This is a genomic window from Nitratireductor sp. OM-1 (assembly GCF_003296175.1).
Classification (GTDB): domain Bacteria; phylum Pseudomonadota; class Alphaproteobacteria; order Rhizobiales; family Rhizobiaceae; genus Nitratireductor; species Nitratireductor aquimarinus.
On sequence record NZ_CP029208.1, the window covers coordinates 1,249,128 to 1,290,000 of the forward strand.

At 64.2% G+C, this 40,873-nt stretch carries 35 protein-coding genes (2 of these 35 only partly in view); 20 read left to right on the top strand and 15 right to left on the bottom strand.

Annotation, left to right across the window (positions count from 1 at the left end):
- Positions 1 to 429: the 5' portion of a UDP-N-acetylglucosamine 1-carboxyvinyltransferase gene (murA, locus tag DEJ54_RS05975; RefSeq protein WP_113153765.1), read on the bottom strand. The gene continues 828 nt to the left of window position 1, outside the view; 429 of the gene's 1,257 nt are visible here — the first part of the coding sequence; the start codon lies at positions 427 to 429; the stop codon falls past the left edge of the window.
- Between the two features lie 207 nt (positions 430 to 636).
- Here murA and DEJ54_RS05980 point away from each other — a divergent pair, with 207 nt between their 5' ends.
- Positions 637 to 1,497 carry a MurR/RpiR family transcriptional regulator gene (locus DEJ54_RS05980; protein WP_113153766.1) on the top strand — a complete coding sequence of 287 codons (861 nt, stop codon included), beginning with the start codon at positions 637 to 639 and terminating at the stop codon, positions 1,495 to 1,497.
- A gap of 4 nt (positions 1,498 to 1,501) precedes the next feature.
- On the opposite strand, the gene DEJ54_RS05985 is transcribed toward DEJ54_RS05980, so the two are convergent.
- The gene (locus DEJ54_RS05985) at positions 1,502 to 2,458 is read right to left on the bottom strand and encodes an AraC family transcriptional regulator (RefSeq protein ID WP_245447715.1); all 957 of its coding nucleotides are present in this window, start codon (positions 2,456 to 2,458) and stop codon (positions 1,502 to 1,504) included.
- Between the two features lie 198 nt (positions 2,459 to 2,656).
- Here DEJ54_RS05985 and DEJ54_RS05990 point away from each other — a divergent pair, with 198 nt between their 5' ends.
- The 5 genes from DEJ54_RS05990 to DEJ54_RS06010 all read left to right on the top strand — a co-directional run bounded on the left by DEJ54_RS05990 (position 2,657) and on the right by DEJ54_RS06010 (position 8,484).
- Complete coding sequence (locus DEJ54_RS05990; protein WP_113153768.1) at positions 2,657 to 3,109, top strand: cupin domain-containing protein; 453 nt, start codon at positions 2,657 to 2,659, stop codon at positions 3,107 to 3,109.
- A 152-nt stretch (positions 3,110 to 3,261) separates the two neighbouring features.
- The gene (locus tag DEJ54_RS05995) at positions 3,262 to 4,752 is read left to right on the top strand and encodes an NAD(P)/FAD-dependent oxidoreductase (RefSeq protein ID WP_113153769.1); all 1,491 of its coding nucleotides are present in this window, start codon (positions 3,262 to 3,264) and stop codon (positions 4,750 to 4,752) included.
- A gap of 130 nt (positions 4,753 to 4,882) precedes the next feature.
- Positions 4,883 to 5,923 (top strand): dihydroorotase, encoded by a 1,041-nt coding sequence (pyrC, locus tag DEJ54_RS06000; protein ID WP_113156113.1) that lies wholly within the window; start codon positions 4,883 to 4,885, stop codon positions 5,921 to 5,923.
- A gap of 181 nt (positions 5,924 to 6,104) precedes the next feature.
- Positions 6,105 to 7,577 carry a S8 family serine peptidase gene (locus tag DEJ54_RS06005; protein ID WP_113153770.1) on the top strand — a complete coding sequence of 491 codons (1,473 nt, stop codon included), beginning with the start codon at positions 6,105 to 6,107 and terminating at the stop codon, positions 7,575 to 7,577.
- Positions 7,567 to 8,484 carry a hypothetical protein gene (locus DEJ54_RS06010; RefSeq protein WP_113153771.1) on the top strand — a complete coding sequence of 306 codons (918 nt, stop codon included), beginning with the start codon at positions 7,567 to 7,569 and terminating at the stop codon, positions 8,482 to 8,484. The genes DEJ54_RS06005 and DEJ54_RS06010 overlap by 11 nt, the downstream gene beginning before the upstream one ends.
- A 58-nt stretch (positions 8,485 to 8,542) precedes the next feature.
- On the opposite strand, the gene DEJ54_RS06015 is transcribed toward DEJ54_RS06010, so the two are convergent.
- The 6 genes from DEJ54_RS06015 to DEJ54_RS06040 all read right to left on the bottom strand — a co-directional run bounded on the left by DEJ54_RS06015 (position 8,543) and on the right by DEJ54_RS06040 (position 15,557).
- Positions 8,543 to 8,788 carry a formate dehydrogenase subunit delta gene (locus tag DEJ54_RS06015; RefSeq protein ID WP_113153772.1) on the bottom strand — a complete coding sequence of 82 codons (246 nt, stop codon included), beginning with the start codon at positions 8,786 to 8,788 and terminating at the stop codon, positions 8,543 to 8,545.
- Complete coding sequence (gene fdhD, locus DEJ54_RS06020; protein ID WP_113153773.1) at positions 8,778 to 9,605, bottom strand: formate dehydrogenase accessory sulfurtransferase FdhD; 828 nt, start codon at positions 9,603 to 9,605, stop codon at positions 8,778 to 8,780. Before fdhD ends, DEJ54_RS06015 begins: the two co-directional genes overlap by 11 nt.
- 16 nt (positions 9,606 to 9,621) lie before the next feature.
- Entirely contained in the window at positions 9,622 to 12,525 is a 2,904-nt protein-coding gene (fdhF, locus tag DEJ54_RS06025; RefSeq protein WP_113153774.1) for a formate dehydrogenase subunit alpha, read from the bottom strand.
- A 10-nt stretch (positions 12,526 to 12,535) separates the two neighbouring features.
- The gene (locus DEJ54_RS06030; protein WP_113153775.1) at positions 12,536 to 14,092 is read right to left on the bottom strand and encodes an NADH-quinone oxidoreductase subunit NuoF; all 1,557 of its coding nucleotides are present in this window, start codon (positions 14,090 to 14,092) and stop codon (positions 12,536 to 12,538) included.
- Positions 14,089 to 14,562 (bottom strand): formate dehydrogenase subunit gamma, encoded by a 474-nt coding sequence (locus DEJ54_RS06035; RefSeq protein ID WP_113153776.1) that lies wholly within the window; start codon positions 14,560 to 14,562, stop codon positions 14,089 to 14,091. The genes DEJ54_RS06030 and DEJ54_RS06035 overlap by 4 nt, the downstream gene beginning before the upstream one ends.
- A 95-nt stretch (positions 14,563 to 14,657) precedes the next feature.
- Entirely contained in the window at positions 14,658 to 15,557 is a 900-nt protein-coding gene (locus tag DEJ54_RS06040; protein ID WP_113153777.1) for a LysR family transcriptional regulator, read from the bottom strand.
- Positions 15,558 to 15,730: 173 nt separating this feature from the next.
- Here DEJ54_RS06040 and DEJ54_RS06045 point away from each other — a divergent pair, with 173 nt between their 5' ends.
- Positions 15,731 to 16,891 carry an Mrp/NBP35 family ATP-binding protein gene (locus DEJ54_RS06045; RefSeq protein ID WP_113153778.1) on the top strand — a complete coding sequence of 387 codons (1,161 nt, stop codon included), beginning with the start codon at positions 15,731 to 15,733 and terminating at the stop codon, positions 16,889 to 16,891.
- Positions 16,892 to 17,037: 146 nt separating this feature from the next.
- Positions 17,038 to 17,835 (top strand): 2-(1,2-epoxy-1,2-dihydrophenyl)acetyl-CoA isomerase PaaG, encoded by a 798-nt coding sequence (gene paaG, locus DEJ54_RS06050; RefSeq protein WP_113153779.1) that lies wholly within the window; start codon positions 17,038 to 17,040, stop codon positions 17,833 to 17,835.
- Between the two features lie 141 nt (positions 17,836 to 17,976).
- On the opposite strand, the gene DEJ54_RS06055 is transcribed toward paaG, so the two are convergent.
- A complete protein-coding gene (locus DEJ54_RS06055) occupies positions 17,977 to 18,459 on the bottom strand; it encodes a carbon monoxide dehydrogenase subunit G (RefSeq protein WP_113153780.1) in 483 nt (160 codons plus the stop codon).
- Between the two features lie 147 nt (positions 18,460 to 18,606).
- Here DEJ54_RS06055 and chrA point away from each other — a divergent pair, with 147 nt between their 5' ends.
- Complete coding sequence (chrA, locus tag DEJ54_RS06060) at positions 18,607 to 19,824, top strand: chromate efflux transporter (RefSeq protein WP_113153781.1); 1,218 nt, start codon at positions 18,607 to 18,609, stop codon at positions 19,822 to 19,824.
- 42 nt (positions 19,825 to 19,866) lie between these two features.
- On the opposite strand, the gene DEJ54_RS06065 is transcribed toward chrA, so the two are convergent.
- Positions 19,867 to 21,363, bottom strand: a complete 1,497-nt coding sequence (locus DEJ54_RS06065) for a PLP-dependent aminotransferase family protein (RefSeq protein WP_113153782.1) — start codon at positions 21,361 to 21,363, stop codon at positions 19,867 to 19,869.
- A 162-nt stretch (positions 21,364 to 21,525) separates the two neighbouring features.
- Here DEJ54_RS06065 and pgi point away from each other — a divergent pair, with 162 nt between their 5' ends.
- From pgi to DEJ54_RS06105, 8 genes are all read left to right on the top strand, one after another.
- Positions 21,526 to 23,166 carry a glucose-6-phosphate isomerase gene (gene pgi, locus DEJ54_RS06070; protein ID WP_113153783.1) on the top strand — a complete coding sequence of 547 codons (1,641 nt, stop codon included), beginning with the start codon at positions 21,526 to 21,528 and terminating at the stop codon, positions 23,164 to 23,166.
- A gap of 261 nt (positions 23,167 to 23,427) precedes the next feature.
- Entirely contained in the window at positions 23,428 to 24,366 is a 939-nt protein-coding gene (gene murQ / locus DEJ54_RS06075; protein ID WP_113153784.1) for an N-acetylmuramic acid 6-phosphate etherase, read from the top strand.
- 79 nt (positions 24,367 to 24,445) lie between these two features.
- The gene (locus tag DEJ54_RS06080) at positions 24,446 to 25,954 is read left to right on the top strand and encodes an ABC transporter substrate-binding protein (RefSeq protein WP_371685964.1); all 1,509 of its coding nucleotides are present in this window, start codon (positions 24,446 to 24,448) and stop codon (positions 25,952 to 25,954) included.
- 262 nt (positions 25,955 to 26,216) lie between these two features.
- Positions 26,217 to 27,176 carry an ABC transporter permease gene (locus DEJ54_RS06085; RefSeq protein WP_113153785.1) on the top strand — a complete coding sequence of 320 codons (960 nt, stop codon included), beginning with the start codon at positions 26,217 to 26,219 and terminating at the stop codon, positions 27,174 to 27,176.
- Complete coding sequence (locus DEJ54_RS06090) at positions 27,176 to 28,015, top strand: ABC transporter permease (protein ID WP_007010541.1); 840 nt, start codon at positions 27,176 to 27,178, stop codon at positions 28,013 to 28,015. The genes DEJ54_RS06085 and DEJ54_RS06090 overlap by 1 nt, the downstream gene beginning before the upstream one ends.
- Positions 28,012 to 29,757, top strand: a complete 1,746-nt coding sequence (locus tag DEJ54_RS06095) for an ABC transporter ATP-binding protein (RefSeq protein ID WP_113153786.1) — start codon at positions 28,012 to 28,014, stop codon at positions 29,755 to 29,757. Before DEJ54_RS06090 ends, DEJ54_RS06095 begins: the two co-directional genes overlap by 4 nt.
- A 2-nt stretch (positions 29,758 to 29,759) precedes the next feature.
- A complete protein-coding gene (locus DEJ54_RS06100; protein WP_113153787.1) occupies positions 29,760 to 30,773 on the top strand; it encodes a serine hydrolase in 1,014 nt (337 codons plus the stop codon).
- A gap of 8 nt (positions 30,774 to 30,781) precedes the next feature.
- Positions 30,782 to 31,909: an anhydro-N-acetylmuramic acid kinase gene (locus DEJ54_RS06105; protein ID WP_113153788.1), complete on the top strand. Its 1,128-nt coding sequence runs from the start codon at positions 30,782 to 30,784 to the stop codon at positions 31,907 to 31,909.
- On the opposite strand, the gene DEJ54_RS06110 is transcribed toward DEJ54_RS06105, so the two are convergent.
- Positions 31,906 to 32,334 carry an N-acetyltransferase gene (locus DEJ54_RS06110; protein WP_245447795.1) on the bottom strand — a complete coding sequence of 143 codons (429 nt, stop codon included), beginning with the start codon at positions 32,332 to 32,334 and terminating at the stop codon, positions 31,906 to 31,908. The two genes, DEJ54_RS06105 and DEJ54_RS06110, sit on opposite strands and share 4 nt — an antisense overlap.
- Positions 32,335 to 32,541: 207 nt before the next feature.
- Between DEJ54_RS06110 and DEJ54_RS06115 the strand changes: the two genes are divergently transcribed.
- Positions 32,542 to 32,907, top strand: coding sequence for a YciI family protein (locus tag DEJ54_RS06115; RefSeq protein ID WP_113153789.1), 366 nt, complete (start codon positions 32,542 to 32,544; stop codon positions 32,905 to 32,907).
- Positions 32,904 to 34,133 carry an RNA polymerase sigma factor gene (locus tag DEJ54_RS06120; protein WP_113153790.1) on the top strand — a complete coding sequence of 410 codons (1,230 nt, stop codon included), beginning with the start codon at positions 32,904 to 32,906 and terminating at the stop codon, positions 34,131 to 34,133. The genes DEJ54_RS06115 and DEJ54_RS06120 overlap by 4 nt, the downstream gene beginning before the upstream one ends.
- Here the strand turns inward: DEJ54_RS06120 and DEJ54_RS06125 are convergent, their stop codons facing one another.
- Genes DEJ54_RS06125 through DEJ54_RS06140 form a run of 4 tightly spaced genes read right to left on the bottom strand, consistent with a single transcriptional unit; the run spans position 34,134 to position 39,650 of the window.
- The gene (locus DEJ54_RS06125; protein WP_113153791.1) at positions 34,134 to 35,483 is read right to left on the bottom strand and encodes a sugar porter family MFS transporter; all 1,350 of its coding nucleotides are present in this window, start codon (positions 35,481 to 35,483) and stop codon (positions 34,134 to 34,136) included.
- Positions 35,480 to 36,814, bottom strand: a complete 1,335-nt coding sequence (locus DEJ54_RS06130; RefSeq protein WP_113153792.1) for a sugar porter family MFS transporter — start codon at positions 36,812 to 36,814, stop codon at positions 35,480 to 35,482. The genes DEJ54_RS06125 and DEJ54_RS06130 overlap by 4 nt, the downstream gene beginning before the upstream one ends.
- A 3-nt stretch (positions 36,815 to 36,817) precedes the next feature.
- Complete coding sequence (locus DEJ54_RS06135) at positions 36,818 to 38,347, bottom strand: GMC oxidoreductase (RefSeq protein WP_162742220.1); 1,530 nt, start codon at positions 38,345 to 38,347, stop codon at positions 36,818 to 36,820.
- Entirely contained in the window at positions 38,328 to 39,650 is a 1,323-nt protein-coding gene (locus DEJ54_RS06140) for a DegT/DnrJ/EryC1/StrS aminotransferase family protein (protein WP_113156116.1), read from the bottom strand. Before DEJ54_RS06140 ends, DEJ54_RS06135 begins: the two co-directional genes overlap by 20 nt.
- Positions 39,651 to 40,003: 353 nt before the next feature.
- Here DEJ54_RS06140 and DEJ54_RS06145 point away from each other — a divergent pair, with 353 nt between their 5' ends.
- Positions 40,004 to 40,873: the 5' portion of an AraC family transcriptional regulator gene (locus tag DEJ54_RS06145; protein WP_162742221.1), read on the top strand. 102 nt of this gene lie beyond the right edge of the window; only the first 870 of its 972 coding nucleotides appear in the window; it begins with the start codon at positions 40,004 to 40,006; its stop codon lies beyond the right edge, outside the window.

Consider the following 40,873-nt stretch of genomic DNA (forward strand, 5'->3'; position numbering starts at 1 on the left):
CAGGCCGCCCTCCATGCCGATTTCCGCGCCGAGCATTTCAAGCGCCTTCAGATGCATGTCCACGGGCCGCGCGCCGATGGCGCAGCCGCCCGGCAGCGAAACCCGCGCCACGCCGAAGCGCGCCAGAAGCGGTCCCAGAAACAGAACCGTGGCGCGCATCCTGCGCACGGTCTCATAGGAGACTTCGCGCGCCGCGATCTCTTTGGCGTCGATGGTGGCGCAATGCGCGTTGCGGGTCACCTTCGCGCCGTAGAGCTCTGCGACGCACAGCATGTTCTCCACGTCGGAAACCAGCGGCAGGTTTGAAAGCTCAACCGGGTGCGGGCTCAGAAGCGCCGCTGCGATCTGCGGCAGGGCTGCGTTTTTTGCCCCGGCAATGGCGACGGTGCCGTGAAGAGGCTTTCCGCCTGTTATTCTCAGTCTGTCCATGATTGCTGTTCCGGTAACACCGTGTGGCGAAGGGGCAGTCTCTACGGGCGAATTCCTTTGATCAAGCCCTCTTGGGAATATATTATTCCATACTGTAATTCCTTCGGGATTCCCCTGGCAGCGAAATTCATCTAGTTTCGCGCCCCAGTCTCATGCCCAGTCTCATGCCCGGCCGCATTTCCGGTCCTGCGCCCACGAAAGGAAGCCATGTCCGTCCTGAAGATCATCGACGCGCAGCTTGAGACGATGGCTCCGGCCGATCGGCAGATCGGGCAGTTCATCATCGACAATCCCGACCGGGTGCTCAGGCTTTCATCGGCAGCCCTTGCCGAAGAGACGGGCCGCAGCCAGTCGAGCGTGGTGAAATTCAGTCAGAAGCTCGGGTTTTCCGGCTATCAGGATCTGAAGCTGGCCGTCAGCAAGGCCAAGGCGCAGGAATGGCAGGTGCCGCCGGGCATGATCCACTCGACCATCGAGATGGGCGACAGCCATGCCACGATTTCGCAGAAGCTGATCAGCAGCAAGCTTCTGTCGATGCAGCAGACGCTGGCCGCCAATCACGAGCCGGAGATCGTCCGGGCGCTCGATGCGCTCGACAGTGCGCGCCGCATCCACATTGCCGGCGTCGGCGCTTCGTCGCTGGTGGCGCGTGACTTCTCCTACAAGCTGCAAAAGCTTGGCCGCAACGCGCTGCATGACAGCGACAGCCATGTGCAGATGGCCAATGTCTCGACACTGCGCGAAGAGGATGTGCTGTTCGCGCTTTCCTATTCGGGCACCAGCATCGAGACCGTGCGCATTGCCGAACTCGCCAAAGCGCGCGGTGCGACCGTCATTTCCGTCACGGGTCTTCAGCAGAACCCGCTGATGCGCGCCGCCGACATTCGCCTTCACACGGTGGCCGATGAAGAGCGGGTGCGCTCCTCGGCCATCACCTCGCGCGATGCACAGCTCACGCTGATGGATTTCCTGTTCATCCTGATCCTGCAACGCCAGCCGGACGCGGCCGATTACGTTCACAACAGTGAGGCTTCGGTGTCCGCGCTGAAAATGCCGGCGGCGAAATAGGCTGTCAGTAAGCGGCGCGGCGCGCCGTGTCGCTGGGGCGTTCGCCGAATGTTTTTCTGTAGTCGGCGGCAAAGCGTCCGAGATGGGTAAAGCCCCAGCGCAGGGCCGTTTCCGTTACCGACACGTCGCCCTGCGCATTCTCCAGATCGAACCGCACACGGCACAGCCGTTCATGCGTCAGCGCATGCATGGGCGACATGCCGTGCGCGCGCTTGTAGGCGAGCTGCAGCGCCCGCGCGCCAACGCCGGAGGCGGCGGCAATCTCGGTCAGCGTGACCGGGCGGTGGGCATTGGCCCTGATGAAGTCGTCCGCGCGTTTCACCTGGCGGGGCGCTGCCTCCTGCGGCCTGTCGAAAAAGGGTGAGAGATTGTTGGGCTGGAGCCTGAGAAGCGCTTCGAGAATGCGCTGCTCGTTGAAGGCGGCGCACAGGCTGAAGGCCTTCTGCTCGCGCGCATCGGCGGCGCGAAACATGGCGTTGACCAGATAGCGCCAGGCGGAAAGCTCGGGCCGGGTGAAGTCGATCACCGGGTCAAACACGAGTGGCCCCGGCAGGCTGCGCTCGCACAGCTGCTCGGCGAAATCCATGAACGAGGCCTTGTGGATCTGCACCAGAACCTGCTCGCATCCCGCCCACCAGCGCATGGTGGTTTCGCGGTCGGCGTTGAGCAGCGAGGCGGTTTCGCCATCGGTCAGAAACTCCCGCCGGTTGTGCTTGATCGTGGCGCAGCCGGAGATCGGAAGCTGAATGAGATAGAAGGTCTCAAGCGCGCCGGGATCGATCAGCACATCGGCGCCATAGCTGATGTAGTTAAGTGAGATGAGGCGTCCGGGCTGGTGGTGATGCGCGGCGCGAAACTGCCCGCCACCGACCACTTCAAGCCGATGGTTGCAGAATTTCCGGGCGACCTTCTCCCGCGCGCAGTCCAAATCGTCCGATTGAAACAGGACGTGGCTGGACAACGGGTGGCCGCCCCACTCCTCCCGGGCGATCACCATTCCCGGAGTTTAGCAGGCGCTGCGGTTTCGCCAAGAACCGTCTCGTTTTCGGGAAAAATGCGGTCATTTTTTTTCGTTTTTCGGATATTCGCTGCGGTTTCCGGATATTCTTTCACCCTCCCTCGGCGCACCATGAGCCTCCGTGATCAAGGGAGGAACATCATGGAAAAGGAACTCGAAAAGGGCGTCACCGCGAATGGCGAGGGCTATGCCGGCACGGAATGGAACATTCTGGGCCAGGTCTATTTCCCCAAGGCCACCTGCGATTCCACCTTCGCATTCGAAACCAACAGCGACCCGGGCCAGTTCGTGCCCGTTCACGTTCACCCCACCCAGGAAGAGTTCATTCTGGTGCAGGAGGGCGAGCTGGACCTGAAGCTTGACGGCAAGTGGATGAAGGCGAAGGCCGGCGACCTGGTGCGCATGCCGCGCGGCGTTCCGCATGGCTATTTCAACAAGTCCGACAAGCCGGCCCGCGCGCTCTTCTGGGTGTCGCCGGCGCGCAAACTCGAAGCCCTGTTCGAGAAGCTGCACAACATGACCGACCCGGAGGAAGTGGTGAAGGTTTCAGCGCTTCACGAAGTGGACTTCCTGCCGCCGGAAGCAAACGACTAGAGCGTTTCATTCCAGGCATTTGGCCGGCTCAGGGTTGGGCCGGCCCACAGACCCGATAACAATCGAACCGGCAATCGGATCTTCGGCGACGTGCGGGAACGCGGCGCGGGGAGATGCTCGTCCCGAATTTGCCGGACGGGAGGAACAACGCCATGACAACACGAAAGAAAGTCTGCGTGATCGGCGCAGGCGTCAGCGGCCTCGCCGCAGCCCGCTCCTTCAAGAAACGCGGCCACGCGGTCACGGTTCTCGAGCGCAGTCACGAACTGGGCGGGGTGTGGGAACCGTCACGCTCCTACCCGGATGTGCAGACGCAAAGCCCCAAGGATCTGTATCGCTACACCGACAAGGCGATGCCGAAGGATTTTCCCGAATGGCCCAAGGGGCCGCAGGTGTTTTCCTACCTCTCGGATTACGCGAACGACCACGGCCTGCGCCCGCTCATCCGCTTCAACACCGCCGTTTCCTCGATGCGCCGGCGGGCAGACGGCAAGCCCGGCTGGGAACTCGATCTGGAAACCGCCGATGGCGGGAAAGTGAGCGAGGCCTTTGATTTCGTCGCCATCTGCACCGGGCAGTTCAGCGAGAAGAACATCCTCACCCATCCGGGGCAGGAGACGTTCGAGGAAGCGGGCGGGACGGTCATCCATTCCTCCGAATACACCGATCCCGCCATGGTGAAGGGCAAGAATGTCACCGTTCTGGGTTTTTCGAAATCCGCCACGGACATTGCCGTCAGTGCGGTCAAGTCGGGCGCTGCCTCGGTCACCATCGTCTATCTGGAATCGGTCTGGCGCATTCCCTACTTCGTTGGCGGGCTGATCAACTTCAAACGCATCCTCTATATCCGCGCGCAGGAAAAGATGTTTCCCGGCTGGAGCCTCAGCGGTCTCGCGCGTTTCAACCATGCAGTTGCCCGTCCATTCGTCTGGGCGCACTGGCGCGCGCTCGAGGCGCTTTTGACCGTGCAGCTCAAGCTGAACAAGACCGGGCTGAAGCCGAAAGAGCCGATTGAGGGCGGGGTCAATTGCTCGGTGCCCATCGCCACGCCCGGCTTTTTCGAGATGGTGGCGGACGGGCGCATCAAGGCGGTGCAGGGCACGTTTCAAAGCTATGAGCCCGGCGCGATCCGGCTCACGGGCGGCGAGCGGATCAAGGCCGACATGGCCATTCTCGCAGTGGGCTGGAAACTGGGCGTGCCCTATTTGCCGGCCGAGTATCGCGAAAAGCTGGTGGAGCCGGACGGCCAGTACCGGCTTTATCGCCTGATCGCCAATCCGGACATTCCAGATCTGGGCTTTGTCGGTTTCAACTCGTCCTTCTGCACGGTGCTGTGCGCCGACCTCGCCTCCGAATGGCTGGTGCGCTACGCGGACGGCCAGCTGGCGAAGCAGCCGACGCCGGACGAGATGCGGGCTAATATGGACATGATGCTGAACTGGCGACGCAATGAACGCCCGGCGGCCAAGATCTATGGTGGCCTTTGCGTCGCGCCCTATCACTTCAAGCATTTCGATGAGCTGATCGACGATATGGGCGCACGTGAGAAGCGGCGGAATCCGCTGGCTGAGAACCTCTCGCCGCCCGACGCCGATGCCTATGCGCGCTATCTGCGGTCTGCGCCCGACTATCAGGTGGCGTGAGGCTTTGCCGCGCCGCCTTCATCGACTGGCGGCGCTGCGCCCGCCCTTGAAATCCGGTGCGGCATGAGCGATTGAAAAGGGGCGCGCAGGTTCCATGCGCGCCCCGTTTGCTGTCAGGAGTATCCGTTCCGTGAAATCTCTCACCATCCGCCGCCCCGACGACTGGCATCTGCATCTGCGCGATGGCGCGGTTCTGGAGGCGGTGCTGCCGCATTCCTCCGACGACTTTGCCCGGGCTATCATCATGCCCAATCTGGTGCCGCCGGTGGTGACGGTGAAAGACGCGCTCGCCTATCGGGAGCGGATCATGGCGGCCAAGCCGGAAGGCCATGACTTCACGCCGCTGATGACACTCTATCTGACCGAGCAGACGGATGCCGAGGATGTGGCTGCGGGCTATCGCGACGGACACATTACGGCGGTGAAGCTTTATCCGGCGGGCGCGACCACCAATTCGCAGAGCGGTGTGCGCGATCTTCTGAAGGTGCAGCCGGTGCTGGAGCGCATGGCCGAAATCGGTCTTCCGCTTTGCGTGCATGGCGAGGTGACGGATGCTTCCATCGACATTTTCGACCGTGAGGCCGTGTTCATCGAAACCGTGCTGCAGCCGCTGCGCGAGCGTCTGCCCGAGCTCAAGGTCATCATGGAGCATGTGACGACGAAGAACGGCGTCGACTATGTGCAGGGTGCAGAGAAGAACCTCGCGGCATCGCTGACCACCCATCACCTGATCATCAACCGCAACGCCATTCTGGCCGGCGGCATTCGCCCGCATTACTACTGCCTGCCCGTGGCCAAGCGCGAAGAGCACCGGCTGGCGCTGCGCAAGGCGGCGACGTCGGGCGACAGCCGCTTCTTCCTCGGCACGGATTCGGCCCCGCATCTGGACCCGGCCAAGGAATCGGCCTGTGGCTGCGCTGGCATCTACACCTCCATCAACACCATGTCGTGCCTGGCGCATGTGTTTGAGGAAGAGGGGGCGCTGGACCGGCTGGAGGCCTTCGCCTCGCTCAACGGACCGGCCTATTACGGCCTGCCGGCCAATGAAGACACGATCACGCTCGAGCGTCGCGACGAACCGGTGGAGTTCCCGCATTCGGTCTACAGCTCCGATGGGACGATCACCGTTTTCGATCCGATGTTCCCGATCCATTGGGCCGTGGTGAAGTAAGCCGCGCCGGAAGTTGCGGTCGGTTTTCCGTTGCCTGTTCGCGCCGTCGGGACAATGCGCCTGACGGCATGATGAGCGGGCGGATGCCTAGGGTCAGGACCCTGCATAAGTTCATCTTGCTTTGCGCATAAGGATGTTTCCGTGTTGATGCCATTCGGTTTCGACAAGGGAGCGCCATTTCATGGGCCGTTACTGCCGTTTCTTTCTGACAGTCTGGCTCAGTCTTTTTCTCACCGCCTGCGGTGGTGGAGACGGGGAAAAGGCGAGCAGTGTTCAGCAGTCCGAACCGCCCGAACAGCCCGAGCCACCGGTCTATACGGGCGGTTATCCCGCGTTCGACCCGGTGGCGGCAGCGCAATACCGGGAGACGCCGGAGTTCAGACGTTCCGACCCTGGCGAAGGTGAGGAGAACCATATTCGCGGCCAGTTCGGCCAGCCGCGATTGTGTTCTCAGTCTGCCAATCCCGATTGTGCGGGCACGTCCGCCTATGCCTTGCAGAACATCCATTTCGCCCATACGGCCACCGACTGGAGCGGCAGGCCCCTGACGGGCCATGGCCAGACGATTGCGATTTTCGACAATGGATATCGCCTGTCGCATCGAGAACTCGCGGGCAAGGATGTCATCCGCTACACCGCGCCGGGCCGCACGATAGGGCGTGACAGCCATGGCACGGCGGTCGCCGCAATTGCAGCAGGGGCCGCCGATGGTGTCGGTGCGATGGGGGTGGCGCCCGATGCACGTCTTCATATCTCTTCCTGGGAAGATGTGTCGGACGATGACGCCATGGCGCATATGGTCGCCGCGATCCGCGGTGCAGCCAGGCACGGGGCTGTGGCGCAAAACAATTCCTGGGGTTGGCAAACGGAGAAGCAGGCCGATGCGGAAGCGCGGGATTTCGGGGCCTCGGGAACCACGGATTATGCGCGACACCTCGCTGACCGGCAGGGCGACGACCCGCAGACATGGCGTACGCTGTTTGCAGCCTATGATGCGTTCCAGAAAGGCGGTGTTCTGGTTTTCACGAACTCCAACGACCGGACTTTGCATAACGCAACAGCCTGGGCTGCCCTGCCCGAGTTTGTTCCCGAACTCGCCGAGGCGTGGATCGCCGTGGGCAATGCGCTCTTCTCCGTCGACGGGAAGACGGGAGACATTCTCGACGCAGATCTCCTTTCAGCGCCATGTGGTATGGCGGCGCGCTATTGCGTCATTGCCGACGGGACGCTGCGTGTCGCGACAGATGTCGGTGACGGGAGTTACCAGCTTGGCACGGGAACATCTTACGCCGCCCCGCAGGTGGCGGGAGAGATAGCGCTTCTCGCGCAGGCGTTTCCGACCCTTTCGCCGGGGGAGTGGACCACGCGCCTGCTCGCCACGGCGCAGCGCGACTGGGACGGTTTTCAGAATTCGATCGCGGGGCATCAGAATTTTGCGCCGGGTGTCCGCCGCGCCTATTCGCATCTTTACGGCCACGGCGTGCCGGACATGAAGGCGGCGCTTTCGCCGGTGGGGGGGGCTCTCCATCGCCTCGGGCGCAAGGGTGGGCGAGGGGCCGCAGACGCCGCTTTCAGCAGCTGCCACAAGCGCGCCGCCGATTGTCGGCAACGCGGTTTCCAAGGCGCTTTCGGGCAGGCGGATCATGGCGCTTGATGCGCTGGGCGGAGATTTTTATCTCGATGGCAGGGTGCTCGCGCCGGCAAACAGGATGCATGCGCCATCGGGCATCGGTGTGGCGCAGAGGCTCGCCGCGCAGCAGGAAAAGCTGGATTTCGCCTTTGCCTTTGCAAACCTGCCCTCATCCGAGTGGCAGAGCCTGCACAGCACCGCATCGGCCAAACTGTTCTTTTCACACGGCTTCACCGAGACACAGGACGGGCTGGTTCTCTCCCGCCTGATGCCGCTGGGGGCGGGGGACTACCTGCAATTTGCAGGCGGTATGGTGGAGCGGAATGAAAGCGAGGCGGTTCAGTTCGCGCTGTCGCGCCTGACAAGGCGTGGGATCATGACGAGCGAGGTCACGCTTTCGGGCGGGCACGGGCGCGGCCAGCTTTTTGGCATGTCGACGTCAAGCCCGTTCGCCCTGGCTGAAAGCAGCGGCCGGTTCTCCGCCGGCGCAACGCTGACGGCGCGGCTCGGCGGGGGCTGGTCCTTCTCGGGTTATGGCGAGGTGGGGCTGGCTCATGCGCAGGAAGGGGAGGAGGCGCTGATCGATTACGGCGCACTCACCTATGCAAGCGGCGGCCTGATGCTGGACAAGACCGGGCTTTTGCAGGCGGGGGACCGCGCAAGGTTCTATGCGGGCATGAAACCCAACCCGCTGGCGGGCCACACCACGCTGCGCGTGCCGGTGGCGCGCACAAAAGAGGGGCTGATCACCTATGAAACGGTGGATGTGAACCTGGCGAGCGGCGATCTGCCCGCGCGCTTCGGCTTTTCCTATACGCATCGCACAGCGCGGAACTTCGACTTGAACCTCAACGCCAATGCGGATCTCTTCATCACCGCGCCGGAGAGCGCGGTGACGGATGTATCGATCAATTTAAGGAAGTCGTTTTGAGCATCGGACCGAAAAGTGGAATCCGGTTTTCGGATTGATCCGAGGCTCCATTGATGACTCAGGCCGCCTTCGGGCGGTTGATCTGCCCGGAGGCTTCCATGACCATGGGCGACAGGCCCATTCCGCCCTGCTCGATGATCTGGAACAGGTGCGTGCGCATGCGCGGCTCCCAGAACTTGTTGATGTGGTCGGCCACGCCCGCGACCTGCTCTTCCTTTGGCTGGGAAGTGAAGAAGGTGGCGATCTGGTTGGCCATGTAGACCAGGCGCTCGTCGCCGGATTTGAACTTATCGTCATGCGACATGTCTGGTCGCTCCAATCGTCACGCGTTCCGGATGGGTGAAAATGTCGAACTCCTCGCCCCGCACGAGGGCGACGAGGGTCATGCCGGCGGTTTCCGCCGTGCGGATGGCGAGTGCTGTCGGCGCGGAGACGGCGGCGATGAGCGGCGCGCCGATGGCCGCCGTTTTCTGCACCATCTCGACGGAGACGCGAGAGGTAACGACGACCGCGCCGGTTGCGCCATCGATGCCGGCCTTCACCAGCGCGCCCGCCAGCTTGTCGAGCGCATTGTGCCGGCCCACATCCTCGCGAACGGCCACGATGCCCTTGCCGGCGACATAGAAGCCGGCGGCATGCACCGCGCCGGTGGCGTGGTGCAGCTCCTGAAACTTGTGAAGCTCGCTGACCGCCCCGGTGAGATCGGCGGCGGTGAAGCGCGGCGATGCGGAAACCTCGGGCACGCTGCGCATCGCTTCCTCGATGCTTTCAATGCCGCACAGGCCGCAGCCGACCGGGCCGGCAAGACGCCTGCGCCGCGCCTCGAAGCGTCTGTTGGCGGTGTCGCGCAGGCGGATCTGCAGGTCGATGCCCGCACCCAGCTCCTGAACCGTGATCGTGTCGATCTCGTCGGCGCTGGCGATGATGCCTTCCGTGACGCTGAAGCCCAGGGCGAAGTCTTCGAGGTCCGCCGGCGTTGCCATCATCACGGCATGGGTGGTGCCGCCATAGGAAAGCGCCACCGGCGTTTCCTCGGGCACCGTGCGCGCGCTGACCTTCGTCCCGCCGGTTCGGCGGGCCGTTCTGGTAACGCGGGCTGTGGCTGGAACACCGCTGCTCATGCTGGAACCGGCGGGGTTATTCCGCCGCCTCCACATGCACGATGCGACGGCTCTGGCGCGCGTGCTCCTCGTAGTCTTCCTGCCACTCGGACGGACCGTTGGACGGGGCAACCTGCACCGCCGTGACCTTGTATTCGGGGCAGTTGGTGGCCCAGTCGGAATACTCGGTCGTCACCACATTGGCCTGCGTGGCCGGGTGGTGGAAGGTGGTGTAGACGACGCCCGGCGCAACGCGCTCGGTGATGGTGGCGCGCAGGCTGGTCTCGCCGGAGCGGCTTTTGAGCTTCACCCAGTCGCCCTCGCGAACGCCACGGGTCTCGGCATCGAAGGGATGGATCTCAAGCAGATCCTCCTCATGCCAGACCACATTCTCCGTGCGGCGCGTCTGTGCGCCGACATTGTATTGCGAGAGGATGCGGCCGGTGGTGAGCAGCAGCGGGAAGCGCGGACCGACCTTCTCGTCGGTGGCCACATAGGCGGTGCGCACGAACTTGCCCTTGCCGCGCACGAAGCCGTCGATATGCATGACGGGCGTGCCGGTGGGGGCCTTCTCGTTGCACGGCCACTGGACCGAGCCTTCCTTTTCCAGAAGCTCATAGGTCACACCGGCGAAGCTTGGCGTGGTGGCCGCGATTTCGGCCATGATCTCGGAAGGATGCGTGTAGTTCCAGTCCTGACCCAGCGCACGGGCCATGTCCTGCGTGACCTCCCAGTCGGCATAGCCGTTCTTGGGCTCCATCACCTTGCGGACGCGGTTGATGCGGCGTTCGGCATTGGTGAAGGTGCCGTCCTTCTCAAGGAAGGTCGAACCCGGCAGGAATATGTGGGCGTAGTTGGCGGTCTCGTTCAGGAAGAGATCGTGAACGATGACGCATTCCATCGCTTCCAGACCGGCCGCCACATGATGCGTGTTGGGATCGGACTGGAGAATGTCTTCGCCCTGCACGTAAAGCGCCTTGAAGGTGCCTTCGACGGCGGCGTCGAGCATGTTGGGAATGCGCAGACCCGGCTCATTGTCGAGCTTCACGCCCCACAGGCTCTCATAGATCGCGCGGGTCGCATCCTCGGAGATGTGGCGGTAGCCCGGCATCTCGTGCGGGAACGAGCCCATGTCGCAGGAGCCCTGCACGTTGTTCTGGCCGCGCAGCGGGTTCACGCCCACGCCCGGCCGGCCGATATTGCCGGTGGCCATGGCGAGGTTGGCGATGGCCATGACGGTGGTGGAGCCCTGGCTGTGCTCGGTGACGCCGAGGCCGTAATAGATCGCACCATTGCCGCCGGTGGCGTAAAGACGCGCCGCACCGCGGATCAGCTCCGCCGAAACGCCGGACATCTTTTCAATGGCTTCCGGGCTGTTTTCCGGCTGGAGAACGAAGCTCGCCCAGTCCTGGAACTCGTCCCAGTCGCAGCGCTCGCGGATGAACGCTTCGTTGAAGAGGCCTTCGGAGACGATCACATGGGCAAGCGCGGTCAGCACGGCAACGTTGGTGCCGGGCTTCAGCGGCAGGTGGTAGCTCGCCTCCACATGGGGCGTGCGCACCAGCTCGATGCGGCGCGGATCGATGACGATCAGCTTTGCGCCCTCGCGCAGGCGCTTCTTCAGGCGCGAGCCGAACACGGGGTGACCGTCGGTCGGGTTTGCGCCGATGACCAGAACCACGTCGGAATGCTCGACCGAATCGAAATCCTGCGTGCCGGCAGAGGTGCCGAAAGTGGTTTTCAGACCATAGCCGGTGGGCGAGTGGCAGACGCGGGCGCAGGTGTCGACATTGTTGTTGCCGAAACCCTGGCGCACCAGTTTCTGAACGAGATAGGTCTCTTCATTGGTGCAGCGCGACGAGGTGATACCGCCGACGGCAGCCCTGCCGTATTTTTCCTGGATGCGGCCGATCTCGCTGCCGATATGGGCGTAGACCTCTTCCCAGGACACTTCGCGCCACGGGTCGGTGATCTTATCGCGGATCATCGGGTTGAGGATGCGGTCCTTGTGGGTGGCGTAGCCATAGGCGAAGCGGCCCTTCACGCAGGAGTGGCCGCGATTGGCCTTGCCATCCTTGTAGGGCACCATGCGGACGACTTCCTCGCCCTTCATCTCTGCCTTGAACGAGCAGCCAACGCCGCAATAGGCGCAGGTGGTGACGGCGGAATGATCGGGCATGCCCATCTCGATGATGGACTTTTCCTGTAGCGCGCCGGTGGGGCAGGCCTGCACGCAGGCGCCACAGGAAACGCATTCCGACTGGAGGAAGGGCTCGTCCATGCCGGCGGTGATGCGGCTTTCGAAGCCACGGCCTTCCACTGTCAGGGCGAAGGTGCCCTGCTGCTCCTCACAGGCGCGAACGCACAGCGAGCAGACGATGCACTTGGACGGATCGTAAGCGAAATAGGGGTTGGAAACGTCCAGTTCCTTGAAGTTCACCCCATGCTCGCCGATGGGCGAGGGTTCGAGGTGGTTTGCCCCTTCATCGCCATAGCGGTTCTGCTTGAGGCCAACGCTCTCGGCCATGTTCGCCATCTCGCAATTGCCCATGGCGCAGGCCGGGCAGTCTTCCGGATGGTCGGACATGTAGAGTTCCATCACGCCGCGGCGGATGGTGTTGAGGCGGTCGGTCCGGGTGTTGACGGAAATGCCGTCCATGGCCGGGGTGGTGCACGATGCCGGCGTGCCGCCCTTGCCCTCGATCTCGACGAGGCAGAGACGGCAGGAGCCGAAGCTCTTGACCATGTCGTTGGCGCACAGCTTGGGCACGGCGATGCCGGCCTCGCGCGCGGCGCGCATGATCGAGGTGCCTTCCGGAACGGTGACAGACTGGCCGTCGATGGTAAGCGTTACCGTCTTGTCAGAGCGGACAGCGGGTGTGCCGTAGTCGATTTCTTCTACGAAACGCTTGTCGGTTCCACGTTCTTGAGTTCCGCACATGGGTTTCCTCCTATTCCGCTGCTTCGCGCACGGGCGCGGGGCGGAAATCTTCCGGGAAATGGGTCAGTGCGCTCATGACAGGGTAGGGCGTGAAGCCACCCAGTGCGCACAGCGATCCGAACTTCATCGTATTGCAGAGATCGGTCACGGTCTCGATCTGCTCTTCGGGCGCGATGCCCTGCTTCAGCCGGTCGAGCACTTCGACACCGCGCGTCGAGCCGATGCGGCAGGGCGTGCACTTGCCGCAGCTTTCCACTGCGCAGAACTCCATGGCGAAGCGCGCCTGCTTCAGGAGATCGACCGTATCGTCGAAGACCACGATGCCGGCATGGCCGATGAGGCCATCCTTGGCGGCGAACGCCTCGTAGTCGAAGGGCGTGTCGAACAGGTCGCGCGGCCAGTAAGCGCCGAGCGGACCGCCCACCTGCACGGCGCGCACGGGACGGCCCGTGGCGGTGCCGCCGCCGATATCGTCCACCAGCTCGCCGAGCGTCATGCCGAAGGCTGCCTCGAACAATCCGCCATGCTTCACATTGCCGGTGATCTGGATCGGAATGGTGCCGCGCGAACGGCCCATGCCGAAGTCGCGGTAATAGGCCCCGCCCTTGTCGAGAATGATCGGCACGGAGGCGAGCGAGATCACATTGTTGATGACGGTCGGCTTGCCGAACAGGCCTTCATGCGCCGGCAGCGGCGGCTTGGCGCGGACCTGGCCGCGCTTGCCTTCCAGACTGTCGAGCAGCGCCGTTTCCTCACCGCAGACATAAGCGCCGGCGCCCACGCGCACTTCCATGTCGAAGGCGTATTTCGAGCCGAGCACGCTTTTGCCGAGCATGCCGGCGGCGCGGGCGGCGTCGATGGCCTCGTTCAGGATGCGGTGAACATTGGGATATTCCGAACGCAGGTAGACATAGCCCCTGGTCGCACCCGTCGCGATGCCGGCAATCGTCATGCCCTCGATGAGCACGAAGGGATCGCCTTCCATGATCATGCGGTCGGAGAAGGTGCCTGAATCGCCTTCGTCGGCGTTGCAGACGATGTATTTCTGCGGGCCGTCGGTGTCGTGCACCGTCTTCCACTTGATGCCGGTCGGGAAGCCCGCTCCGCCACGGCCGCGAAGACCGGATTCGGTGACTTCCTCGACGATGCCGAGCGGCGTTTTTTCAAGCGCGTTGCGCAGGCCACGGAGGCCGCCATGCTTTTCGTAGTCCTCAAGCGAGACCGGATCGATGATGCCGCAACGGGCGAAGGTCAGCCGGGTCTGCTTTGCAAGGAAGGGGATTTCCTCGGGCTTGCCGAGGGAGAGGTCGTGCGCGCCGCCTTCGATCAGGCCGGCGTCGAACAGGCCCGCCACGTCGCCGGGCTTCACCGGCCCATAGGCCACGCGGCCCTCGGCGGTTTCCACCTCGACCATGGGCTCAAGCCAGAACATGCCGCGCGAGCCGTTGCGAACGATCTTCGCGTCGAGACCGCGTTTCTCGATTTCCTCACGCGCGGCGGCAGCGACTTTTTCGGCGCCCAGCGCCAGCGCACCGGCATCGCGCGGAATGTAGATGTTGATGGTCATGCCCGCACCTCTGCTGCGATTTCCTCGGCCCGCGCCTCATCCAGCCGGCCAATCACCTCGCCGTCGAGCATGGCGGAGGGCGCACAGGCGCACAGACCGAGGCAATAGACGGGCTCCAGCGTCACCGCGCCATCGGCGGAGGTCTCATGAAACTTGATGCCGAGCAGCTTCTGCAGCTTCTCGGCCACCGCATCGCCGCCCATCGACTGGCAGGCTTCGGCCCGGCACAGTTTCAGCACGTGACGGCCTGCCGGCTTCTCGCGGTAGTCGTGATAAAACGATACGACGCCATAAACTTCGGCGCGTGTCAGATTGAGGGCCTCGGCGATGATGGGCAGGCTTTCACGCGGCACATGGCCGAGTTCCCGCTGAATCCCATTGAGAATGGGGAGTAACGGGCCCTCTTCGTTCTTCCAGCGGTCGATAATGACCTCGACGGCGGAAGTGATTTCGGTACGTGCTTGCTGCATCTCGCAGCGCCCTCCCTAACGATGCTCGTTCTGGAGGAGAAACAAATCCCGTGTGAAGGATCAATATAGCATATCCGTCAGACGATAGAAAATTTCTATCGATGCTCGCCGTATCGCTCGGCCAGAAGGCCCGCTTCATAGAGCAGGGCGGAGACAAGCGGCGTGTGCGGTTCACGCTTGACGGCGACCAGACCGACCAGGTGGCTGGCGTCGGGCTCGACGATGGGAATGGCGCGGATCGGCTCGGAGAAGCCGAGAACTTCGGCCAGGTTGAGCGGCATGATTGAGGCCCATTTCCCGGTGCGGATATGGGAGAACAGCACGATCATCGAGTTCGATTCGAGCGTGGGGTGGGCCGTCGCCCCCACTTCTTCCAGGTGTTTGTTGATGATCCGGCGGTTCTGCATGTCCGGCGTCAAAAGGCAAAGCGGCAGGTCGGCCACCTCTTTCCAGGTCACGCTCTCGCGGTCGGACATCCGGCTCTTTGCGGCGGTGATGAGCTGGTAGCGCTCGGAGTAGAGCGGTACGGCAGCGACGTGGCCGAGCGGCTCATTGTCGAGATAGGTGATGCCGATGTCGATCTCGAAATTTTCCAGAAGCGAGAGAACTTCCAGCGAGGTGCGCGAGATGATCGAGAAGGTCACCTCGGGGTGTTTGTCGCGAAAGGGCGTGGTGAGTTCGGGCAGCATGGCGAGCGCGGTCGGGATCGCCGCGATGCGCACATGGCCGGCAAGACCGCGCCGCGCAGCCTTCATCTCGGCGCGCATGGTGCGCGTGTCGCCAACGATGCGACGCGCCCATTCCAGCACGCGCTGGCCTTCGGGCGTGAGGCCCTGAAAGCGTGATCCGCGCTGAACCAGCATGACGCCGAGCTGGTCTTCCAGCTGCTTGATGGCGGCTGAGAGCGTTGGCTGCGTGACGCCGAGCTCCGTTGCCGCCCGCCCGAAATGCTGCTCCCTGGCGAGCGCGATGAAAAATTCCAGCTTGTCGATCATGCGCCGACGCTACAGCGCAGCCGCGCTGCGGGCAATCCATCTTGCAGAGCGCCCATCTTGCAGTGCGTGATGGGGCGGTTTGGCAATGCCGCATCGCAGGGTCGGTCGATTTGCCTCTCTTGGCCATCGAACCCATCTGCTTTATCTGGGAGAAAAAGCAAAGGCACGTGCACATGACTCTCGACAGACAGACCGTCATCGACCGCTTAAAGTCCGTGAAAGGGCCGAATCTGGAGGGCGACATCGTTTCGCTCGGGCTCGTCTCGGAGATTTTCATCGCCGACGGCAAGGTGTTCTTCTCGATCACCGTGCCATCGAGCCGCGCCCAGGAACTGGAGCCTCTGCGGCAGGCGGCGGAGAACGCCGTGAAGTCGCTACCGGGCGTCAAGGGCGCCGTGGTGGCGCTGACAGCCGAGAAGCAGGGCGGTGGCATGGGCGCCACACCACCGCCGCGTCCGAAACCGGCCCCCCAGCGTCCGATGCCGGGTGGCCCCGCCGCACAAGCCGGTCAGCAGCCGGCCAAGCAGGATGTGCCGGGCATCAAGGCCATCGTCGCCGTAGCCAGCGGCAAGGGCGGCGTCGGCAAATCCACCACCGCCGTCAATCTGGCGCTGGGGCTGAAGATGCTCGGGCTCAGGGTCGGCATTCTCGATGCGGATATTTACGGGCCTTCCATGCCGCGTCTGCTCGGCCTCACGGGAAAGCCGGAAACCGCCGATGGCAAGACGCTGAAGCCGATGGAGGCGTTCGGCGTGAAGGTCATGTCCATGGGTTTCCTTGTCGAGGAAGACACGCCGATGATCTGGCGCGGTCCGATGGTCGTTTCGGCGCTGCGGCAGATGCTGCGCGACGTGGCCTGGGGCGAACTGGACGTGCTGGTGGTCGACATGCCGCCCGGCACGGGCGACGCACAGCTGACCATGGCGCAGCAGGTGCCGCTGGCCGGCGCGGTAATCGTCTCGACGCCGCAGGACCTGGCGCTGATCGACGCGCGCAAGGGGCTGAACATGTTCCGCAAGGTGGATGTGCCGCTGCTCGGCATCGTCGAGAACATGAGCTACTTCCTCGCCCCCGATACGGGCGCACGCTACGACATCTTCGGCCATGGCGGCGCGAAGAACGAGGCGGAGCGGCTTGGCGTTCCGTTCCTTGGCGAAGTGCCGCTGACGATGGATGTGCGCGAAACCTCGGATGCGGGAACGCCCGTTGTGGCGTCGAACCCGGAGGGCGCGCAGGCGAAGGTCTACAGGGACATTGCCGCTAAGGTGCAGACGCAGCTGGCGGCGGCCATGCAGAGCGCGGCGGACGAGACCCCGGCCATCGTCTTCGATTAATGCGCTACGGGGAATAATGCGTTACGGGCGATTGAACAAAGCGGTCGTCTGTGTAACGTATCGACCAACGAGGAGCACCGCACGCCCGCTCGGGCGTGCGCGGGACGCTCTGCCAATTGCTTGCCATTTGCTCTGGAGGTTGCAGCATGAGCGTCGACAACACCGAAACCATTCTCCATGAGCGCCTTGATGGCTGGCATCGGATCACGCTGAACCGGCCGGAAAAGCTCAACGCTTTCAACGAAGCGCAGCATGTGGCGCTGCGGGACGCGCTGGAAGCCTGTTCTGCGGATGAGGGCTGCCGTGCGGTGCTTCTGACGGGCGCGGGGCGCGGCTTCTGCGCCGGGCAGGATCTGGGCGATCGCGATCCGGCCAAGATGGAAAGCAAGCCGGACCTCGGCTATACGATCGAAAATTTCTATAATCCGCTGGTGCGCAAGCTGCGCGGCATGAACAAGCCCATCGTCTGTGCGGTGAACGGCGTTGCGGCTGGCGCTGGCGCGAACATTGCGCTGGCGTGCGACATCGTGCTGGCGGCGAAATCGGCGAAGTTCATCCAGGCATTCGCCAAAATCGCGCTGGTGCCGGACTCCGGCGGCACATGGTTCCTGACGCGCATTCTGGGCGAGCCGCGCGCCAAGGCGCTGGCGCTGACGGGCGAGCCGCTCTCGGCGGAAGATGCTGCGAACTGGGGCCTGATCTGGCGTGCCGTGGAAGACGACGCCCTGATGGAAGAGGCCGAAGCGCTGGTGACCAAGCTGGCGCACGGTCCGACGCAGGCCTATGGCCTGATCAAGAAAGCGATCCACGCCGCGCCGGGAAGCTCTCTCGACGCGCAGCTGGAGCTGGAGCGCGAACTGCAGCGCGAGGCCGGCCGCTCGGACGATTACCGCGAAGGCGTCGCGGCGTTCCTCGAAAAGCGCAAGCCCGTGTTCAAGGGCTAGGGCATCTTGCAGTCAGTTGCCCGTGCCTGACATTTATTCATGCGCCCTTGCGTATTCAGGTGCAAAAGAGAAAGAGCGGGCAGCGTTTCACTGAAACGATGACCCGCTCGATCAGGAAATCTCCAGAACGAAAAAGCGTCCTCAGGCTGAGGGCGCTTCGGCTTCTTCCGTGTCGCCGCCGGTGACGCGGGTGTTGAAGTCGGAGAAGAACTGGCCGGCCAGCTTCTTGGAGGTCGACTGGATGAGGCGGCTGCCGAGCTGGGCCATCTTGCCGCCGACATCGGCCTTGGCGCTGTAGGTCAGGATGGTGGCGTCCGGGCCGTCTTCCTTGAGCGACACATCGGCGCCGCCCTTGGCGAAACCGGCCACGCCGCCCTTGCCCTCGCCGCTGATCGTGTAGGAGTGCGGCGGGTTGAGATTGGTGAGCTCAACCGCGCCGCTGAACTTGGCCTTGATCGGGCCGATCTTCAGGGCGACGATTGCCTCGAACTCGGTGTCCGACGTCTTTTCCAATTCCTGACAGCCGGGAATGCAGTCTTTCAGCACGTCCGGGTCGTTCAGCGCCTGCCAGACCGTTTCCACCGGCGCTTCGATGCGTTCTTCACCTTCGATGACCATGGCCATGGCGCGTCCCTCCTGAAATCATGTCTCAATCTGGCTAACCCACTGCTTGCGTCTTGTCCATCCGCGCGGGCGTCGGCAGTGTTGTCTTGCGGGTGACATATGCCGCGATTATGCGACATCGAATCGGCCGAGACATCAGGTGGAACAATGAGCGACAGCGACGTGCGGGGCGGAACAGGGGCAGAGGCAAAGGGAACGGCGGGAGAGGTTTTCCGCGTCTTCCTCAAGCTCGGCGTGACCTCGTTCGGTGGCCCCATCGCGCATCTCGGCTATTTCCGCGACGCGCTGGTGGTGCGGCGCAAATGGCTGGACGAAAAGGCCTATGCGGACCTCGTTGCGCTGTGCCAGTTCTTGCCCGGCCCGGCGAGCAGCCAGGTGGGCTTTGCGCTGGGTTTCCTGCGGGCAGGCCCCATGGGGGCGGCAGCCGCGTGGGCGGCCTTCACCCTGCCTTCGGCCCTGCTTCTCTTTGCGTTCGCGCTTTTTGCGGGGGCGCTCGACAATCCGCTCGGCGCGGGGCTGTTGCACGGGCTGAAGATCGTGGCGGTGGCCGTGGTGGCGCAGGCGGTGTGGGGCATGGCGCGGTCGCTCTGCCCGGACCGCGAGCGCGCAGGCATCGCGCTTGCAGCGCTTGTTCTGGTGACGTTTGCGGCCAGCGCCTTCGCGCAGATTGCGGCCATTCTGTCTGGCGCGCTGCTTGGCTGGTGGCTGTGCCGGGATAAGGTCGGTGAGGCTGGGCAGACGGTGGCCTTCGGGCTGTCGAAGCGCGCCGGGATCATCTGCCTTTCCCTTTTCGCGTTTCTGCTGTTCGGTCTGCCGCTGGCAGGGCAGATGACGCAGGGGCTTGCCGTGTTCGACACCTTCTATCGTGCGGGCGCGCTGGTGTTCGGCGGCGGGCATGTGGTGCTGCCGCTGCTTGAGGCGGGCGTGGTAGAGCCCGGCTGGGTCCCGCAGGATGCGTTTCTTGCCGGCTACGGCGCGGCGCAGGCCGTGCCGGGACCGCTCTTCACATTCGCTGCCTATCTGGGCGCGGTTCTGCACATGCCGCCCACGGGCGTGGCCGGCGCTGCAATCGCGCTTGTCGCGATCTTCCTGCCGGGCTTCCTGCTTTTGATGGGCGTTGCGCCCTTCTGGGACCGTTTCCGCCAGTTCGATGCGGCGCGCGCGGCGATGATGGGCACGAATGCGGCGGTGGTCGGCATATTGGCGGCGGCTCTTTACGATCCGCTCTGGACCACGGCGATCCTTGCACCGGCAGACTTTGCGCTGGCGGCGGTCGGCTTTCTGCTTCTCACGGTGTGGAAGGCCCCGCCATGGGTGGTGGTGGTGCTGTGCGCGCTGGCGGGAATGGCGCTGGCAGTCTTTTGACAGAGGCCCGTCCCGGAAACCGGGAGGGGCCTTTGTCTGCGGTTATGCAGCGGCGCGTCGATGTTCGGCGGAAGCGGCTGCTGCGAGCTCGCGGATGCCGGGCTCGATCTGCTGGGCCGCGATGGACGAAATGCCAAGTCGCATGAACTGCGTCGCGCGCGGGCGGTCAATGAAGAAGCGCGCACCGGGCTCGATCAGAACGCTGCGCCGGGCAGCCGATTTGGCAAGGGCCACAGTGTCCAGTCCGGGCGGGCCTTCGAGCCAGAGCGAGGTGCCGCCGCGAATGTCGGCTGCGTTCCAGTCCGGCAGGATGTCGCCGACAGCCTGATAAAGCTTTTCACGCCGCTCCTCGAAGGCCGCAGAAATGCGTCGCACCAGCGTGTCGTGATGGCCGAGCGACAGGAACAGCGCCACGGCCCGCTGGTTGTTGGCCGGCGGATGGCGCAGCATGAAGCGGCGTAAGGCGCGCAGTTCTGCGATCAGGTCAGCCGGGGCAACGATGTAACCCATGCGCAGGCCCGGTGCGAGCGTCTTGGACATGGAGCCCAGATGCACAACGCGGCCCGTGCGGTCGAGCCCCTTGAGGGCTGCCTGCGGGCGCTCGTCGGCGAGCTGGCTGTCATAATCATCCTCGATGACGATCCAGTCATTGCGCTCCGCCCCTTCCAGAAGCGCCTCGCGGCGCGCCTGGCTGAGCGGCACCATGGTCGGGCAATGATGGCTCGGCGTGGCGAAAACGAAGTCTGCATCTTCCGGAATCTGCGCCACGTCGATGCCCTGCCGGTCGACGGGAACCGGTGCGATCTGCGCGCCGGCGAGCTGGAAGATGGAGCGCGCGTCGGGATAGCCGGGGTTCTCCACGGCCACCTTCTTGCCACGGCTCATGAGCAGCGTGGCGAGCATGTAAAGCGCGTGTTGCGAGCCGAGCGTGATCAGGATTTCGTCGGGATTGGCGAAGATGCCGCGACGCGGAAGGAGCCGCGCCTGGATCTGCTCGATCAAGAGCGGGTCGTCACGGTCGACCATATCGGCCGCCCAGTTGCGAATCTCCAGAACGGCAAGCGCCATGCGGTTGCATTCGCGCCATTCGGCGGTCGGGAAAAGCCCCGGATCGAACTGCCCATAGACGAAAGGATAAGAGGCCTTCATCCAGTCTTCGTTCTTGCGCGGCTCGGGCATTTCGCTGGCCAGAATCTGGAACCGCTCGCCCCAGTTCACGCCATCCTTGCCACCCTGTTTGCGCGGCGGGCGCGGGGGCGCGGCCAGCACTTCCGGATTGACAAAGTGACCGCGGCGCTCGCGCGCGATCAGGAAGCCCTGATCGACGAGCTGCTGGAAGGCCAGCACCACCGTACCACGCGCAACACCCAGCTTTTCCGCGAGAATGCGGCAGGATGGAAGCGGCATGGAAGGGGCGATCTGGCGATCGAGAATTGCCGACACGATGGCCTGGCGGATCTGTGCCTGGAGCGTCTGTCCCGATTCGGGGGAAATCTTGAACAGACCTGTCCAGAGGGCGGTGTCGTTTCTGGCTGACATATGGTTTTCCTCTCCGGGGCGGAGCGTAACCTTGGGGCAATGCATGTCAACCCTGGTACAATTGATTGTTCCAACAAAGAAATTGATGGATGCCAGCAACCCCCTGTGCCGCCTCATTTTGTCTGATAAAAGAGGCGCGTTTCTTTTTGCAGGAGGGCCCCCTTGGACACGGCATTCGAAACCGCGCTGGCTGCGCTTCTGGAGCATCGCGGGAAAACCGCGCCCATGGATATGCGCGCCGCCTTTGATTCCGACCCGAATCGTTTTGCCCGCTTCTCGCTCGCTCTCGATGATCTGACGCTGGATTATTCGCGCGCCGCAGTGGACGAGGAAACGGTGGGGCTGCTCCTCAAGCTTGCCGAGGCTGCCGGGCTGGAGCAGGCGCGGGACGATATGTTTGCCGGCAAACACATCAACGTCACCGAGGACCGCGCCGTGCTGCATACGGCTCTGCGCGCGCTCTCCGGCGGTGCTGTCTACAATGACGGCGATGACGTGATGCCGGATGTGCGCGCCGTGCTGGAGGCGATGGACGCTTTTGCCGACGGCGTGCGTTCGGGCGCGATCCATGGCGCGACCGGCAAGGCCTTCACCGATGTGGTGAACATCGGCATTGGCGGCTCGGACCTTGGCCCCGTCATGGTGACGCGGGCGCTCTCGCCCTATCATGACGGGCCGCGCCTTCATTATGTCTCCAACGTGGATGGCGCGCATATTGCCGACACGCTGTCGGGGCTCGATCCGGAGACCACGCTCTTCATCATCGCCTCGAAGACCTTCACGACCATCGAGACGATGACCAATGCCCGCACGGCGCAGAAATGGGTCGCCGCAAAGCTCGGGCAGTCGGCGACGGGCGATCATTTCGCCGCCGTTTCCACCGCGCTCGACAAGGTGGCGGAGTTCGGCATCGATCCGGCGCGCGTGTTCGGATTCTGGGACTGGGTTGGCGGGCGGTATTCGCTGTGGTCGGCCATTGGCCTGCCGATCATGATCGCGCTTGGTGCTGATGATTTCCGCCGTCTGCTCGCCGGTGCGGAAGCCATGGACCGGCATTTCAAATCCGCACCGCTGAGAGAAAATTTGCCGGCTATTCTTGGTCTCGTCGGCTATTGGCACCGGGTCGTGTGCGATTATCCGGCCCGCGCGATCATTCCCTATGACCAGCGCCTTGAGCGGCTGCCGGCCTATCTCCAGCAGCTCGATATGGAATCGAACGGCAAGGGCGTGCGGCTCGACGGTTCGCCGGTCATCACGCCCACCGGGCCGGTGGTGTGGGGCGAGCCGGGCACCAATGGCCAGCACGCTTTCTTCCAGCTTCTGCACCAGGGCACCGACATTATTCCGGTGGAGTTCATGCTGGCGGCGAAAGGCCATGAGGCTGGCCTGCAGCACCATCACGATTTGCTGGTGGCCAATTGTCTTGCGCAGGCTGAAGCCCTGATGAAGGGGCGCACGCTGGCCGAGGCCGAAGCGCAGCTTCTGGACAAGGGGTTCCCCGAAGACGAGATCAGGCGGATCGCGCCGCATCGGGTCTTCACCGGCAACCGGCCGTCGCTGACGGTTCTCTACCGCAAGCTTGATCCCTATGCGCTTGGCCGCCTGATCGCGCTCTATGAACACCGGGTTTTCGTCGAGGCGCAGCTCTTCGGCATCAACGCTTTCGACCAATGGGGCGTGGAGCTGGGCAAGGAGCTCGCCACGGAACTCCTGCCCGTGGTCGAGGGCAAGGTGGACGCTGCCGATCGCGATGCCGCAACCGCAGGCATGGTGAAACGCATCACGGCGCTGCGCGAAGGCTGAATCGGACGCCGGCCTCCTCCTTCCAGGGGGTAGCGCCGGCACCCCGCCATCCTGTTTCCAGACGGTCATTTTGTACCTGAACCGGCGGGCCAGCTCTCATGGGAGAGCCGGTCCGGTCGGGGTTTCCGTGCATCCGGACAGGAATAGATTATTCCTAACTGTAATTGACTCTTGGAATTTTCAATCTTAACACTTCTGAAAGGCGAGTAGACCGGCGAAAGCGGTGAGACCGCGCGCCGGAAGGCGATTTCGGGAGACGTTATGAACGCGCAGACGCTTATGTCGGAGCTGGAAAAGCTCGTTTCGGAAGGACGCAACCCCGACACGATGCAGATCGATCTGCAGCCGACGACCGAAATCCTCAAACTCATCAACACGGCAGACAAAGACGTGCCGCTGGCCGTCGAAAAGGTGATCCCGGAGATCGCGGAAGCCGTCGACCGCATCGTCGAGGCGTTTCAGAACGGTGGCCGGCTGATCTATATGGGCGCTGGCACGAGCGGCCGGCTCGGCGTGCTCGACGCTTCGGAATGCCCGCCCACCTTCAGCGTGCCCGAAGACATGGTGACCGGGGTGATCGCCGGCGGTGACCATGCGCTGAGGCACGCCGTTGAAGGCGCGGAAGACGACCCGGAACAGGGACGGCAGGCGCTTGTCGATCTGGCGCTCACCGACAGGGATGTCGTGGTGGGCATCGCGGTGAGCGGCCGCACGCCCTATGTGATCGGCGGCCTGAAATACGCCCGCGAGACCGGTGCGAAAACCGTTTCGCTTTCGTGCAACCCGGATTCGGCCATCGGCGCGATTGCCGATATCGCCATCGCGCCCGTGGTGGGGCCGGAAATCCTGACCGGCTCGACGCGGATGAAATCGGGTACGGCGCAGAAGCTCATCCTCAACATGCTCTCCACGGCGAGCATGATCCGCATCGGCAAGATCTATCAGAACCTGATGGTGGACGTTAACATCAGCAACCAGAAGCTTCTGGCGCGTGCATCGCGCATTGTCATGGAGGCAACGGGCTGCTCGGCGGACGAGGCCGAGACGCTGCTGGGCCAGAGTGGCAATGATGTGAAACTCGCGATCTTCATCGCATTGACGGACATGGATGTGGAGGAGGCGCGCGCGGCGCTCGAGCAGGCTGGCGGCTTTCTGCGCAAGGCAATAAACGACAGGCAGGGCCAGACGGCCAGCAAGTGAAGCAGGCATTCATGCGGTCCGTCGAAAGGCCGCTGGCATCAATCGCTTTCGGAGGAAGATGATCATGGGAAAAACTTTGATGAAGAATTTCGCAGCGTCGGTGGCGCTCGCGGCAACGCTCGGCGCAACGACGGCAATTGCGCCGGCTGCGGCCGAGACGCTGCGCATGGCCTGGTCGCAGGATGCGACGGGCCTTGATCCGCACAAGCAGACGGCCTTCTCGTCGCTTCGGCTTCTGGAACTGGTCTATGAGCCGCTGGTGCGTCTCGACGCCGAGCTGCAGATCGTTCCGGCTGTGGCCGAGACCTGGGAGTTTTCCGAGGATGGCAAGACGCTGGCCTTCAAGCTGGATGGCGATGCGCAGTTCCAGAACGGTGAGAAGGTGACGTCGGCTGACGTAAAGGCTTCCTTCCAGCGCATTCTGGACGAAGCGACGGGCGCTGCCGCCCGCGCCAACTTCACCTCCATCGAGAGCATCGATACCCCGGACGAGACGACCGTTGTCTTCAACCTGTCGCAGCCGGACGTTCCGATGCTGACGGCGATGACGAGCATCAACGCTGCCGTTGCTCCGGCGAGCGAGATCGAGGCCGGCACGATCGGCACGAAGGCGATCGGCTCCGGCCCGTTCAAGCTGGACAGCTGGGAGCCGAACCAGAAAGAGGTTCTGAGCGCCAACCCGGACTGGGCCGGCGGCGAGGTGAAGGTCGACGGCATCAACATTTCCGTTCTGCCGGACGAGACCGCCATTCTGGCGGCGCTGCGCACCAAGCAGGTGGATTTCGCGCTGATCAACGATCCGCTCGTGGCCACGCTGGTGCCGAACGAGGCGAGCCTCGAACTGAGCCGCACGCCGGTTCTGGCCTATCACGTGCTGCAGCTGAACCCGTCGCGCGAGCCGATGACGGAGCTGGCCGTGCGTCAGGCCATCTCCTGCGCCATCGACCGTCAGGACGTGCTCGATACTGCGCTTCTGGGCGAGGGCGCCGTGACCGGCCCGCTGACCATGCCGGCCTACCGCTCGGACCCGGCTTCGCTGTTCTGCTATGAGCGCGATGTCGAGAAGGCCAAGGCGCTGATGGCCGAGGCCGGATATGCAGACGGCTTTTCCGCAACGGTGATCGCAGCCACGGGCGAGCCGCCCACAGCCGCTGCCGAAGCACAGGTGATCCAGTCGCAGCTTGCCGAGATCGGCATCGATCTCGACATCAAGATGATGGAGCTCAACGTCTATGTGGACACCTGGCTGAAGGGGGATTTCGACATGGCGGTGGCTCTGAATGGCGGCCGCGCCGATCCGTTCTCCATGTACAACCGCTACTGGACCAAGGCAGGCAACCTGCAGCATGTCGCCAACTATATCGACGACACGCTGGACAGCCTGATGCAGGAAGGCCGTGAAGAGACCGACCCGGCGAAGCGCAAGGAGATCTTCTCCAAGTTCGAGACGCATCTCGCCGAGGTTTCGCCGTGGATCTGGCTCTACACGGGCTACACCTACACCGCGCAGCAGAAGAATGTGGGCGGCTTCGTGCCTTCCCCGACCGGCACGCTGTTCGGCCTGACCGAGGTAACGGTCGGCGAGTGATTGCCAGACGGGGCTGCGCCTGAACGCGCGGCCCCGTTTGCGCCTGGCACCCCCGTGGTTCGTGGTTCGACAAGCTCACCGTGAGGGTGCTGGCGCTGTAATGACAGGTTGATCCCACCAGTCCGGGCAGGCCCCGTCCCCGGCCCTCATGGTGAGCCTCCTGAGCTTGTCGAGGGGCGAAGCACGGGGCCGGCATGAAGGGCTCGACCCTCAACAACCGCACAAGACGATTGCATTTAGAAGGACACGGAGTGGAAGCTTCATGAATTACCTGGCCCGAAGGCTGATGACCTTTCCATTGGTCATGCTCGGGGTGTCCATCCTCGTCTTTGTTTCGATCCGGCTGGTGCCGGGTGACGCCATCACCGCCATGCTGGGAACAGAGGCCGGGCTTCTGACGCCCGATCAGCGCGCAGCGCTTGAGGCCTATTTCGGCATCGATCAGGGCTGGTTCACCCAGTACTGGCGCTGGCTTGCGGGTGCGGTTCAGGGCGATCTCGGCGTTTCCGTGACCTTCGGCAAGCCGGTGCTCGACGTGATCCTCGAACGCTTTCCGCTGACGCTGGAGCTGGCGCTTCTCTCCATGGTCATCGCGCTCGCCATCGGTCTTCCGGCGGGCATCTTCGCCGCCACGCGCAATGAAAAGCCGTCGGACCTCGCCGTACGCATCTTCGCGATGATCGGCCAGTCGACGCCGAACTTCGTGTTCGCGCTTCTGGCGATCTATGTTCTGTCGGTGGGCTTCGGGGTGCTGCCGGCCATGGGCGAATTCACGCCCTTCCTTGAAAATCCGCTGCGCAATCTGGGGCAGATGATCCTGCCGGCGCTGACGCTGGGCTTCGCCTTCGCCGCCGCCGTGACGCGCATTTCGCGCTCGGCCATGCTCGACATTCTGAGCGACGATTACATCCGCACCGCGCGCGCCAAGGGCGTGCCGGCGCGCAAGGTGATCTGGCGGCATGCGCTGCCCAACGCGCTGATCCCGGTGGTGACGCTGAGCGGCGTCGAGTTCGGCTATCTCCTGGGCGGCGCTGTGATCGTGGAGCAGATTTTTGCGCTGCCGGGCCTCGGGCGCATGGTGCTCGACGCCATTCTCCAGCGCGACTACGCGCTGGTGCAGGGCTCGGTCCTGTTCATCGCGCTCAACTTCATGATCGTGAATCTTCTGGTCGATCTCGCCTATGCGGTGCTCGACCCGCGCATTCGGCTGGGGGGCAAGTGATGCAGTTGCTGCGCGCCATTTTCAGCCATTCGAGCGGCCGCATCGGCGGCGCCATCGTTGGCCTTTACATCATCATCGCCATTCTCGGGCTTCTCGGCATCACGCCGCATGACCCGCTGATGCAGTTCCGCGTCGACCGTCTGCATGCGCCCGACGCGACCTACTGGATGGGCACGGACCTGTTCGGCCGCGATGTGGCGAGCCGGTTGATGCTGGGCATCAGCCAGTCCTTCATCGTCGCTTTCGCCTCGGTGGCGCTGGCGGCTGTGGCGGGCATTGTGCTCGGTCTTGCGGCCGCGTGGTTCGGCGGCTGGTGGGACGGCACGATCATGCGTTTCATGGACGTGCTTCTAGCTTTCCCGGCGATCCTTCTGGCGCTGCTCATCATCGCAATCGTGGGGCCGGGCACCTGGACCAGCGTGATGGCCATCGCCATCGTCTACACACCGATCTTCACCCGTGTGGTGCGCGGGCCGGCGCTCTCCCTGAAGACGCGCGACTTCGTGGACGCCGCGCGCACTTTCGGTTCGAGCCGCAACTACATTCTGACGCGCCATCTGATGCTGAACCTCGTCGCGCCGCTGACGGTGCAGGTGACGCTGGCGCTCGCATGGGGGCTCCTGACGGAGGCGGGCCTGAGCTTTCTCGGTCTTGGCACGCAGCCGCCGGCCTCGTCGCTTGGCCTGATGCTCGCCGACAGCCGCAATCTGATGGAGATGGCACCCTGGCTCCTGATCTTCCCGGGCATTGCGATCATGATCGGCATTCTCGGCTTCAACCTTCTGGGGGATGCGCTGCGCGACATTCTCGATCCCAAGACGCGGAGGTCGGCCGCATGACATCGCTTCTGTCCGTTTCAAACCTGCGCGTCGGTTTTGGCCGCAAGCCAGAAGACAATGAAATCGTCCATGGCGTGAGCTTCGATCTCGCTGCCGGCGAGACGCTGGCCATTGTCGGCGAAAGCGGTTCGGGCAAATCCGTCACCGCGCTGTCGATCAACCGGCTGGTGGATTTCGGTGGCGGCCGCATCATCGACGGGTCAATCCGGTTCCGGCGCGAGGACGGCAGCACGCTCGATCTGGCCGCAGCCGGCGAGCAGGAGCTGACGAAGATCCGCGGCGGCGAGATCGGCATGATCTTCCAGGAGCCGATGACCTCGCTCAACCCGGTTCTGACCATTGGCGAGCAGATCGAGGAATCGTTCCGCCTGCATCGTGGCCTGACCGGCCGGCAGGCGCGGGACGCGGCGAAGGACGCGCTCGACCGGGTGCGCATTCCCGACGCCGCACGACGCCTGAAATATTGTCCTCACCAGCTCTCCGGCGGCATGCTCCAGCGCGTGATGATTGCCACGGCCCTGTCGTGCAATCCGCGTCTTCTGATCGCGGATGAGCCCACCACGGCGCTCGATGTGACGGTGCAGGCGCAGATCATGGCGCTGCTCGCCGAGCTGAAGCGCGAGACCGGCATGGGCATGATCTTCATCACCCATGACATCGGCCTGGTGGCCGGCATCGCCGACAAGGTGATGGTGATGCAGAATGGCGAGGCGGTGGAGCAGGGACCGCTCGACGCGGTGCTCGATGCGCCGCAACATCCCTATACGAAGCATCTTCTGAGCGCCGTGCCGCATTTCGAGGCCGGGCGCGCCACGCGCACCGACTATCGCCGGGCCGACGAGCCAAGCGCCGCGCCGGCGCTTAAAGTGGAGGGGCTGACGGTTCGCTTTCCGGTGACCGGTGGTCTCCTGCGCCGGCAGACCGGTGCGGTTCATGCGGTGGACGGCGTGGATTTCGACCTGATGCCGGGCGAGACGCTGGGCATTGTCGGCGAAAGCGGCTCGGGGAAATCGACCACGGCGCGCGCCATTCTGGGGCTTGTCGAGCCGACGCGCGGCACCTTCTCCGCCAACACGAATGGCGCGGGGCGGCAGAGCAGCAAGCCGGTGCAGATGGTGTTCCAGAACCCCTATGCCTCGCTCAATCCGCGACTTCGGGTGGACAGCATTCTGGCCGAGCCGGTGATTGCCGCCGGCGGCGGGCTGAACGGTGAAACGCAGGCGCGCATGCGCATGCTGCTTGACCGGGTAGGCCTGCCGGAGAATGCGCTGGAGCGCTATCCGCACGAGTTTTCCGGCGGCCAGCGGCAGCGCCTGTGTATCGCCCGCGCGCTGATGCTCAACCCGTCCGTAGTGGTGCTGGACGAGGCCGTCTCGGCGCTCGACGTTTCGGTGCAGGCCAAGGTGCTGGAACTCCTGGTGGACCTGCAGCGCGAGTTCGGCCTCGCCTATCTCTTCGTCTCGCACGATATGGCGGTGGTGGAGCGCATCGCGCACCGCATCGCGGTGGTCTATGCGGGGCAGATCGTCGAGATCGGTGATGCGGCGTCGGTTCTTTCCGATCCGAAACACGCCTATACGAAACGGCTGATCTCGGCGGTGCCGAGCGTCGACCGGCGCAAAGAGACCTTTGAGGTGGACACGCGGCAGGTGCCGTCGCTGGTGCGGCCGCTGGGCTTCGAGCCGGAGCCGGCCAACTGGCAGAGTTTTGGTCCCGACCACATGGCGCGGGCGGAGGCATGAGCATGACGGACACGCCTGCCTTTGCGCCGCGCTTCGAGTGCGCCTTTGCCCTGCTGAACGCCTCGGTGGAGGCTGGGCGCATTCCCGGCGGGGTGCTCGGCGTGATCGACCGGGATGGCGGGCGCATGGTGCGCGCCACCGGTTATGCGCAGCGCCTCCCGCATGAGCGTGAAATGCGCACCGACACCTGGTTCGATCTTGCATCGCTGACCAAGGTTATCTTCACCACCACGCGCATTCTGGAACTGGCGAAAGAGGGCGTGATCGATCTCGATTCGCCGCTCACCACGCTTCTGCCGGATCTGCGCCAGTATGATCCGGGCGCATGGGAGCGGCAGGTGACATTTCGCCAGTGCCTCGGCCACCAGACGCCGTTTCCGGCGGTGGAGCCGATCTACACCTATGGCCGCGATGCGGACCTGCTGCGCGCCTTCATTCTCCAGCGGCGCTGGGAAAAAGGTCCGTCGGTCTATTCCGACATCAATTTCATTCTGCTCGGCTTCGCGCTGGAGCGGCTTGAGGGCAAGCGACTGCGGGCATTCGATCCGGGGCCGGGCTTCGCCTTTGCCGCCGATCCGGAAAAGACGGCGGCGACCGAGGACTGCACATGGCGGCACCGGGTGCTTTGCGGCGAGGTGCATGACGACAATTGTTCAGCGCTTGAGGGCGCGGGGCATGCCGGACTGTTCGGCACGGCCGACGCCGTTCTCGATTTCGCGGCAGGGCTTTTTGCAGGCGACGCCGATGGGGATGAGACGGTGGCGCTGATGCGCACGCCGCTTTCCGAAAAACGCACCCATGGCTGGGAACGGCCATATGAAAACTGGCCCGGCGGGGCGCTGGCCAGCGCCGGCACGATCGGGCATACGGGTTTCACGGGAACCGGGCTGTGGGTCGATTTCGACAATGGCCTTGCGTGGACCCTTCTCACCAACCGCATACATCCGACCCGGCATTTCGACAGCGGCATCGCTGCGCTGCGACAGGCGGTCGGCGATTGCATGAACGCAGGATAGGAACGCACATGGCTGAAGGATTTGAGCCTGTCTGGGCCGTCGGCCTGATGACCGGCACCGTACTCGACGGAAACATCGACGTGGCGCTTCTGAAAACGGATGGCGAGCGCATCGAAGCGTTCGGCGCTTACACGCTGGCGCCCTATCCGCAATCGACGCGCGACCTTCTGGAAGAGACGTTGCAGCAGGCGCGGGCCTGGAATTTCGAAGGCGATGAACCGGCGATCTTCGCCGAGGCGGAAGAGGTTCTGACGCGCGCGCAGGCGCACGCCGTGCGAGAGCTGGTGGAGAGCCATGGCCTGACCATGGCCGATATCGGCGCGGTCGGTTTCCACGGGCAAACGGTGTTGCACCGTGCGCCGCAGGAAGGGCGTCTCGGCGAGACGCGGCAGCTCGGCGACGGCGATCTGATGCATTCCATTCTGGGCTGTCCGGTGGTCTATGATTTCCGCTCGGCCGACATGCGCGCCGGCGGGCAGGGGGCACCGCTTTCGGCAGCCTATCATGCAGCTCTCTTGCGGGACGTGGACACGGATGGCGAGACGGCGGTGCTCAATCTGGGCGGCGTGGCCAATGTGAGCTGGTGGGACGGTGCGGACCGGCTTATCGCTTTCGACACCGGCCCGGCCAATGCGCCGATCAATGATTTCGTCAAGGCGCAGGGGCTTGGCGACATGGACCGCGACGGTGCGCTGGCGGCTTCGGGCACGGTGGACGAGGCGCGGCTGGCGGAGCTTTTGAAGCATCCCTACCTCACCGCGCCCTATCCGAAATCGCTCGACCGGTTCGACTTCGGTGCGTCCATGGCCGATGGTCTCGACGCCAGCACGGGTGCGGCGACGCTGACGGCCTTCACCGCATCGGCGGTCGGCAAGGCGCTCGATCTTCTGCCGGTTCGGCCAAACCGGCTGATCGTGTGCGGCGGTGGCCGGCACAACCCGACCATCATGAAGATGCTGGGCGAACGCGCCGGGGTAGACGCAGCCCCCGCCGAAACGGTGGGCTGGCGTGGCGACGCCATCGAGGCCGAGTGCTTCGCTTTCCTTGCGGTGCGCGTGCTGCGCGATCTGCCGATCAGCTTCCCGACGACGACGGGCGCGCCCGAACCGCTGCGCGGCGGGAAGATCGCCCGCTAAATTTTTGTGTGAGACGAGGGCAGCCGCTTCTGGAGAAAGATGCGGCTGCGCCCGATCGGGAAATTCTCAAGCCGTCCGAATTCCACATAGCCCTGACGGGTATACGCCTTCTCGGCGCTGGGATTGAACGTGTCGATCAGCGCGGAGTGGCAACCGCGCCGCTCTGCCTCTTCTTCCGCTGCCGCGAGCATGCGCCCGGCCATGCCCTGCCCGCGCAGGCTGTCATCCACCCACAGTTTCTGAATGTAGAGCCAGCCCCAGGCGGTGTAGCCGGAAATGCCGGCAAGCACAGCGCCGTTCTCATCGCGCACGATGATGGCGAGCGCGGCCTTTTCGGACGGGCCGACATCGGCGTCGTTGAATGCAGCGAGCTCCGTCTCCACCCGCGCCAGCGCCGCCTTGTCCGGCGTTTCGGTAACTTCGATTGTGACGCTCACGGCCATTCCATCCTTGTTCAAAACGGTTTCGAGCGTTCTATCCTTCCTGCGGGGAACGGCAAGAGGCGGGGAGAAGGTGGACCGCATCGGCAGGTTCATTTCGACAGGGCGCGAAAAATTTTTCATGGTGTTGTCGAATCCGGCTGCTGCCAGACGACCATGGGCGTTCGAAGCGCTCATATAAGGAGAGACACCATGCGCTATGCCTGCCTGATCTATTACAATCCGAAAGAGCTGTTCGGCGGTAGCCCGGAAGCGAATGCGGCGCTGGCCGAGTGCGCTGGCTATGACGAGAAGCTGAAGGAGACCGGCCATTTCGTCATGGGCGAGGCGCTGGAGTTGCCGGAAAACGCCATGACCGTGCAGATGCGCGACGGGAAGATGTCGGCGGTGGATGGCCCCTTCATGGAGACGAAGGACATGCTTGGCGGCATCGTGCTCGTCGAAGCGCCGGATCTTAACGATGCGGTGCGCGCGATCAGCGGTCATCCGCTGGCGAAGATCGGTTCCATCGAAGTGCGTCCGCTGGTCGACTTCTCGAGCCCGCCGCCGCAGCTGTGAACGGGGCCGACGCACGCGCTGCCGTCGAGGCGGTCTATCGCCGCGAGAAGCGGCGCGTGCTCGCAACACTGATCCGCCTTCTGGGCGGGTTCGATGCGGCGGAGGAAGCGCTCCATGAAGCCTTCGCCGCCGCAGCGGACCGATGGCCACGCGAAGGCGTGCCGACCAATCCCTATTCGTGGCTGGTGTCGACCGGCCGTTTCAAAATGGTGGATCGCTGGCGTCGGCAGGCGCGGCTTGCCGGCGCGCTGCCGCAACTTGCGGCGCTGGCCGACCCGGCTTCGGAACCGGCTATTCCCGAACATATCCGCGATGACGAACTGCGGCTGATCTTCACCTGCTGCCACCCGGGCCTGCCTGCCGATGCCAGCATTGCGCTGACACTGCGCGAGGTGGGCGGGCTGACCACGGAGGAGATTGCGCGGGCCTATCTGACCCGCCCGCCGACGATTGCCCAGCGGATCGTGCGCGCCAAGGCGAAGATCCGCGACGAGGCGATTCCCTTCGAGATACCCGCGCGGGCGGAGCTGCCCGGACGGATCGAGAGCGTCCTGCGCGTGATCTACCTCATCTTCAATGAGGGGTATGCCGCGACGGACGGGCCGGAGCTGACCCGCGCCGACCTTTCCGGTGAGGCGATCAGGCTCGGCCGGTTGATGGCGGGGCTCATGGACGATCCGGACGTGGCGGGCCTTCTGGCGCTGATGCTTCTGCACGAGGCGCGGCGCGAAAGCCGGGTGGACGCGGCAGGCGACATCGTTCTGCTGGAAGATCAGGACCGCTCGCGCTGGGACCGCGCCCTGATCGATGAGGCGCGGGCGTTGATCGATCACGCGCTGCAGGCGGGACGGCTTGGCCCCTATCTTTTGCAGGCCGCGATTGCAGGGGAGCACGGCGCGGCGGCGCGCACGGATGAAACGAACTGGCGGCAGGTCGTGTCGCTCTACGACATTCTGGCGATGGTGGACCCGTCGCCGGTGGTGGCGCTCAACCGGGCTGCGGCGCTCAGCATGCGCGACGGCGCGGAAGCGGGGCTTGCGGCCATTGATGCAGCGATGGCCGATGGAAGGCTCGACGCCTATCATCTGGCCCATGCGGCCCGCGCCGACATGCTGCGCCGGCTGGGACGCATCGACGTGGCGCGGGATGCCTATCGCACGGCGCTGGAGCTGGCCCGCCAGCCGGCGGAGCGCCGGTTTCTGGAGCGGCGGCTGGCCGCGCTCTGATCAGCGGCCAACCTGCCGGAGCGGGACGCCCTTCAGCACGTTCTCCTCGATGGCCTCAAGCGAGCGGCCCTTGGTCTCGGGCAGCCAGATGATCGAGATCACCAGTGCGAACAGGCAGATCAGGGCGAAGAACATGAACACGGTCGAGAGACCGAACTGCGTTACGCCGGTCAGGAAGAACAGCGCGACCAGAGCGTTGAACAGCCATGAGGTTGCGGACGCAGCGGAGAGGCCCGCCTCGCGCAGGCTGGAAGGCATGAGTTCGGCCATCAGCACATAGGGCAGTGGCCCGAGGCTGAGGGCGAAGGCGGCGATGTAGACGCACAGGCCGGCGAGGCCGAGAAACGGCATGTCCCACAGATGCGCGGCGACCACGGCGGAGAGACCGAGGATCATGACCAGCGATCCGTAAATCGCCAGCGGGCGGCGGCCAAGCCTGTCGACGGTCAGGATGGCGATGACGGTGGCGATCACATTGATGAGGCCAAGGCCGAAAGTTGCGCCCAGCGCTGCGAGCCCCGGCGGAAAGCCGAGCTCGGTGAAAATGGTGGGCGCATAATAGAGAATGCCGTCAATGCCGCTCAGGTTCTGCAGAATGAAGAGACCGCAGCACAGGGCGAGGACGGCCAAGGTCGCGCCGGTGCGCAGCGAGAGCGAAGGCCGCGCGTGCCCGGCGGTGGACGGCGCGGCGTGTGGGGTGGGCACGCCGAGCGCGCCGGCTGCTGCGCGGGCGGCGGCGTCGCCGCGCGCGGCGATGAGCCAGCTCGGGCTTTCCGGCACGGCGACAAGCATGAGGAGCCCGGCCAGCGGGATGACGATGCCGCCGCCAATGGCGAGTGGCCATGCGGAATGGTCGAGCAGGATGAGCGGCACCGCATAGGCCGCGAGAATGCCGAGCGTGACGGCGAGCTGAAACAGCGCCACCACGCCGCCGCGCCGGTCCGCCGGGGTGGCCTCGCCCGCATACATGGGCGCGACCATGGAGGAGATGCCGACGGCAAACCCGATCAGGACGCGCGCAAAGACCAGCAGGGAGAGGGACGGTTCGGTGAGAACGACGCCATAGCCGGCGGCAGCCAGAACGAATGCGCCGGTCAAAGCCATGCGCCGGCCAAAGCGGCGGGCAAGCGGTGCGGCCGCAACGGCGCCGAAGAAGCAGGAGATGACCAGCGAGACGGTGAGATATTCCTGCCCGCGCACGGTGAGGCCGAACACCGTCGCGATGGGCTCCAGCCAGTCGGCGATGCTGGCCGTGCTGTAGCCGAACAGCAGCCCGCTGCAGGCGGTCAGTGCGGCGACCCGCGCAACTGCGAAGGCGGCGGGTCTGCCGGGAATGGCGGCATCGCTCATTGCGCCGCCACGAGCTCGCGCTGCTCCAGGTCTTCAAGGCTCACGCCCTTGGTCTCCGGCGCATAGAGCCAGGCGACCACCGCCCCCAGAACGCAGAAGGCGCAGAACACGGCGAAGGTTGCCGCCGCACCGGCATAGCTGACCAGCACCGGGAACATGAAGACCACGAGGAAGTTGCACGACCAGTTGGCGACCGAGGCCATGGCCATGCCGCGGCTGCGCATGGCGAGCGGGAAAAGCTCGGACATATAAAGCCAGGGAAGCGGCCCGAGACTGACGGCGAAGAAGGCGATGTAGGCAAACAGCCCGATCAGCGCCAGTGTCGCAAGCTCGGAACCCTGTCCGTTCATCGCATAGGCGATCACGGCGAGGCTCACGGCAGAACCGATGAAACCCAGAATGAAGAGCGGTCGGCGACCGAGCCTGTCGACGAAGAGCATCGCAACAACGGTCATCACGACATTGACGATGCCGATGCCCACTGTGGCGGTGAGCTGGGTGCTCGAACCATCGAAGCCGGCATGGCCGAGAATGGTCGGCGCATAATAGATGACGGCGTTGATGCCGCTGACCTGCTGAAGCAGGAAGGCGGCGATGGCGAAGATCGCCAGCGGGCGGATGTGATCCGACAGGAAGTCCGACCACGGGGCTGTGCGCGGTTCGCCTGCATGCGTTGCGGCGATGTCGCCGACAATGTGGTCCACTTCCTTGCGGTCGAGGTCCGGCTGGATGGCGGCGATGACCGAGCCGGCCTCTTCGCGGCGGCCGCGCATGACGAGCCAGCGCGGGCTTTCCGGCGAGAGCGCGATGCCGATCAGCGAGACGAAGGCGGGCACCGCGCCAAGCGCCAGCATCCAGCGCCATGCGCCGAGCGGCTCCAGCGCCAGGTCGATCAGATAGGACACCAGAATGCCAATCGTGATCATGAGCTGGAAGGCGGAGACGATTGCGCCGCGATGCCGCGCCGGCGCAAGTTCGGCGAGGAACATGGGGGCGGCGAGCGCCGACGCGCCGATGGCGATGCCGAGCAGAAGGCGCGCCAGAATGAGCGCGATTTCTTCCTGCGCCAGACCGCTGGCGATTGCACCGATGCCGAACAGAACCGAACACATGATGAGCACCTTGCGGCGGCCCAGACTGTCGGCCCAAAGCGCGGCGAGGATCGCGCCACCCACCGCGCCAAGCGGCACGGAGGCGGTGACGAAGCCTTCGCCGGAGGCGGAGATTTCGAAGGTTGAAGTAATGAGCGGCAGAGCGCCGGCAATCACGCCTTCATCGAACCCGAAGAGAAAGCCGAACAGGGCGGCCAGTATCACCAGTCGGATCAGCATGGATCAGATCTCCTCCCCGAGCAGCTCGGCCACGCCTTCTGCATGACGAAGCGACCAGGCCGTAATGGTCAGGTAGCTGTTGGCCGAACCCTGCGAAGGCCACGCTGCGGAATCGGCAACGGACAGATTGGGCAGAGCCCAGAACCGGCCATGGGTGTCGGTGACGCCGACGCCCGGCTCCGCCGACATGCGCAGGCCGCCGATTTCATGCAGGGCCGCGCCGGGCGGGTTGATCTGGCTGCGCACCAGCTCCGCGCCCATGCCTTCCGCCACCTTGGGAAGGAAGGCGTTCATCTCGTCGAGAATGCGCAGATCGTTTTCGGTGCGGCCGTTGAGGACTGCATAGCGGCCCATATTGCCGGGGCCGTCACCGCATTGTCCGGTGAGTTGTAACTCGTTGCTCTTGGCGGCTTCGCCGACGCCGAAACAATAGGCGAGGAGGTACAGCCCCTGGGGATCGCAGTCGAGCCACACGGTTGCGTGGTAGGGCGAATACCAGGTCTCGTCGAACGGTCCCTGAATCTGGATGTGGTAGGGGCGGTCCTTGCCGGCGGGAATGAAGGTGTAGATCGGCTCGTTGAGCGGCGCCTTCAGACGGAACAGGCCCTGAATGAACAGGTGGTCGGCGATGTGCGTGCCGACCAGCGGGTGAATGTCGCGCAGACCGGAATCGAGCGCCAGCCGCGTCGACTGGATCGCGCCACCGGCCAGACTGTAATGACGGGCGACAAGGCGGAAGCGGCGGTCGCTTTGCGCACCGCGCGCGACGATTCCGGTTACCTGCCGGCCATTGTTCTCAATATTCTCGGCAATGGTGTCGGGAACCAGCACGATGCGTCCGCGCGCCACTTCTCTTGAGAGAAGGCCGCTGCGCAGCAGGCGGTCGGCAGCAGAATCGAAGCCGCGCGGCACATAGCCATTGCGCGATTCCTGCGTGTCGACACCGAGTGCGGCATGTTCGGCATCGATGCCGGCCTTGTGGAGGCGGTCCAGAATCGTGTCCTGCGCCTTGCCGCGGAAGAAGGGCGGGCGCTCCTCCGAGCGGCCGGAGACATGCATGATGCGCTCGGCGCGGTCGTAATAGCTGGCGAACTCTTCATAAGAGAACGGCCAGTCCTCGAAATCCCATTCCGAAAAGCGTGGCGTGCAGCCGCCCCAGAAAAGCGTGCGCCCGCCGACAGCCGACCATGCATCATTGTTGAGTGGCGAGGCGACGCCATCGCTGAAGTGCTCGTGGTCGGTCCAGGCGGTGCGATAGCGTACCAGATTGTGGATCTGCGGGGTGATGTCCTCGCGGCTGCGGAAAGGGGTGGAGCCCACATGGCTTGGCAGCAGGAAGGGGCCGGCCTCCAGGATCACCACGGAGAGCCCCTTGCGCGCCAGTTCGATGGCGCTGGTGACGCCGGCCGTTCCGGAGCCGATCACCAGCACGTCAATGCCGGTGGTCGCCTTGGAGATGGAAAAGGGATCGGAGGTCAGGAGAGAAGAGAGTGTCGGCATCGGTGCGGCGGTCTCAGCGATTGAAGAGGGCATTGGCGACTTTTCTGAATGCGGTGATGATGTCGGTGACGTCGTCGTCGGTGAGTTTGGAAGCGATGGCGAGGAGCGCACCGCGCTCGCTGAGCGCATCGCAATTGGGCAGAGCGCGGCGGCGATAATCGATCTCGCCGGCAAAGGCGTTGAGCGGATGCGTCCACGGGAAGCCGTCACGGCTGTTGGAGCGCTTCTCGGTGAGGCTTGGAATGTTGAAATACCAGTGCAGTCCCCATTCGCGCATGGTGATGCAGCTCAGCGAACCGGCCGGGCCGCGAATGCCCTCGGCGCGCAGCGCCTCGGTGAAGGCCTGACAGGTCTTGGCGTCACGATAGAGCGTGACAAGGAAGGGGCCGCTGTCGCCGGATGGATCCGGCACGGTACGGAAGTCGATCTGCGGAATGTCGGACAGCGCTTCGCGGATGCGCCATTTGGCCGTGCGCATGGCGCCGGTGATCTGGCCGAGCTTGCGAGACTGGGCGAGCGCCATGGCGCCGGCCAGATCCGACATGCGTGCGCCAAAACCCCAGAGCTGGCAGGTCTCGTCGGATGTGTCGAGCCGCCCTTCTTCATTGCGCGCAAAGCCAAGATCGTGGAGCGCGGTGATGCGGCGGAAGATGGCGTCGTCCTGACAGACGATCATGCCGCCATCGCCGGCGGTCATGTTCTTGTTGAGCTGGAAGCTGAAGGTGGCGATGTCGCCGAAGCGGCCAACCGGCATGCCGCCGGAACTCGCGCCGGCAGCCTGCGCGCAATCCTCGATGAGAGCGAGGCCGTTCTCCTTCGCGATCCCGGCGATCTCGGCCACATGGCCGGGCGCACCACTCATATGCACCAGAAGGATGGCGCGGGCGCGCGGCGTGATCTTGCGGCGCAGATCCGCCGGATCCATGCAGAAGGTCTCGTCAATATCGACCAGCCGGGGGATCGCGCCGCTGCGCACGATGGCGGACACGCAGCTCACCCACATATATCCGGCGATCAGAACCTCGTCGCCCGGCCCTATGTCGAGCGCCGAAATGGCGATGGAAAGGGCGGCCGTGCCGGAGGAAACGCCAAGCGCATGGCGATGGCCATAGGCGGCGCGCCACTCCTGTTCCAGCGTGTCGACCATGTGCTGCGGGTCGGGACCGTAAAACCGGAAGGGGCTCTGCGCGTCGATCACCCGGTCGACCAGCTCGCGCTCCTCCTTGCCGATCCAGTGTGCGCCGGGCAGTTCCCAGGGCAGGGGCGCGGTGCGCACGGGCGTGCCGCCTTCAAGCGCCAGGCGATTGGCCAGCACGGTTGGGCTTTGCTCGGTCATGAAGCGTTCCTTGGTATGCGGTGTGTTGCGGTATGTCGTTTGTCGGGGTTTCCGGACGATGCCTGCCGGCTGCTCGAAGAGCGCCTTTGCGAACGCATTCCGCACAAGAAGGTCGCCGGAACGCGTCCGGCCTTCTTTCATCCCCCTTGAAAACGAAACGCATCCGCCCGCCGCGCGGTGAAACACCGGCGCACGGTCACGGAAGGTTCCTGATTCGCAATGCTACACAGCACAACGCCGGCTAAGGCTTACAAGGGTTGTGATGAATTGCTTTTTGTTATCATTATTTGCAGCGCCGCTTCGTCATATATGTGTGGCGGCTGCATATGCTTGGGGGAGAGTTCAGAACGTCTATGGCAGGGTCTTTCGAGAAACCAACCGTTGAAGTGAAACTTGAAGCGGAGGGCGGTGGACGCCACGCCGGTTCGGCCTATGACAGCGAGGCGATGTCCGCCCTGCCATTCGGGACCTGTGAGCTCGAGCGGTTTGAACTGAAAGACGGGGTGATCCTGCATCTGACCCGCATGCATTTCCGCGAAGAGACGGAAATGGAGATCGGCAACACCCAGCCGCCGGGAACGGTCAGCTTCATGGCGTGCGCCTCCGGCGTCGTTCACTACGATCTCAATGGCTGTGACGGGGTGTTCACGAACCGCGATAATCTGGCCATGCATCTGCCCGAGCATCGGGGCACTTTCCGGGTCATGCCGGGCAAGGCGGTGTGCGCCGTCGGCATCTGCCTGCGCGAGGAGATGATCGAGAGCCGGCTCGGCTTTGCGCCGCCCAGCGCAATGCATCGTCTCTTTCATATGGAAGAGCGCACGGTGCAGCATTTCGAGACCCGTCCCGAGGTGCGCTTTCTCTGCGCGATGATGAATGACTCGCAGCTTGGCGGAGAAACCCGTCGCCTGCATCTGGAAGGCACGGTCAATGCACTTCTGGCAATCTATTGTGATGTGATCAGGCAAAGCGGCCTCAAGGAAGATGAGCACGCGATCAGCGAACGCGATCGGACCATGGCCTGCGCGGCGCAGGATGTCGTTCTTTCACGGCTGGCGGATGCGCCGGGGTTGGAAGAGCTCGCCAGAGAAGTGGGCATGGCGCCGCGGCGTCTGAATGAGGTCTTTCGCCAGGCGTTCGGCGAGACCGTTGCGGAGTTCACCCGCAATGCCCGGCTGGATGAGGCCGCGCGCCGGATAAAGCTGGAGCGTGTCTCTATTAAA

Coding starts and splice junctions, on each gene's coding strand:
- DEJ54_RS05980 (WP_113153766.1), top strand. CDS start 637: ATGTCCGTCCTGAAGATCATCGACGCGCAGCTTGAGACGATGGCTCCG.
- DEJ54_RS05990 (WP_113153768.1), top strand. CDS start 2,657: ATGGAAAAGGAACTCGAAAAGGGCGTCACCGCGAATGGCGAGGGCTAT.
- DEJ54_RS05995 (WP_113153769.1), top strand. CDS start 3,262: ATGACAACACGAAAGAAAGTCTGCGTGATCGGCGCAGGCGTCAGCGGC.
- DEJ54_RS06005 (WP_113153770.1), top strand. CDS start 6,105: ATGGGCCGTTACTGCCGTTTCTTTCTGACAGTCTGGCTCAGTCTTTTT.
- DEJ54_RS06010 (WP_113153771.1), top strand. CDS start 7,567: ATGGCGCTTGATGCGCTGGGCGGAGATTTTTATCTCGATGGCAGGGTG.
- DEJ54_RS06015 (WP_113153772.1), bottom strand. CDS start 8,788: ATGTCGCATGACGATAAGTTCAAATCCGGCGACGAGCGCCTGGTCTAC.
- fdhD (WP_113153773.1), bottom strand. CDS start 9,605: ATGAGCAGCGGTGTTCCAGCCACAGCCCGCGTTACCAGAACGGCCCGC.
- fdhF (WP_113153774.1), bottom strand. CDS start 12,525: ATGTGCGGAACTCAAGAACGTGGAACCGACAAGCGTTTCGTAGAAGAA.
- DEJ54_RS06030 (WP_113153775.1), bottom strand. CDS start 14,092: ATGACCATCAACATCTACATTCCGCGCGATGCCGGTGCGCTGGCGCTG.
- DEJ54_RS06035 (WP_113153776.1), bottom strand. CDS start 14,562: ATGCAGCAAGCACGTACCGAAATCACTTCCGCCGTCGAGGTCATTATC.
- DEJ54_RS06040 (WP_113153777.1), bottom strand. CDS start 15,557: ATGATCGACAAGCTGGAATTTTTCATCGCGCTCGCCAGGGAGCAGCAT.
- DEJ54_RS06045 (WP_113153778.1), top strand. CDS start 15,731: ATGACTCTCGACAGACAGACCGTCATCGACCGCTTAAAGTCCGTGAAA.
- paaG (WP_113153779.1), top strand. CDS start 17,038: ATGAGCGTCGACAACACCGAAACCATTCTCCATGAGCGCCTTGATGGC.
- DEJ54_RS06055 (WP_113153780.1), bottom strand. CDS start 18,459: ATGGCCATGGTCATCGAAGGTGAAGAACGCATCGAAGCGCCGGTGGAA.
- chrA (WP_113153781.1), top strand. CDS start 18,607: ATGAGCGACAGCGACGTGCGGGGCGGAACAGGGGCAGAGGCAAAGGGA.
- DEJ54_RS06065 (WP_113153782.1), bottom strand. CDS start 21,363: ATGTCAGCCAGAAACGACACCGCCCTCTGGACAGGTCTGTTCAAGATT.
- murQ (WP_113153784.1), top strand. CDS start 23,428: ATGAACGCGCAGACGCTTATGTCGGAGCTGGAAAAGCTCGTTTCGGAA.
- DEJ54_RS06080 (WP_371685964.1), top strand. CDS start 24,446: ATGAAGAATTTCGCAGCGTCGGTGGCGCTCGCGGCAACGCTCGGCGCA.
- DEJ54_RS06085 (WP_113153785.1), top strand. CDS start 26,217: ATGAATTACCTGGCCCGAAGGCTGATGACCTTTCCATTGGTCATGCTC.
- DEJ54_RS06090 (WP_007010541.1), top strand. CDS start 27,176: ATGCAGTTGCTGCGCGCCATTTTCAGCCATTCGAGCGGCCGCATCGGC.
- DEJ54_RS06095 (WP_113153786.1), top strand. CDS start 28,012: ATGACATCGCTTCTGTCCGTTTCAAACCTGCGCGTCGGTTTTGGCCGC.
- DEJ54_RS06100 (WP_113153787.1), top strand. CDS start 29,760: ATGACGGACACGCCTGCCTTTGCGCCGCGCTTCGAGTGCGCCTTTGCC.
- DEJ54_RS06105 (WP_113153788.1), top strand. CDS start 30,782: ATGGCTGAAGGATTTGAGCCTGTCTGGGCCGTCGGCCTGATGACCGGC.
- DEJ54_RS06115 (WP_113153789.1), top strand. CDS start 32,542: ATGCGCTATGCCTGCCTGATCTATTACAATCCGAAAGAGCTGTTCGGC.
- DEJ54_RS06125 (WP_113153791.1), bottom strand. CDS start 35,483: ATGAGCGATGCCGCCATTCCCGGCAGACCCGCCGCCTTCGCAGTTGCG.
- DEJ54_RS06130 (WP_113153792.1), bottom strand. CDS start 36,814: ATGCTGATCCGACTGGTGATACTGGCCGCCCTGTTCGGCTTTCTCTTC.
- DEJ54_RS06135 (WP_162742220.1), bottom strand. CDS start 38,347: ATGCCCTCTTCAATCGCTGAGACCGCCGCACCGATGCCGACACTCTCT.
- DEJ54_RS06140 (WP_113156116.1), bottom strand. CDS start 39,650: ATGACCGAGCAAAGCCCAACCGTGCTGGCCAATCGCCTGGCGCTTGAA.